General features: G+C 65.7%; 48 protein-coding genes and 2 tRNA genes (1 of these 50 only partly in view). 27 read left to right on the top strand and 23 right to left on the bottom strand.

Going from position 1 to position 57,671, the window contains the following annotated elements; genetic code table 11:
- The 3 genes in view from pdxH to ASE00_RS02330 are tightly spaced (each overlapping or abutting the next) and all read left to right on the top strand, a layout consistent with a single transcriptional unit that may run on beyond the window.
- Positions 1–484: the 3' portion of a pyridoxamine 5'-phosphate oxidase gene (gene pdxH / locus ASE00_RS02340; protein ID WP_200957867.1), read on the top strand. It extends 101 nt beyond the left edge of the window; only the last 484 of its 585 coding nucleotides appear in the window; the start codon falls outside the window, past its left edge; it ends in the stop codon at positions 482–484.
- The gene (locus ASE00_RS02335) at positions 481–1,371 is read left to right on the top strand and encodes a cation diffusion facilitator family transporter (protein ID WP_056377474.1); all 891 of its coding nucleotides are present in this window, start codon (positions 481–483) and stop codon (positions 1,369–1,371) included. The genes pdxH and ASE00_RS02335 overlap by 4 nt, the downstream gene beginning before the upstream one ends.
- On the top strand, positions 1,368–2,162 hold the full coding sequence (locus ASE00_RS02330) for a PhzF family phenazine biosynthesis protein (RefSeq protein WP_056377472.1): 795 nt from the start codon (positions 1,368–1,370) through the stop codon (positions 2,160–2,162). Before ASE00_RS02335 ends, ASE00_RS02330 begins: the two co-directional genes overlap by 4 nt.
- Before the next feature lie 10 nt (positions 2,163–2,172).
- Here ASE00_RS02330 and mnmA read toward each other — a convergent pair whose 3' ends face one another.
- Positions 2,173–3,294 (bottom strand): tRNA 2-thiouridine(34) synthase MnmA, encoded by a 1,122-nt coding sequence (gene mnmA, locus ASE00_RS02325; protein ID WP_056379210.1) that lies wholly within the window; start codon positions 3,292–3,294, stop codon positions 2,173–2,175.
- Positions 3,295–3,405: 111 nt separating this feature from the next.
- Here mnmA and ASE00_RS02320 point away from each other — a divergent pair, with 111 nt between their 5' ends.
- The 4 genes from ASE00_RS02320 (at position 3,406) to ASE00_RS02305 (ending at position 5,374) form a co-directional block, all read left to right on the top strand.
- Positions 3,406–3,684 (top strand): hypothetical protein, encoded by a 279-nt coding sequence (locus tag ASE00_RS02320; protein ID WP_056377470.1) that lies wholly within the window; start codon positions 3,406–3,408, stop codon positions 3,682–3,684.
- A gap of 111 nt (positions 3,685–3,795) precedes the next feature.
- Positions 3,796–4,095: a DUF1153 domain-containing protein gene (locus ASE00_RS02315; protein WP_056377469.1), complete on the top strand. Its 300-nt coding sequence runs from the start codon at positions 3,796–3,798 to the stop codon at positions 4,093–4,095.
- A 178-nt stretch (positions 4,096–4,273) separates the two neighbouring features.
- Positions 4,274–4,522, top strand: a complete 249-nt coding sequence (locus ASE00_RS02310; protein WP_056377467.1) for a GlsB/YeaQ/YmgE family stress response membrane protein — start codon at positions 4,274–4,276, stop codon at positions 4,520–4,522.
- A 96-nt stretch (positions 4,523–4,618) separates the two neighbouring features.
- On the top strand, positions 4,619–5,374 hold the full coding sequence (locus tag ASE00_RS02305) for a DUF6065 family protein (protein WP_056377465.1): 756 nt from the start codon (positions 4,619–4,621) through the stop codon (positions 5,372–5,374).
- 398 nt (positions 5,375–5,772) lie between these two features.
- Here ASE00_RS02305 and ASE00_RS02295 read toward each other — a convergent pair whose 3' ends face one another.
- Complete coding sequence (locus tag ASE00_RS02295; protein ID WP_414819825.1) at positions 5,773–6,483, bottom strand: SIMPL domain-containing protein; 711 nt, start codon at positions 6,481–6,483, stop codon at positions 5,773–5,775.
- A 230-nt stretch (positions 6,484–6,713) separates the two neighbouring features.
- Here ASE00_RS02295 and ASE00_RS02290 point away from each other — a divergent pair, with 230 nt between their 5' ends.
- The 6 genes from ASE00_RS02290 to ASE00_RS02265 all read left to right on the top strand — a co-directional run bounded on the left by ASE00_RS02290 (position 6,714) and on the right by ASE00_RS02265 (position 16,813).
- On the top strand, positions 6,714–7,889 hold the full coding sequence (locus ASE00_RS02290) for an efflux RND transporter periplasmic adaptor subunit (RefSeq protein ID WP_056377459.1): 1,176 nt from the start codon (positions 6,714–6,716) through the stop codon (positions 7,887–7,889).
- An 18-nt stretch (positions 7,890–7,907) separates the two neighbouring features.
- Entirely contained in the window at positions 7,908–11,000 is a 3,093-nt protein-coding gene (locus ASE00_RS02285) for an efflux RND transporter permease subunit (protein ID WP_056377457.1), read from the top strand.
- An 88-nt stretch (positions 11,001–11,088) separates the two neighbouring features.
- Complete coding sequence (locus tag ASE00_RS02280; RefSeq protein ID WP_056377455.1) at positions 11,089–12,360, top strand: DUF445 domain-containing protein; 1,272 nt, start codon at positions 11,089–11,091, stop codon at positions 12,358–12,360.
- A 383-nt stretch (positions 12,361–12,743) separates the two neighbouring features.
- Entirely contained in the window at positions 12,744–13,448 is a 705-nt protein-coding gene (locus ASE00_RS02275) for a response regulator transcription factor (RefSeq protein ID WP_056379209.1), read from the top strand.
- Between the two features lie 4 nt (positions 13,449–13,452).
- The gene (locus ASE00_RS02270) at positions 13,453–14,601 is read left to right on the top strand and encodes a FecR domain-containing protein (RefSeq protein WP_056377453.1); all 1,149 of its coding nucleotides are present in this window, start codon (positions 13,453–13,455) and stop codon (positions 14,599–14,601) included.
- On the top strand, positions 14,552–16,813 hold the full coding sequence (locus ASE00_RS02265) for a CHASE2 domain-containing protein (protein WP_056377451.1): 2,262 nt from the start codon (positions 14,552–14,554) through the stop codon (positions 16,811–16,813). Before ASE00_RS02270 ends, ASE00_RS02265 begins: the two co-directional genes overlap by 50 nt.
- 52 nt (positions 16,814–16,865) lie before the next feature.
- On the opposite strand, the gene ASE00_RS24405 is transcribed toward ASE00_RS02265, so the two are convergent.
- From ASE00_RS24405 to ASE00_RS02240, 5 genes are all read right to left on the bottom strand, one after another.
- Positions 16,866–17,048, bottom strand: coding sequence for a hypothetical protein (locus tag ASE00_RS24405; RefSeq protein ID WP_056377449.1), 183 nt, complete (start codon positions 17,046–17,048; stop codon positions 16,866–16,868).
- 283 nt (positions 17,049–17,331) lie between these two features.
- A complete protein-coding gene (gene yghU, locus ASE00_RS02255; protein WP_056377447.1) occupies positions 17,332–18,174 on the bottom strand; it encodes a glutathione-dependent disulfide-bond oxidoreductase in 843 nt (280 codons plus the stop codon).
- Positions 18,175–18,327: 153 nt separating this feature from the next.
- Positions 18,328–19,068 (bottom strand): Crp/Fnr family transcriptional regulator, encoded by a 741-nt coding sequence (locus ASE00_RS02250; protein WP_056379207.1) that lies wholly within the window; start codon positions 19,066–19,068, stop codon positions 18,328–18,330.
- Between the two features lie 95 nt (positions 19,069–19,163).
- Positions 19,164–20,192 carry an ATP-dependent DNA ligase gene (locus tag ASE00_RS02245; RefSeq protein ID WP_056377446.1) on the bottom strand — a complete coding sequence of 343 codons (1,029 nt, stop codon included), beginning with the start codon at positions 20,190–20,192 and terminating at the stop codon, positions 19,164–19,166.
- Positions 20,193–20,198: 6 nt separating this feature from the next.
- Complete coding sequence (locus ASE00_RS02240) at positions 20,199–21,044, bottom strand: dimethylarginine dimethylaminohydrolase family protein (RefSeq protein WP_162256398.1); 846 nt, start codon at positions 21,042–21,044, stop codon at positions 20,199–20,201.
- A 224-nt stretch (positions 21,045–21,268) separates the two neighbouring features.
- Here ASE00_RS02240 and ASE00_RS22755 point away from each other — a divergent pair, with 224 nt between their 5' ends.
- The 3 genes from ASE00_RS22755 (at position 21,269) to ASE00_RS02225 (ending at position 22,625) form a co-directional block, all read left to right on the top strand.
- Complete coding sequence (locus tag ASE00_RS22755; protein WP_082594427.1) at positions 21,269–21,514, top strand: hypothetical protein; 246 nt, start codon at positions 21,269–21,271, stop codon at positions 21,512–21,514.
- A 324-nt stretch (positions 21,515–21,838) separates the two neighbouring features.
- A tRNA-Glu gene (locus ASE00_RS02230) sits at positions 21,839–21,914 on the top strand.
- Positions 21,915–22,040: 126 nt separating this feature from the next.
- Positions 22,041–22,625: a ClpP family protease gene (locus ASE00_RS02225; protein WP_056379205.1), complete on the top strand. Its 585-nt coding sequence runs from the start codon at positions 22,041–22,043 to the stop codon at positions 22,623–22,625.
- A gap of 6 nt (positions 22,626–22,631) precedes the next feature.
- Here ASE00_RS02225 and recJ read toward each other — a convergent pair whose 3' ends face one another.
- From recJ to ASE00_RS02210, 3 genes are all read right to left on the bottom strand, one after another.
- Complete coding sequence (gene recJ, locus ASE00_RS02220; protein ID WP_056377440.1) at positions 22,632–24,398, bottom strand: single-stranded-DNA-specific exonuclease RecJ; 1,767 nt, start codon at positions 24,396–24,398, stop codon at positions 22,632–22,634.
- Positions 24,399–24,481: 83 nt separating this feature from the next.
- Complete coding sequence (gene glpX, locus ASE00_RS02215) at positions 24,482–25,456, bottom strand: class II fructose-bisphosphatase (RefSeq protein WP_056377437.1); 975 nt, start codon at positions 25,454–25,456, stop codon at positions 24,482–24,484.
- 79 nt (positions 25,457–25,535) lie between these two features.
- Positions 25,536–26,828, bottom strand: coding sequence for a homoserine dehydrogenase (locus ASE00_RS02210; RefSeq protein WP_056377435.1), 1,293 nt, complete (start codon positions 26,826–26,828; stop codon positions 25,536–25,538).
- A 194-nt stretch (positions 26,829–27,022) separates the two neighbouring features.
- On the opposite strand from ASE00_RS02210, the gene ASE00_RS23270 reads away from it, so the two are divergent.
- Positions 27,023–27,358, top strand: coding sequence for a hypothetical protein (locus tag ASE00_RS23270; RefSeq protein WP_156405241.1), 336 nt, complete (start codon positions 27,023–27,025; stop codon positions 27,356–27,358).
- 73 nt (positions 27,359–27,431) lie between these two features.
- Here ASE00_RS23270 and ASE00_RS02200 read toward each other — a convergent pair whose 3' ends face one another.
- On the bottom strand, positions 27,432–27,860 hold the full coding sequence (locus ASE00_RS02200) for an OsmC family protein (protein ID WP_056377431.1): 429 nt from the start codon (positions 27,858–27,860) through the stop codon (positions 27,432–27,434).
- Positions 27,861–27,967: 107 nt separating this feature from the next.
- Here ASE00_RS02200 and ASE00_RS02195 point away from each other — a divergent pair, with 107 nt between their 5' ends.
- A complete protein-coding gene (locus tag ASE00_RS02195; RefSeq protein ID WP_056379203.1) occupies positions 27,968–28,834 on the top strand; it encodes an alpha/beta hydrolase in 867 nt (288 codons plus the stop codon).
- Position 28,835: 1 nt separating this feature from the next.
- On the opposite strand, the gene ASE00_RS02190 is transcribed toward ASE00_RS02195, so the two are convergent.
- Entirely contained in the window at positions 28,836–29,624 is a 789-nt protein-coding gene (locus ASE00_RS02190; protein ID WP_156405240.1) for an FkbM family methyltransferase, read from the bottom strand.
- On the bottom strand, positions 29,621–31,633 hold the full coding sequence (locus tag ASE00_RS02185) for an acyltransferase family protein (protein WP_162256397.1): 2,013 nt from the start codon (positions 31,631–31,633) through the stop codon (positions 29,621–29,623). The genes ASE00_RS02190 and ASE00_RS02185 overlap by 4 nt, the downstream gene beginning before the upstream one ends.
- Before the next feature lie 91 nt (positions 31,634–31,724).
- On the opposite strand from ASE00_RS02185, the gene ASE00_RS02180 reads away from it, so the two are divergent.
- Positions 31,725–32,453 (top strand): SDR family NAD(P)-dependent oxidoreductase, encoded by a 729-nt coding sequence (locus tag ASE00_RS02180; RefSeq protein WP_056377426.1) that lies wholly within the window; start codon positions 31,725–31,727, stop codon positions 32,451–32,453.
- Here the strand turns inward: ASE00_RS02180 and ASE00_RS02175 are convergent.
- Genes ASE00_RS02175 through ASE00_RS02165 form a run of 3 tightly spaced genes read right to left on the bottom strand, consistent with a single transcriptional unit; the run spans position 32,450 to position 36,586 of the window.
- The gene (locus ASE00_RS02175) at positions 32,450–33,997 is read right to left on the bottom strand and encodes an FAD-dependent oxidoreductase (RefSeq protein WP_056377424.1); all 1,548 of its coding nucleotides are present in this window, start codon (positions 33,995–33,997) and stop codon (positions 32,450–32,452) included. The genes ASE00_RS02180 and ASE00_RS02175 overlap by 4 nt on opposite strands.
- Before the next feature lie 7 nt (positions 33,998–34,004).
- Complete coding sequence (locus ASE00_RS02170; RefSeq protein ID WP_235538509.1) at positions 34,005–35,585, bottom strand: hypothetical protein; 1,581 nt, start codon at positions 35,583–35,585, stop codon at positions 34,005–34,007.
- A gap of 38 nt (positions 35,586–35,623) precedes the next feature.
- Positions 35,624–36,586 (bottom strand): acyltransferase family protein, encoded by a 963-nt coding sequence (locus ASE00_RS02165; protein WP_056377422.1) that lies wholly within the window; start codon positions 36,584–36,586, stop codon positions 35,624–35,626.
- 94 nt (positions 36,587–36,680) lie between these two features.
- Here ASE00_RS02165 and recN point away from each other — a divergent pair, with 94 nt between their 5' ends.
- The 6 genes from recN (at position 36,681) to ASE00_RS02135 (ending at position 44,954) form a co-directional block, all read left to right on the top strand.
- The gene (recN, locus tag ASE00_RS02160) at positions 36,681–38,342 is read left to right on the top strand and encodes a DNA repair protein RecN (protein WP_056377420.1); all 1,662 of its coding nucleotides are present in this window, start codon (positions 36,681–36,683) and stop codon (positions 38,340–38,342) included.
- Positions 38,343–38,560: 218 nt separating this feature from the next.
- Entirely contained in the window at positions 38,561–38,947 is a 387-nt protein-coding gene (locus ASE00_RS02155; RefSeq protein WP_056377419.1) for a response regulator, read from the top strand.
- A 44-nt stretch (positions 38,948–38,991) separates the two neighbouring features.
- Positions 38,992–41,118, top strand: a complete 2,127-nt coding sequence (ligA, locus tag ASE00_RS02150; protein WP_056377417.1) for an NAD-dependent DNA ligase LigA — start codon at positions 38,992–38,994, stop codon at positions 41,116–41,118.
- Between the two features lie 78 nt (positions 41,119–41,196).
- Positions 41,197–43,074, top strand: a complete 1,878-nt coding sequence (locus ASE00_RS02145) for a CHASE3 domain-containing protein (protein WP_056377415.1) — start codon at positions 41,197–41,199, stop codon at positions 43,072–43,074.
- Between the two features lie 80 nt (positions 43,075–43,154).
- Positions 43,155–43,787, top strand: a complete 633-nt coding sequence (locus ASE00_RS02140) for a DedA family protein (RefSeq protein ID WP_056377413.1) — start codon at positions 43,155–43,157, stop codon at positions 43,785–43,787.
- Positions 43,788–43,790: 3 nt separating this feature from the next.
- Complete coding sequence (locus ASE00_RS02135; RefSeq protein WP_156405239.1) at positions 43,791–44,954, top strand: aminotransferase; 1,164 nt, start codon at positions 43,791–43,793, stop codon at positions 44,952–44,954.
- A 33-nt stretch (positions 44,955–44,987) separates the two neighbouring features.
- Here ASE00_RS02135 and ASE00_RS02130 read toward each other — a convergent pair whose 3' ends face one another.
- The gene (locus tag ASE00_RS02130) at positions 44,988–46,355 is read right to left on the bottom strand and encodes a DEAD/DEAH box helicase (RefSeq protein ID WP_056377410.1); all 1,368 of its coding nucleotides are present in this window, start codon (positions 46,353–46,355) and stop codon (positions 44,988–44,990) included.
- Between the two features lie 193 nt (positions 46,356–46,548).
- On the opposite strand from ASE00_RS02130, the gene ASE00_RS02125 reads away from it, so the two are divergent.
- Complete coding sequence (locus tag ASE00_RS02125) at positions 46,549–47,871, top strand: M20/M25/M40 family metallo-hydrolase (RefSeq protein WP_056377408.1); 1,323 nt, start codon at positions 46,549–46,551, stop codon at positions 47,869–47,871.
- A gap of 36 nt (positions 47,872–47,907) precedes the next feature.
- Here ASE00_RS02125 and ASE00_RS02120 read toward each other — a convergent pair whose 3' ends face one another.
- From ASE00_RS02120 to ASE00_RS02095, 6 genes are all read right to left on the bottom strand, one after another.
- A complete protein-coding gene (locus tag ASE00_RS02120) occupies positions 47,908–48,579 on the bottom strand; it encodes a glutathione S-transferase family protein (protein WP_056377405.1) in 672 nt (223 codons plus the stop codon).
- 204 nt (positions 48,580–48,783) lie between these two features.
- The gene (gene gltB, locus ASE00_RS02115) at positions 48,784–53,313 is read right to left on the bottom strand and encodes a glutamate synthase large subunit (RefSeq protein ID WP_056377404.1); all 4,530 of its coding nucleotides are present in this window, start codon (positions 53,311–53,313) and stop codon (positions 48,784–48,786) included.
- 9 nt (positions 53,314–53,322) lie between these two features.
- Complete coding sequence (locus ASE00_RS02110) at positions 53,323–53,868, bottom strand: DUF2059 domain-containing protein (protein WP_056377401.1); 546 nt, start codon at positions 53,866–53,868, stop codon at positions 53,323–53,325.
- A complete protein-coding gene (locus tag ASE00_RS02105) occupies positions 53,865–55,313 on the bottom strand; it encodes an NAD(P)-dependent oxidoreductase (protein ID WP_056379200.1) in 1,449 nt (482 codons plus the stop codon). Before ASE00_RS02105 ends, ASE00_RS02110 begins: the two co-directional genes overlap by 4 nt.
- Positions 55,314–55,612: 299 nt before the next feature.
- Positions 55,613–56,410 carry an undecaprenyl-diphosphate phosphatase gene (locus tag ASE00_RS02100; protein WP_056377399.1) on the bottom strand — a complete coding sequence of 266 codons (798 nt, stop codon included), beginning with the start codon at positions 56,408–56,410 and terminating at the stop codon, positions 55,613–55,615.
- Positions 56,411–56,416: 6 nt separating this feature from the next.
- A complete protein-coding gene (locus ASE00_RS02095; protein ID WP_056379198.1) occupies positions 56,417–57,355 on the bottom strand; it encodes a complex I NDUFA9 subunit family protein in 939 nt (312 codons plus the stop codon).
- A 102-nt stretch (positions 57,356–57,457) separates the two neighbouring features.
- Between ASE00_RS02095 and ASE00_RS02090 the strand changes: the two genes are divergently transcribed.
- Positions 57,458–57,544, top strand: a tRNA-Leu gene (locus ASE00_RS02090).
- The last annotated feature ends 127 nt before the right edge of the window (positions 57,545–57,671 follow it).

The following is a 57,671-nucleotide window of genomic DNA, read 5'->3' as shown; positions in this document are numbered from 1 at the left end:
CGACGCGGAAGGCCGCCCTTCGGTCCGCATGGTGTTGCTCAAGGGCCATGATGCGCGCGGCTTCGTCTTCTACACCAATTATGAAAGCCGCAAGGCCGGCCAGCTCGACGCCAACCCGCAGGCGGCGCTGCTCTTCCACTGGAAGTCGCTGCGCCGCCAGATCCGCATCGAGGGACCCGTGAGCAAGGTCAGCGCGGCCGAGGGCGACGCCTATTTCGCCACCCGATCCCGCGATTCGCAGCTCGGCGCCTGGGCGTCGGAACAGTCGCGCCCGCTCGACCAGCGCGCGACCTTCGAGGCCCGGTACGAGGCGATCAGGCAGCGCTTCGAAGGGCAGGACGTGCCACGCCCGCCGCACTGGTCGGGCTTCCGCGTCGCGCCCGAGCGGATCGAGTTCTGGCAGGACCGCGCGCACCGCCTCCACGAGCGCCGCCTGTTCACGCGGTCGGGCGACGGCTGGATCGAGGGCCTGCTCTACCCATGACCCTTAGCGCCAATGTCCGCGCAGGTATCGCCTCGGCCTCGGTCGCCGCGACGCTGATCGCGCTGAAGGGCTATGCGAGCTGGACGACGGGTTCGGCGGCGATGCTCGGCTCGCTCGCGGACACCACGCTCGACCTGATCGCTTCGCTGGTGACGCTCTACAGCGTCCGCGTCGCCGCCGAGCCCGCCGATCGGCAACACCGCTTCGGCCATGGCAAGGCCGAGGCGATCGCCGCATTCTTCCAGGTCGTCCTGATCAGCATCTCGGCCTTCTGGATCGCGGTCAGTTCGGTGCAAAGGCTTCTGGCCGGCGAACGGCCGGAAGCGGCCGGGACCGGCATCATCGTCTCCCTGATCGCGCTGGCGCTCACGCTCGCGCTGGTGACCTATCAGCGGCGCGTGATCGCCCGGACCGGATCGATCGCGATCAGCACCGACCGGATGCATTATCAGAGCGACCTGCTGCTCAACGCCGCGGTGATCGGGGCGCTTGCGCTGGATCATTATGCCGGGCTCGGCGGGGTCGATGCGATCGCCGGGATCGCGATCGCGCTGTGGCTTTTGCTCGGCGCCTATCGCGCGTCGCAGCACGCCATCGACGAACTGATGGACAAGGAGTGGCCCGAGGAGCGCCGCCGCGCCTTCGTCGAGGTGGCCAACCGCCATCCCGAGCTGCGCGGCATCCATGAACTCCGCACCCGCACCGCGGGTCACAAGGATTTCGTCCAGTTCCACGTCTGGGTCGATCCCGACATGACCGTCGGCGAGGCGCATCGCGTGATGGACGAAGTGGAGGACAAGCTGCGCGCCGCCTTTCCCGGCGTCGAGATACTGATCCACCCCGATCCCGCCGGCCATATCGACCGCGATGAGGAGATGCTGCCGTGAAAATCCCGTTCCAGCAGGTCGACGCCTTCGCCGACCGCGCGTTCACCGGTAATCCCGCCGCGGTGATGCCGCTCGAAGCCTGGCTCGACGACGGCATCCTCCAGGCGATCGCCGCCGAGAACAATCTGGCCGAGACCGCCTTCATCGTGCCCTGGGCAGGCGGCGAGGCGGATTTCGAGCTCCGCTGGTTCACCCCGACCGTGGAGGTGGCGCTGTGCGGCCATGCGACGCTCGCCACCGGCCACGTCCTGCTCAGCCGCAACGACGCGATCGACACCGTCCGCTTCATGACCCGCCGCGCGGGCCCGCTGGAGGTGTCGCGCGACGGCGATGGGTATAAGCTCGCCCTGCCCGCCTGGCGTCTCGCGCCCAAGGCCTTGCCCGACCATGCCGCCGCGCTTGGCGGATCGCCGGTCGAGAGCCACTGGCGCGATGGCGGCTACGCGCTGTTCCGCTATGCGACCGCCGATGAGGTGCGCACACTGGAGCCCGATTTCCGCGCGATGCGGCCGCTGGGCGACATATTGTTCATCGCGACCGCGCCGGGCACCGACACCGACATCGTCAGCCGCGTCTTCGCGCCCGGCGCGGGAATCGACGAAGATCCGGTCACCGGATCGGCGCATTGTCTTCTGGCTACTTACTGGGCCGAACAGATCGGCCGCGACAGCTTCACCGCCTATCAGGCGTCCGAGCGCGGCGGCTATCTCGGTTGTGCGCTCGACGGCGAGCGGGTGATCCTGACCGGCTCCTGCGTGACCGTGATCGAAGGCGCGTTCACGCTGCGTTGAACGGCGCAGATCAGGCCGCGACCAGTTCCGCCGCCACCGTCTCGCTGATCCAGCCGCCGCCAAGCACGCGGTCCCCGGCGTAGAGCACCGCCGCCTGGCCCGGTGCGACGCCATATTCGGGCTGGTCGAAGCGCACCACGCCATCCTCGAACCGCGCCGGCACCGGCTTGGCAAGCGAACGGACCTTCGCGGTGATCGGGCCTTCATGCCCTTCGCCGATCCAGTTGATGTCGTCGAGCATCGCCGCCGACACCGCCAGCGCGCGGCGCGGGCCGACGACGAGGCGCTTTTCGGCCGGATCGAGCCGAACGACGTAGAGCGGTTCGGGACTGCCGCCGATCTCGATTCCGCGCCGCTGGCCCACGGTAAAATGGATCAGTCCCTTATGCCGCCCGAGCACCCGCCCCTGAAGGTCGACAATGTCGCCCTCGTCAGCCGCTTCGGGCCGCAACTTCTTGACGATGCTGGCATAATCCCCATCGGGCACGAAGCAGATGTCCTGGCTGTCGGGCTTGGCGGCGACGCCCAGGCCAAGCTCGGCGGCGATCTCGCGCACACGCGGCTTGGGCATGCAGCCCAGCGGGAAGCGCAGATAGTCGAGCTGGTCCTGGGTGGTGGCGAACAGGAAGTAGCTCTGGTCGCGCGCCGGATCGGCGGCGCGGTGCAGTTCGGCGCGCGCGCCCGCGCCGATCACCCGGCGGACATAATGGCCGGTGGCGAGGCAGTCCGCACCCAGGTCGCGGGCGATCCCGAACAGGTCGGTGAACTTCACCCCCTGGTTGCACCGCACGCACGGAATCGGGGTGCGTCCCGCCGCATATTCGTCGGCGAAGTCGGCGATTACCGAATCCCGGAAACGGCTTTCATAATCAAAGACATAATGCGCTATGCCGAGCCGGTCCGCGACGGCCCGCGCGTCGCGGATATCCTGCCCTGCGCAGCAACTGCCGGTGCGCCCCACCGCCGCGCCATGATCATAAAGCTGAAGCGTCACGCCGATCGTCTCGGCACCGCTCGCGGCGGCGAGCGCGGCGACGACCGAACTGTCCACGCCGCCTGACATGGCGACGACGATGCGGCGCCCCTCGAGCGAGGCTCCGGCGGCGCTGGAAAGCTGGAATTCCGGGTTCATCGCGCGGCCCATAGCAGGTCGCGTAAGTTCCGGCAAAAATAGACGAAAGTCGGCTAAAGAATCCTCCGGCCGCGTCGTTTCTTGTGCTGACACGGAAACGGAAAGCGGCCCATGAAGATCAAGATCGACGAATTCCGTATCGACGCCGCCGAGCCGGCCGAAGTCCCGCTGGACTTCACCGCGCTCTGCGCCCTGCTTGCCCAGCATCAGGCGGAAACGCCGACCGCGCGGCTCGCCCGCGACGGCGACGGCCATGCCGATGCCGTCGACCCCGCCCATCCGGCGGTGGCGGTGCTGCTGGCTGGCCCCGGACGTGCGGCCGGCGTCAACGGCGCGCATGGCAGCTTCCACGCCGCCGCCGCCGCCCGCTTCAACGACGGATCACGGTAACGAAGATGATCCGCGCATTTACCCTTCCACGCAAATCTTCCTTGAGGGGCGGCCTGCTAGGTGCGCCTCGGGGAAAGAGTTCAGGTCGACCGGCCAAGTTCGAGGTATCGCATGCTTGAGAATCAGAAGATCCGTCCGCACCAGGTCATCGGCCCGCTGGGCGAACCGCTCACGGTCGATTCGCTGCCGCCTCCCGGTACCACCCGCTGGGTCGTCCGCCGCAAGGCCGAGGTCGTGGCCGCGGTTAACGGCGGCCTGCTGACCGTCGACGAGGTATGCGCTCGATATGACCTGAGCGTAGAGGAATTCGCCGGCTGGCAGCGCGCGGTCGACCGATCGGGGATGCCCGGCCTGCGCGTTACCCGGATCCAGCATTATAAGTCGCTTTACGAACGTCAGCAGAAATACTGAGCGCACGAACGACTGGCCGACTGGGCCCGCTTCCTCCGGGGAGCGGGCCCTATTTCGTTTCCATCGTTTAATAAACTTCCGTTCATCGCCGAAAAAGGAACAAGGTCGAACGTCAAACGTAATGACAGTCGATGGCTTTCAGCGCGATCGAGAGCCTGGTGAAGTGCAGGAGGACACCATGAATCTGATCATTTTCTTGATCGTCGGCGGCATCATCGGCTGGCTGGCAAGCATTTTGATGCGCACCGATGCGCAGCAGGGCATCATTCTTAATATCGTCGTCGGTATTGTCGGTTCCTTCATCGGCGGCGTACTGTTCGGCCCGACCCTTGGCGCCGGCGGCATCTATGGCTGGCTGAGCGCTTTTCTTGGCGCGGTCATTCTTCTCGCGATCGTCAACCTCGTCCGTCGTGGCGCGATGCGCTGATCCGGACTGGATCGATGAAGAGGCCGCTGGAGCGATCCGGCGGCCTTTTTCATGCCCATGGTTGTGAGCTTCCGGCGCCGGAGTTAGGCTTTGCGCATGACGACGCGCGCAAAGCTCACCGCTTTCACCATGCCCAACCGGGGGTTCGACATCCGGCCTGCGCCGCATGAGCGGGACTGGATGGACGAGACGAACCAGCGATACGCCTATCGCTGCCTGCCGCTCGCCATCGCCAACGCGCATGGCTGGGAAATCCTGTGCCCGTCCGGCTTCTCGGCGAGCTGGCATGGGAGTGTGAAGATCGACGGGATCACCGTCACCCCGGACCCCAACACCTCCGCGCCCGCGATCAGCCATTTCGGCTATGGCATCCTCACCTTTCACATACCCGCAGTGTTCCGAACCGAAGCGGGCTACGACCTCATGGCGCAGGGGCCGATCAACCGGCCAAAGGATGGGATCGGCCCACTGTCAGGCGTCGTGGAAACCGATTGGGCGCCCTTCACCTTCACGATGAACTGGATGTTCACCCGCCCCGGCACGGTCCGCTTCGAGGCCGGCGAGCCGATCTGCCACATCTTCCCGATCCAGCGTGGCGAACTGGAGAATTTCGAGCCGGTGATCCGCCCGATCACCGATGATCCCGCGCTCCACGCCGAATTCACCGCCTGGTCGAACAGCCGCGCTAAGTTCAACACCGGTCTGCGCGAGCGCGATCCCGAAGCCGAAGCCGCCAAATGGCAGAAGCATTATTATCGCGGCCAGACTCTCGACGGCACCGATCTCGCCGGGGACGATCATCGCACCCGCATCCGGCTGGCCCCCTTCGTGCCGCCCGAAGATCGCAGCTAGCGCCATTTTGCAGCGCCAAGAAAAACAGTATATATAGGCACATCGCATCAGCGAATATGTCGCGGAAAGCGACGGTGTCCGTGTACGCTTAGGGTATCCAGTACAGCTTAGAACCAGTTCGAGCCGTCATTTGGAGTTCTCGGCATGCAGAGTTCGGATATCAGGTGGCTTCTCGGCGGCCTGTTCATCGCCTTCCTGCTCTACGTCGCGCTTTCGGATATGATCAGACGCAAGTCCTCGTCATCGCGCAAATCCCGCCGGTCGCAAGGCTTTCGTGCGGCGCGCCCGGATCAGCCGTCCGGCCGTCACAATAGCTGGAAAGCGAAATGACCCTCTCCCGCCGGGCGCGGGAAAGGGCCATTGACTGAGGCCTTAGCGGCCGGCGGGCGTCGCCGCGCCTATTCGAGTTCGAAGGTCACCGAGACGCTGATCGCAACGCGCTGCTCGCCCGCCTCGATCGAGCTGTCCGCCGCCGCTTCCTTGCGCATCATCATCATCGGCACGGGGCGCGGCATCGGGGCCTCATAGCTGCCTTCGCTGATCGCGACGATCCGCTTGATCCGCAGGCCGGTCGCGCCGGCATAGAGGGCCGCCCGCTCCCGTGCCGTGGCGATCGCCTTGCGGCGCGCCTGATCGAGCAACGGCTCGGGCTTGTCGATCGACAGCGTTGGCCCGTCGATCTGGTTCGCGCCTGCCGCGACCAGCGAATCTAGGATCGGGCCGGCCGCCCTGATGTCGCGGAAGCGCACGCTCACCCGGTTCGACGCCTGATAGCCGGTGATGACCGGCGGCTGATTATCGGCATATTTATATTGCGGGCTCAGGCTGATCGAGGTGGTCTGGATATCGCGATCGGCCACCCCCGCCTTGCGGATCGCAGCGACCGTCGCGGCCGTGCGCCGCGCATTGTCGCTCATCGCCGCCGCCGCGGTGGGCGCCTGGGTGACGACGCCCGCGCCGATCGTCGCGATATCGGGAACCGCGTTCACCTCACCGGTCGCGACGATGTCGAGCCGGGTCCCGGCAAGGGTCTGCGCCACCGGCTCCTGCGCTGCGGCGGGGCTCATCAGCGCCAGCGCCAGCGGCGCTGCCAGACCGAGTTTCGACATGATATCTCCCATTTTGGTTCGGCTCCTGCTTTGCCGCGACGATCGCGACGTGTTAGAGCGCTATGCGATCGTCGCTGCACGAAGGCTGAACGCCTTTCGGTTGCGAAATGATCCCGCCTCGCGCCCATGAATGGCAATTGTGCGCGCACTCTTGAGCGAGGTGACATATTGATATAATACAGCTCGATCGTAATCAGGGCTCGCAGGGCCAGCAGTTGAAAGCAATGGGGATGAACGTCGAATCCGGCATCCAGTCCGACTATTCGGTCTACGACTATGACGATGAGCAGGCCCGCCGCCGCCGCTGGCTGATCATCGGCGGTGCGGTCGGTCTGCTGCTGGTCGCGGCGGTCGCCGGCTATATGATGTTCGGCGGCGAAAAGGCCCCGCCCCCTGCCCCGCCCGCGCCGGGCGTTACCGTCATCGTTCCCGGCCGCACCACCATCGATGCATCGGTTTCAGCGACCGGGACCCTGTTTGCCAAGCGCGAGATGCCGGTCGGCGTCGCGGGCGAAGGCGGGATGGTGCAAAGCGTGCTGGTCGAACCCGGCGACTGGGTCGCCGCGGGCCAGACCCTCGCCGTGATCGAGCGTTCGGTCCAGTCGCAACAAGCCAATTCGCTCGCCGCCTCGGTGCGCGTGGCGCAGGCCGACGCCGACCTCGCCCAGTCCGAGCTAGACCGCGCCAAGGCGCTGGTCGCGCGCGGCTTCATCTCCAAGGCCGATATCGACCGGAAGACCGCAAGCCGCGATGCCGCCGTAGCCCGCGTCGCCGTGGCCCGCGCCCAGCTGGGCCAGTCGCGCGCCGAGATCGGCCGCCTGAACATCCGCTCCCCCGCCGCCGGCCTCGTTCTGACCCGCGCGGTCGAGCCCGGCCAAGTGGTCAGCCCCGGCAACGGCGCGCTGTTTCGCGTCGCCAAGGGCGGCGAGCTTGAAATCCGCGCGCTGCTCGCCGAGCAGGACATCGCCCGCCTGAAGGTCGGCGACCGCGCCGAAGTGACCCCGATCGGCGGAAAGCGCGCCTTCCCGGGCACGATCTGGCAGATTTCGCCGGTGATCGATCCGCAGTCGCGCCAGGGCACCGCGCGCATCCAGATGCGCTACGATCCCGCCTTGCGCCCCGGCGGCTTCGCCTCGGCGACGATCACCAGCGGCAGCGTCTCCGCGCCGCGCCTGCCCGAATCGGCGGTGCTGCACGATGAGAAGGGTGCCTATGTCTATGCCGTAGGACCGGACAACAAGGTCGTCCGCCGTGACGTGAAGACCGGCGATGTGACGGACGCGGGGGTCGTGATCCCCTCGGGGCTTCAGGGAAATGAGAAGATCGTGCTGTCGGCCGGCGCCTTCCTGAACCCGGGCGACAAGGTGACGCCGCAACTGGCCGATCCCGCCTCCATCGACCGCTGATCGATCGGAACCTGAATCATGCGTAACATCTCCGCCTGGGCGATCCGGAATCCGATTCCGCCGATCGTGCTGTTCATCGCGCTCACGCTGGCCGGCCTGATCAGCTTCGCGCGCATGGACATCAACAACATGCCCGACATCAGCTTCCCGGGCGCGCAGGTCGAGATCGTCCAGCCGGGCGCCGCGCCGACCGAGATGGAAACGCAGATCACCCGCAAGGTCGAGGCCGCCGTCGCCTCGATCGGCAGCGTCAAGTCGATCACATCCTATGTTACCGAGGGCCTGTCGGGCACCAATGTCGAATTCCAGCTCGGCACCCCGGTCGATCGTGCCGTCAACGACGTGCGCGACGCGGTCGCGAAGATCCGCTCCGAATTGCCCGAGGGCATTTTGGAGCCGCAGGTCAAGCGGATGGACGTCGATGGCGGCCCGATCGCCTATTATTCGGTGACCGGCATCGACATGACGCTGGAGCAACTCAGCTGGTTCGTCGACAATACCGTCATCAAGCGGCTTCAAGCAATCGACGGCATGGCTGCGGTGTTCCGCGGCGGCGGCGTGTCGCGCGAGATCCGCGTGGTCCTCGACCCCGCCCGGATGCAGGCGCAAGGCGTCACCGCGAGCGAGGTCAACAATGTCCTGCGCTCGGTCAACCTCAACGCCGCCGGCGGGCGCGCCGAGGTCGCCGGCGCGGAACAGTCGGTCCGCGTGCTCGGCAACGCGTCCTCGGCCTATACGCTGGGCCAAACCCAGATTTCGGTGGGCGATGGCCGCACCATCCGGCTCGCCGACATCGCCACGGTGCGCGACGCCGTGAGCGAGCAGCGCTCGATCGGCAAGATGAACGACCGGCAGGTGCTGTCGTTCGGCATCCAGAAGGCCAAGGGCGCGTCCGATGTCGAGGTCTATGATCAGGTCCAGAAGGTCCTCGCCGACCTGCGCAAGGAAAACCCGAAGATCGAGTATAAGGAACTCTATACGAGCGTCCTCTACACCAAGGCGCAATATCATTCGGCGATCGACGCGATGATCGAGGGCTCGGTCCTCGCCGTTATTGTCGTGTTCCTGTTCCTGCGCGACTGGCGCGCGACGCTGATCTCGGCGCTGGCGATCCCGCTGTCGGCGATCCCGGCCTTCTGGTTCATGGACCTGATGGGCTTTACGCTGAACACGATCAGCCTGCTCGCGCTCAGCCTCGTGGCGGGCATCCTTGTCGACGACGCGATCGTCGAGATCGAGAATATCGTCAGACATATGCGGATGGGCAAAAGCGCCTATCAGGCGTCGATGGACGCCGCCGACGAGATCGGTCTCGCCGTCGTCGCGACCACCATGGCGATAGTCGCGGTGTTCGTGCCGGTATCGTTTATGCCCGGCATTCCCGGTCAGTTCTTCGAACAGTTCGGCCTGACCGTCGCGGTCGCGGTGCTGATGTCGCTGGCGGTCGCGCGCCTGATCACGCCGATGATCGCCGCCTATTTCCTCAAGGCCGAAGGCGTGAAGGAGCATGGCGGCGGCAGGGTGATGGACCGCTATATCGAGCTTCTGCAATGGTCGCTGCGCAACCGTTGGAAAACGATATTGATCGGCGGCGGCGGTGCGTTCCTGCTGACGATCGTCCTGTTCGCCACCACCCCGTCGCAGTTCCAGCCCGCGCTCGACCTCGATTACAGCACGGTGAAGATCGAACTGGCGCCCGGCGCGCGCATCGCCGAGGATACGCAAAAGGTCGCCGACAAGGTCAGCGACATCCTGCGGCAACAGCCCGAGGTCGACGCGGCCTATGCCGATATCGGCGACAATGGCGACACCCGTTTCGCCTCGATCTACATCACGCTGAAGCCTGCCAAGGAGCGCGAGCGCACCAGCATCGAGTTCGAGCGCGACACGGCAAAGCTGCTCAGCAAGATTCCCGATGCGCGCGTCAATTTCCAGTCGCAGTCGGGCGGCTTCGGCCGTGACCTGACCATCATGCTGGCGGGCGACGACCCGGTGAAGCTGCAGAAGACGGCGAACAACCTGATCGGCGAGATGCAGAAGAGCCCGCTGATCCGCGATCCTCGCATCGACGGCGACATCCAGCGGCCAGAGCTGATCATCCGCCCGCGCCTTGATCTTGCCGCCGATCTCGGCGTCACCACCGCCGCGCTCAGCCAGGCGATCCGCATCGCGACGCTTGGCGACATCGAGCAGAATATGGCGAAATTCTCGCTGTCCGACCGCCAGATCCCTATCCGCGTGTCGCTCAGCGAGGAATCACGCCGCGACCTTGCGACGATTCAGAACATGCCGGTGCAGACGATGTCGGGCGGCACCGTCCCGCTCAAGGTGATCGCCGATATCGAGTTCGGCGCGGGTCCGTCGAAGATCCGCCGCTACAATCAGGTCCGTCGCCTCGTCATCGGTGGCGACCTGACCCCGGGCTCGATCAGCGGCGACGCCTATAAATTCATCTACGCGACCAAGACGATGAAGAACCTGCCGTCGGGCGTCCGCGAGGTGAAGTTCGGTGAACAGGAGTTCGAGGGCGACCTGATCTCGGGCTTCATCATTGCGGTGATCTCGGGCGTACTGCTGGTCTTCGCGGTGCTGGTGCTGCTCTACAAGCGGGTGCTGCCGCCCTTCGTGAACATGGGTTCGCTGCTGCTGGCGCCGCTGGGTGGCATCCTGTTCCTCAAGATCTGCGGCATGCCGATCTCGATGCCGGTCTATATCGGACTGCTCATGCTGTTCGGCATCGTCGCCAAGAATTCGATCCTGCTGGTCGACTTCGCGATCGAGGAGATGCGCAACGGCGCCGATCGCACCGCCGCGATCCTGGAGGCCGCGCACAAGCGCGCGCAACCGATCGTCATGACCTCGGTCGCGATGATCGCGGGTATGATCCCGATCGCGATCGGCCTGTCTGGCGACAGCAGTTGGCGGTCGCCGATGGCGGTCTGCGTGATCGGCGGCATCGCCATGTCGACGCTGCTGACGCTGATCATCGTCCCCGCGGGCTTCACCCTTGCCGACGATCTCGAAAAGTGGATCGGCCCCAAGCTCGGCCGCCTCCTCGTCAACAGCGAGGAGCACAAGCTGGACACGCAGCGTCCACAGCCTGCGGAGTGACAGGCTCGCCCCGGCGCAAGCCGGGGCCGCCGCCGCAGCTAATGATCGTTTCGGTTGAACAATCCGCGCCAACAGCCATTTTGTTCTGATGAACCTGCTGCAGGCCACCGGACTCGATCGCTTCAACCCCGCCCAGGGTGGGGTCCGCGGCATGCGGATCGTCGCCTCGGGGCTGCTTGTCATCATGGCCGGGCTGTATCTGTTCGCGCGCCGCCACGAGGGGGCCGATGCCGCGGCGGGCTGGGGCTATCTGCGCGCCTTCGCCGAAGCGGCAATGGTCGGCGGCCTGGCCGACTGGTTCGCAGTGACGGCGTTGTTCCGCCACCCACTCGGCCTGCCCATCCCGCACACCGCGATCATTCCGCGTAACAAGGATCGCATCGGCACCAGTCTCGCCGCCTTCCTGCGCGTCAATTTCCTCACCGCATCGGTCGTCGCGCGGCGGATGGGCAGGGTCGACGTCGCTGGCGCGATCGGCCGGCTGCTCGCCAATCCGCCGCAGGGCGGCCGCACCCGCGAAGGGATTGGCCGCGCGCTCGCGACGATCCTCGAATCGCTGGGTGACGACAAGCTCGGCGCGACGATCAAGGGCGCGCTCGCGAACCGTCTGCGCGGGTTCGACATCGCCCCCCTGCTCGGCCGCACGCTCGACGCCGCGATCATCGAGAACCGCCATGCCGAGATGCTCGACGGCATCATCGGCTGGGCGAGCCGGATATTGCTGCACAATGAGGGCATGATCCACGACATGGTGCAGGCGCGCACGGGCAAATTCATGCGCTGGACCGGCCTCGACGAGAAACTGTCGACCGCGATTGTCGAAGGTCTGCACAAATTGCTCGACGACATGTCGACCGACCCGCAGCATCCGCTGCGTCTCAAGGCCCAGGAAGGGCTCGAACAACTCGCCGACAAGCTGCAGCATGACCGCGAAACTCAGGCCAAGGTCGCGGAGCTCAAGGCCGACCTGCTCGAGAGCCCGGCAGTCGCCGCCTGGCTCGATAGGCTGTGGCAAAGCGCGCGGCTGCGGCTGATCGAGGCTGCGCGCGATCCCAACGCCGCTCTGGGCGGACAGGTCGGCGAGGCGCTGAAGCAACTCGGCGAAACACTGCAGAACGATGCGGGCCTTCGCCGGACGATCAACCGCTTCGCGCGGCGGATCACGGTCGGCCTCGTCGCCGATTATGGCGACGGCATCGTCACCCTGGTGTCCGACACGATCAAGAGCTGGGACGCCCACACCGTCACCTTGCAGCTCGAAAACGCGGTGGGCCGCGACCTGCAATATATCCGGGTCAACGGCACGCTGGTCGGCGGGCTGATCGGCATCGGCCTGCACGCGATCGCCCAGCTGATCTGAGCGCGAATCGGCGCGCGGAACGCAACGCTACTGGAAAAGGTTGGCGATACCGGCCGCGCCGAGCATCAGCCTGCCAGGGCAGACAGGCCAGCCGGATGGAGAGGAGCAATCTCCACATCCGGCCCCCCGATCCTCTCGCAGACCGGTACCGCCGCGTTAACCATAAGCAGCTTGGGGCAAAAGCCGCTGTAAACAATTGCAACTTTGCAGTTCGTGACCTTCGAAATTGGTCCAACATGGTTAAAGCACCATCCATATCGGACCGGATGGAAGGACGAATATGAAACGGGCATCCCAGCATGCTCTTGGCTTCGGCGACCATGGCAGGCATTGTCCGCGGCATGGCTCGACCCGAAACCCCGGCCAATCCGACGGCCGATAGCATGCGCATAGCCGTCCTCGACGATGAAGCCGCGGCGCTTGCCTTCGTCAGCCAGACGCTGATCGAAGCCGGGCATTATTGCTACGAGTTTCATAACGCGCGCTCGCTGTCGACGCGGCTGCGCCAGGACACGTTCGATCTCGTCATCCTCGACTGGAACATGCCCGACAAGAGCGGTCCGGAGATCATTGCTTGGATGCACGAGAATATGGACAAGCCCGTCCCCTCGCTGCTGCTCACCAACCGCAACAGCGACGAGGACATCGTCGCCGGGCTCGCCGCCGGAGCCGACGATTATGTCATCAAGCCGGTCCAGCCCGCGGTGCTGCTCGCGCGCATCGCTGCGATCCATCGCCGCACCGGCCCGCGCGAGGCGATCACCGCCAATGAAAGCTATGGTCCCTACACCTTGCATCCCGCGCGCCAGACGGTAACGGTCGAGGACGAAACGATCACCCTGACGGCGAAGGAATTCGAACTGGCCGCGACGCTGTTCCGCAACCTTCACCGTCCGCTGTCGCGCTCCTACCTGCTGGAAATGGTCTGGGGGCGGAACCCCGACCTGCCGACACGGACGCTCGACGCCCATATATCGCGAATCCGGGCAAAGCTCGGCCTGCGGCCCGAACGCGGCTTCCGCCTCATTCCGGTGTATAGCTACGGCTACCGGCTCGAGGCGCTGGAGCCCGACGCCGGCGAGGGCTGAGACTATGGCGCGCTTCCGGCCCTTCCTGTTCCTGATCGGCGCGTTGGCGCTGCTGTCTGCCGGGTCGGCTGCCTTGGCGCAATCGGTCGAGCGGAGTGTTCGCTATACCGTGCGCGCCGGTGACACGCTGATCGGGCTGAGCGCCAAATATCTGACGAACAAGGATGATTTTCGGACCGTCCAGCAGCTCAACCGCATCGCCGATCCATATCGCGTGCCGATCGGTTCGCAGCTCGTCATTCCGGAACGGCTGCTGCGTATCGAACCCGCTTATGGGGTGATATCCTCTTTCCGTGGTGACGTCGCGATCGACGGGAAGCAGGCCACGGTTGGCATGCGCGTCGCGCAGGGAAATCGTATCGAAACCAGCGCCAACGCCTTCGTCACCGTGGGCTTCAACGATGGCAGCGCGATCTCCCTGCCGTCGCAAAGTCGCATCCGCGTCGATCGGCTGCGGCGAATCTTGCTGACCGACAGCGTCGACCGCGCATTCCGCCTGCAGGAGGGCCGCGCTCGCTCCACCGTCACCCCGATCCGCAATCCCAACAGCAGTTTCCAGGTGACGACGCCGCTTTCGGTTTCGGCCGTGCGCGGCACCGATTTCAATGTCGGCTTCGATCCAAAGGCAAACCAGACCCAGACCGAGGTTATCGGCGGCACGGTCGGTGTTGCGCCCGATGAGGAGAAGGACGAGATCGGCGTGCCCAAGGGCTATGGCGTAATCGGCACGCCCGAGGGCATTCAGCCGCCGGTGAAACTGTTGCCGCCTCCCGTCCTGACCTCGCTCGCCAGAGGCGCGGGCGATACCATCATCATCACCGCGGATCCCGTCGAGGGCGCCAGAGGATATCGGACGCAGCTCGCCGCCGATATCACGTTCCGCGAAATCCTCGCGGAGAAACAGTCCGATAAACCGACCGTCGAATTCTCGGGGCTCGGCAATGTCAGCTTCTTCGTGCGGATGAGCGCCATTGCACCCTCGGGTCTGGAAGGAATTCCGGGAACCTTCTCCTCAGGCCGTAACACCACCACACCGCCGCCAGCGGATCAGGACCAGGCGCCGCGCGATACTGGCTCGAGCGTACAAACCAGCATGACCGGCAATGGCCGAAGCCAGCCCGCGCTCTTCGGTTCCAGCCAGACTCTACGCTGAATGGCTGGCGGTCGCGCTCGTCGCGACCTTGCTCGTCATCGCGCTGGTGCTCGGGCGGCTGACCGACCGGCTCGACCATATCGTCTATGACCGGGCGCTGACCGCATCGGAACGTCCGCCGCCCGAAGACATCGTGATCATCGCGATCGACAATCGCAGTCTCCAGGCGATCGGCCGCTGGCCCTGGCCGCGCCGCGTTCATGCCGCCGCGCTCGACCGGCTCGCAGAGGCGCACCCCCGGGCGGTGGGATATGACGTGCTGTTCGTAGAGCCCACTGCCGACGACGATATCCTCGCCGCCGCCGTCCGCCGCAGCCCGACTTATCTGCCTCAGGTGATCGACGTGCCCGGCCCGAACGGTGCCGCTTATTCCATCGCCCTGCCCTCTGGTCCGCTGGCCGGCGCCGCTGCGGGGATCGTGCAGGTCAATCTTCATTTCGACGGCGATCGCGTGATCCGCAAAGCCTATCTCGAAGAAGGCGGCGACGGCCGGGCCTGGCTCCAGCTCGGCGCGGCAATGGCGGGCTTGAAGGTCAACGGCGATTCGCATGCCACCCGGCGCGGACTATGGCAGGCCCGGCCGATCCTGATCCCCTATGGCGGCGCGGCTGGCCATGTCCGTACCTTCTCCTTCATCGACCTGATCGAAGGGCGCATCCCGCCTGAGCTGCTGAGGGGCCGCCACGTCCTGATCGGCGCGACCGCCGACGGCATGGGCGACAGCTATCCGACCCCGACATCGGGCATCACCAGCCAGATGGCGGGGGTCGAGATCCAGGCGAACATGCTCGACGCGCTGCTGCGTGGCGAGGCGATCACCCCGCTATCCCGGGATTGGGTACTGGCCGGCGCGCTCGTGCCCTTGTGGCTGCTGCTGGTCGGGTTCCTGCGCCTCAGCCCGCGCGGCGCGGCCAATCTCGCGCTGGCTCTTGTCTTCGGCATCCTGGCGCTCGTCTTCGGTCTGTTCCGTTTCGCCAATATCTGGCTGCCTCCCGCCGCCGCGCTGATCGGACTGCTGTTCGTCTATCCGCTGTGGGGATGGCGGCGGTTGCAGGCGATCAGCAGCTACATGACCGACGAGCTGCGACTTTTACAAAGCGAAGCCGACGCCTTCCCGCGCCAGCAACGCGCCGCCAGCCAGCGCGAGATCACGTTGCAGGCAACCCTGCTCGGTCAGGCGATCGACCGGTTGCGCGATCTCCGCCGTTTTCTCTCCGACGCGATCGGCCATTTGCCCGATGCGACCTATGTCACCGATCTCGATGGACGGATCGCGCTCACAAACGCCGAAGGGCGACGGCTGGCTGCGCGCCTGGACACACCCGTGACCGAGGGCGCTGACCTGCGCAACCTGATCACGCGCTTCCGCGCCACCGAGGGCGGCATCCTGTCGCCCTTTGCCGAAAAGGCTCCCGACCCGGGCGGTGCAGAAGCCGTTACCGAGGACGGCGGCAGCTTCGAGATTCGCTATGTCGCGCAGCGCGACGCGACCGACGCGCAGGTCGGCTGGATCATGCGCATCGTCGACATCAGTCCGCTGAAGCAGGCCGAGCGCCACCGCGAGGAGGCGCTGCAACTGCTCAGCCACGACATGCGTGCGCCGCAGTCGGCAATCCTGACCCTGCTGCGCGGCCCCGAGACGCTGGTGCCCAAGCCGATCTCCACCCGGATCGAGAATCTCGCCAACCGCACCCTCCAGCTCGCCGAGGACTTCGTCCAGCTCGCCCGCGCTGAGGCGAAGCCGATCGAGCCCGAGCCGATCGACCTCAACGATGTCGCGATCGACGCCGCCGACGCGCTTTGGGCGGAGGCTCGTGCGCGCGGTATCAAGGTGGACGTCGAGGGCATCGACGATCCGCACATGGTCGAGGGCGACCGCCAACTGCTGACCCGTGCGGTGATCAACCTCATCGGCAACGCGATCAAATATAGCGACAAGGGCGTCATACGCTGCACGCTGGCGGAGGCCAATGGCCAGATCCGCCTGACGATCGCCGATCAGGGCGTCGGCATGAGCCAGGAGCAGCGCGCGAAGCTGTTCGAACGGTTCCAGCAGGGCCCGCGCGAGGGGATCGGCCTCGGCCTTGCGTTCGTGCGGACCGTCGTGCTGCGCCATGGCGGCGCGATCGATTGTCAGAGCGCTCCCGGCAAGGGAACGACTTTCACGATCGATCTGCCCAGAAGCGACATCGATCCTTACGCCGAATATTAGGCGCGCCGCAGCCCGATATCGCCTGCCAGCGCCACGACAATCGACTGCCCGGTCAGCGGAAACAGCAGCCCAGCGCCCATGCGGCGTCCATTCGAGGTTCGGCGACAGACTGATCGCCACTGCCGAGCCGCAGTTCGGCCCAATATTGGTGGCGCGCATTCACCAGCAGGCGGTTGCTGCCATATTGCGCGTTATCGCGGAAACGGAAGTCGATATACAGATAGACCTGCCGCAACCGCGCCCAGTGCTAACTCCAGCCCCGCCTCGGTCCCCTGCTGCGAAGTGCGATCGGCGTTGAAGGTCGATGCAGGAATATTGCTCCCGGTGATGGCGGAGAATTGCAGAATCTCGCCCTTGATGCCGGCGCGGTAGGGCGGGAACGATCAGGCGCACCAAGTGCGCCGTCGCCAGCAGCATGGCGACGACAGCGTCGCTTCCCTGCCCGATCCGATGGCTATCCCGTTCATGCGCCGCGCCTTAGTCGCAGCCATGCTGCCTGTTGAGCCGATCTCCGCCGGTCAGCTGATATCGCTCGCGTCGTGCCGCTCGCGCACCTGCAGTTCCTCGGGACCGACGATACGGTTGACGCGGCGGCCGCGCTGCACCGCGGGCCGGTCTGCGATCTTTTTCTGCCATCGCAGGACATTGGTGTAGCTCGCCCCGTCGAGGAATTCGGCGGCGTTGTAACTGTTGTCGGCGATGACACCGCCATACCACGGCCAGACTGCGATGTCGGCGATCGTATATTCGTCGCCCGCCAGATATTCATGATCGGCGAGGCGGCGGTCTAGGACGTCGAGCTGGCGCTTAACCTCCATCGTGAAACGGTCGATGCAATATTCGATCTTCATCGGCGCATAGGCATAGAAATGACCGAAGCCGCCGCCGAGATAGGGGGCACTGCCCATCTGCCAGAATAGCCAAGACAGGCATTCGGCGCGCTTGGCATGATCGCGCGGCAGGAAGGCTCCGAATTTTTCGGCCAGATAGAGCAGGATCGATCCGGATTCGAACACGCGCGTCGGCTCGGCGGTGCTGCGATCCATCAAGGCGGGGATCTTGGAGTTGGGATTGACCGCGACGAAACCACTGCCGAACTGATCGCCTTCGCGGATATTGATCAACCAGGCGTCATATTCGGCGCCGCGATGGCCGAGCGCGAGCAACTCCTCAAGCATGACCGTGACCTTGACCCCGTTCGGTGTGGCCAGCGAATAGAGCTGCAACGGATGCTGGCCGACCGGCAATTCCTTGTCGTGCGTCGGCCCCGCGACCGGCCGGTTGATGTTGGCGAATTCGCCGCCATTGGCCTGATTCCACTGCCAGACCTTGGGGACCTCATAATCGGCAGGAAAGTTCATGAGTCGCGCTCCGTTCAGATCAAGCGGAGATCGCACAGCTTGCTCGCGTACGGAAGGGGCCGGACGGCGTTCGCATTTGAGGAATCAACGCTGGCGATTAGGCATGCGATCACCGCGCTTCATCCGGTTCAGGCAGTGGCCCAGCCATCAACGTCACAGATTGCCGACCGGCGATGCCCATGGTGTGGTATCATCCAGATAAAGATATGCGGCGTCGAACTGGCCGAGCCGGCGCAACCGCGCGGGATCGTGGATCTCGACCTGCGAAGAGCGAAGGGTAACGATATTCTCTTCGCGCAGGGTCCGTAGCACGCGATTGGTATGAACGCTCGTCAGACCGCATATCTCCGCGAGGTCAGCCTGTGTCAGGCCCAGCGCGAACCGGCGGCCATCGCTCAGCCCCACCGCCTCCAGCCGGGCGCTCATCTCGCACAGAAAGTGCGCGATACGCCCGCCGGCATCGAGCCGCCCCAGCCGGAACAGCCAGGCACGGTGGACCGCGGCGTCGATCATCGTCGAATACCAGAGCTTGCGCGCCATGGCCGGATATTGCTCGACGATCCTGTCGAGCGCGCCGTGCGGAACGATCGCGACCGTCGTCGTGGTGAGCGCCGCCACGTCATGATCCAGCCGCCGCAGCGGATAGCCGTGAAGATCGACGAAATCGCCTGGAACATGCACCGCGACGAGCTGGCGGAAACCATTGCGGTCGTCGATGTAGCGGCACATGAAACCATCGACGAGAAGCGTGCTCTGGGACAAGGTCTCGCCCGCCTCGACGATCACCTTGCGTGGCGGAAGCTCGACGACCTTGGCCACACCGTCTTCCAGCACCGCGCGTTCCGCATCGGTCAGCGTTTCTTTCCGCCGGCGCAGATATTTATCGGTGAACATCGTTTCGCTCCAGACCGTTTCGGTCGACGAACGCAACGCTTCGTTGCGCCCGGCGCTCCATTGGCGCGGAACTTTTGCGCCATACGGTTCGTCGCTCACGCCAGCGTCGCCAGTTCGGCGGGCCGGACCTCCTGAACGAGCTGATCCATCCTGCACTGTGCCGGCTCCTTGTCAGGCCGCCATCGCAGGATGCGCGTGCCATGCCGGAAGCGCGCGCCGGTCACCTGATCGTAGACCACCTCGACCACCAGTTCGGGTTCCAGCGGCTCCCAAGACGATTTTCGGCCATCGTTCCAACGGCTAGGTCCGCCCGGAGCTTTGCCGCTGAACCCGCTCCCGCCAAGATGGGGCTTCACCCGGTCTTCCAGAGCAGCGCGTTCGGCATCCTTAATCGTCGAACTGAACCGGACATGGTTGAGCTTGCCCGCCGCGTCATAGAGTCCGAGCAACAGCGACACGATGCCGCCATGCTCGGCGGACCGCCGCAGGCCGGCGACGACGCAATCGGCCGACCGGCGGACCTTCACCTTCAGCATCGCCCGCTCGCCGGAGCGATAGGCTTCGTCGATCCGCTTCGCCATGACGCCATCCAGGGCCCCGCCGCTGCCGGCGAGCCAGGCCTCACCGACCGCGCGATCATCGCTGATCGGCGAGAGCAGCAGCGAAGCGCCGCCAGCCGTCCTGTGGAAATGTTCCAGCGCGGCGCGGCGATCGGCCAGCGGCGCGTCCGACAGCCTTTTGCCTTCCAGGCTAAGACAATCGAACAGCATCAGCTGGACTGGAGTTGCCACGGACAGCTTGGCGATGCGGCTTGCCGCCGGGTGAAGGCGCTGCTGAAGCGCGTCGAACGAGAGCACCCCGCCGACCGGCAGAATGATCTCTCCGTCGACCGTGTAACGCTCGACCGGGGAAGCGCGCAGCACGGCGACCAGCTCGGGAAAATAGCGGGCCAGCGTCTTGCCTGATTTCGACAGGATCTCGACTGACGCACCGTCGCGATAGACGATCGCGCGAAAGCCGTCCCATTTCGGCTCGAACCACCATCCCGCCTCGCCGAGTAATTCCGAAACGAGTTTCGCCTCCATCGGGGCAATCGGCGCGGGCGGAAACGGCTTTGCGGTCATCGGGTCCTAGGCGGCAGTACGCGCCAGCGGCATAGTCAGGCAGTGGACACCGCCGCCGCACCGCGTGAACTGATCGAGCTCGAGCGCTTCCACGGTATAATTGCGCGCGTTCAGGAGGGCGTTCACCCGGTGGTTACTGGCTGCCGTGAGCACCCTGCGATCACCGAGCGCCAATATATTGCAGCCGAGCGCCCGCGCTTCCTTGTAGCTGACCGGAATCGTTTCGATCCCGTGCCGGCCGAGCAGCGCGAGGAAATCGTCGGACAGGACATCGCTGCACACCAGGGCGAGACCGTCGCCTACCATCGCGAACTGCGTATCGAGATGGAGGAAATGCGGATCGAATCGATAGATGATCACGTCCCATCCCTGCCCGCGGAAAATCTCCGCGACGCTGTCCGCACCCTGCTCGTCGGTCCGCTCGCCCGAACAGCCGATGATCACCAGCCCGTCGCGAACGATGGCGATATCGCCCCCTTCTGCCGATCCGCGGCGCACCCGCGCTGCCAGCGGTGCGCCGATCACCCGTAACGCCTTCAGCGCAATTTCGGCTTCCGACTGCCGATGCACAGCCGCGGGTTTCAGCGCGAGGAGGCCCCAGGGCGTCGTCAGCAGCGCGTCACGGGTGAAGCACATGTCGGGCATCGCGGGATCGGGCGCTACGAAATGGCATTGTACGCCCTGCCGCTCCAGCGCCGCCTGCAACGCCGCGTGTTGGGCAAGCGCCGCCGGAATTGACGTGGCAAAGCCGTCCCGCAGCGATTCCCGCGTCACGGAGCAGCACGGCACCGGTTCGAGGAAGGACGGGCGGCACAGCAATACGTCCGTCAGCCGGTCGGTCTCGCTCTTCACGCTGCATCTATGGAGACGCGGCGCGGCTGGCACCCGCCGCTCGCCAGCCGGAAAAAAATCGAGCTTCATCAATCACCTTCGTTCGATCTGAAAGAATAACCTCGACCGCATGGTGGGGTTCCGAAACCAGCGCGAACCTTGATCTGCATCAGCAAATTTACCGCATCGGGCGATCGGAACGTCGGCAGCGGCCGTTGATTATCACTGTGGAAGGAGAGTGAGCGATGTCCGATACCCCCGACAGCCTCGACAAATCCCTTGACCGCGGGCTCGACCCCGATGGGGCACAGACCGAGGATATGCCCCGGCGCGGCCCGGCCGGTGATGTCCGACCCAATGATCAAGACCCGGATCCCCGCACGCGCGGCGGCCAGCCGCAAGAGGCGGTCGAGGATCGCCCGGTGGTCGGTACGGTCACGCCCGAGGATTATCCCGAAGATGTTCGAATAGACAGCCGCCCGGACGGCTAAGCTCTTCAAAATACGATGACACTCCCTACATCAGGGTCATCGTCAACGGAAAGAAAGGAGGTGGTCGAATGTCTCATTGTCTCATGCCGTCCGCGGCAGGTCTGACGGGTTCGACCGGTTCCACAGGAGCCGCGGCCTGACGGCCGAGGCCTGGGCGCCGTTGCAGGTGCCCCGGGCCTCTGCCACCGCACCGCGGAAGGCAGACAATGGAAGGGCCGCGCCTTCGGGAGCGGCCCTTCGCTTTTCAACGCTCGCCGCATAAATATCCAACACTCGCCTTGACCGCCCGCAGCCGCTGCCCTAATCGGCCCCGCAGCGCTACACGGCCCCATCGTCTAGCGGTCTAGGACGTCGCCCTTTCACGGCGAAAACACGGGTTCGAGTCCCGTTGGGGTCACCACCGCCGCCGCCGGCGCCCCGGGCCGGTGCAGCGCACTTCCACGTCGCTTTTTTCTGCGGACTTCCGGAACAAGCAGCGCTTTTCCGCGTCTTTCGGCTTCTCTTCCCTGATGATGTGGAAAAGCCGATGGCTTCTGCTCCCCCGCTGACCGCAGCCGATTTCGAGAATCCGGCGATCCTGCTGTCGGGACCGGTCGATTACGACATGTATCGCGACTTTCGCGCCAAGCTCGAAACCGCGCTTGCCGAGACGCCCGAAGACGGCCGCATCCATGTCGAGCTCTCCACCTTGGGCGGAGACCCGGAAGTCGCGCGAATGATGGGCGAGGACATCCGCTTCCACAGCGACCTCGTTCCTGGCCGCCGCTTCGTCTTCCTCGGCAAGGCGGCGATCTATTCGGCGGGCACGACCTTCATGAGCTTCTTCGCGATCGAAAATCGCTATCTGACGCGCGGCACCCGGCTGATGATCCACGAGCGCAAGATGTCGAAGAATCTTCGCGTCGAAGGGCCGCTGACATCGTGCATCGCCGGCGTGAAGGCCCTGCTGCATGAGATAGAAAGCTCGATCGACATCCAGAACGAAGGGTTCGAGAACCTTGTGCGGGGCAGCAAGGTGACGATGGCGCAGGTGTTGGAGAAGGCCCCGGCAAACTGGTATATCGAGGCCAATGAGGCGGTCGATCTCGGCCTCGTCACCGCGATCATCTAACCGCGCTCAATCCGCCCAGGCGGCGTCCTCGATATGGAGTTCGGCGGCGGGGCGGCTGCCCCAGTCGTCGATCTTCGGGCGACCAGCGATCCACAATGTCCGGTCTCGGCCTGCGCCGAGCAGCGCCTGGCCGAGAGGCGTATCGGCGGCGCGGAAGGCGATCGACTTTATCGATCGGCCATCGCGGCCCGAGACAATCGTGCGGACATGCCCCTGCCCCACCACATCGGCCTTGACGATCCGCACCGCACCCGCCGCGATCCGCGGCGCCGGCCAGCCCGCGCCATAAGGCCCGCCGACCTCGAGCGCCTCGACCAGCGACGGTGTCACTCCGCCCGGCGCGACGACCGCGTCGAGCAGCAGCGCCCGGTCGTCGCGCGCCGCCGCAACATCATTGGCCAGACGGCTGTCGAGATAATCCGCCAATGCGTCGACACCACCGGGACCGACCGTCAGGCCCGCCGCCATCGCATGCCCGCCGCCCGCGACGAGCAGACCCATATCCTTGGCGGAAAGCACTGCCGCGCCAAGATCGACCCCGCCGATCGAACGGCCCGAGCCCTTGCCGATCCCATCCTTGTCGAGCGCGATGACGATCGCCGGACGGCCGAGCTTCTCCTTCAGCCGGCCCGCGACGATCCCGATCACGCCGGGGTGCCAGCCGCCCCCTGCGACGACCGCGACCGCGCGGTTGTCCTGGCTCAGCGCGGCGGCCTCCGCCTCGTCCTGGACATTCTTCTCGATCGCGCGGCGTTCCTCGTTGAGCCGGTCGAGTTCAGCCGCGATGATGCGCGCTTCGTCACGGTCCTCGGTGGTCAGCAGCCGCACGCCGAGGTCGGACTTGCCGACCCGCCCACCGGCGTTGATGCGGGGGCCAAGCGCGAAGCCGAGATCGGTGCAGGTCGGCGCGCGATCGAGCCGCGATGCCTCGATCAGCGCGGCGAGGCCGACGTTACGGCGGCCCGCCATGATCTTGAGCCCCTGCGCGACGAAGGCGCGGTTGAGCCCGCGCAGCGCGGCAACGTCGGCGACCGTACCCAGCGCGACGATATCGAGCAATTCCATCAGCTTCGGCTCGGGCCGGGTGGCGAACCAGCCCCGGCCGCGCAGAACCCGCAACAAGGCGGCCCCCAGCAGGAAGGCGACGCCGACCGCGGCGAGATGGCCGTGCGCCGCGCCTTCGCCTTCGTCGAGCCGGTTCGGATTTACCAGGGCAAAAGCGCTCGGCAGGTCGGCCGCGCATTTATGGTGATCGACGACGATCACCTCGATCCCGGCACTGCGCGCCAGCGCCAGCGCTTCGAACGCCTGCGCGCCGCAATCGACGGTGACGATCAGCTTCGTGCCGCTCTCGCCGATCTTGAGCAGCGCTTCGCCCGAGGGGCCATAGCCCTCCATCAGGCGGTCGGGGATATAGGCAGCGGGGCGCAGGCCGAGGTCGCGCAGCAGCCGGATCAACAAGGCCGCCGAGGTCGCCCCGTCGACGTCATAGTCACCGAAAATCGTGACCGGCTCGCCCTGCTCGACCGCATCGGCCAACCGCACCGCAGCGGCGTCCATGTCGCGGAAGATCGACGGATCGGGCATGAAGTTGCGGATCGTCGGGCTGCGATGCTCCTCGATCGCCTCACGCGGGCAACCCCGCGCGAGCAGCAATTGCGCGACGAGATCGTCAGGCACGAAATCCGCATCGATCCCGTCGACCGCCCCGCCCCGCCAATGCCAAGGCTGGCCGAGGATTGAGCGGGTGATATTCAGGACGGGGGAGCGCATGACAACGCTCTACAGATTTACATCGTCATGCTGAACTTGTTTCAGCATCCACCCACAAACGGGAGCAGCACTCGGGGAAGCTTTCACCCCGCCTTGTGGTGCTCGCCCTTCACCCAGCGGACGGTGCCGCTCGAGGCGCGCATCACCACGCTCTCGGTCGTCATGCACCCGCCCTTGCGGCGCTTGACGCCTTCGAGCAGCGAGCCATCGGTAACGCCGGTCGCGGCAAAGATCGCGTCGCCCTTCACAAGGTCGTCGAGGTGATAGATGCGGTCGAGATCGGTGACGCCCCATTTGCGGGCGCGCGCCTTCTCGTCATCGTTGCGGAACAGCAGGCGGCCCTGGAACTGGCCGCCGACGCACTTCAGCGCCGCTGCCGCCAAAACGCCCTCAGGTGCGCCGCCCGACCCCATATAGACATCGATCGTCGTGTCGGGATTGGTCACCGCGATCACGCCCGCGACATCGCCGTCCGGGATCAGGACAATGCCGCAGCCCAGGCCGCGCAGCTCGGCGATCAGTTTCTCGTGGCGGGGCCGATCGAGCACGCAGGCGATGATCTCGTTGGGCTTCACGCCCTTCGCCTTGGCGAGCGCGGTGACATTCTCGGTGGGGCTGCGGTCGAGACTGACGAGACCGGCCTCATAGCCCGGGCCGATCGCCAGCTTGTCCATATAGACGTCGGGCGCATTGAGCAGGCCGCCCTCTTCGGCGATCGCCAGCACGGCGAGCGCGTTCGGTCCGGCCTTGGCGGTGATCGTCGTGCCTTCGAGCGGATCGAGCGCGATGTCGATCTTCGGGCCGGTGCCCTGGCCGCAGCCGACCTTTTCGCCGATGTAGAGCATGGGAGCTTCATCGCGCTCGCCCTCGCCGATCACGACGGTGCCGTCGAACTCGAGCTCGTTGAAGGCCGCACGCATCGCCTCGACCGCCGCATGATCGGCAGCCTTCTCGTCGCCGCGCCCCACCAGCTTCGACGCGGCTATCGCCGCAGCCTCGGTGACGCGCACCATTTCCAGCACGAGAACCCGGTCGAGCGCCTTGCTTGCCTTCACCATGCGGTACGCCTCTTAGTCAATTTGATTGGGGGTAAAGCGATTAAGCGAGCGTCATGACAATGTCGAGAACGCCCAGGCCTTAATCGTCCAGGATGTGCATCAACATCGGCTTGCCGGTCAGACTCTGCGATCCGTCGAGTCTTTCGAGAGCCTCGGCGACCGCGCGCTCCGGGCAGACATGGGTGACGATCGTGATCAGGACATGGTCCTCGTCGGTCACGCCGCGCTGGATGAGGCTTTCGATCGAGACCCCGGCATCGCGCATCGCGGCGGTGATCTCGGCGAGCACACCAGGGCGGTCGGCGACAGAGAAGCGCAGATAGGACCGCCCGCGCCGATCGCTCGCGGGTGCGACGGAGGGCTTCGCGAGGGCGGCCACCGGCATGGCGAAGGCCGGGCCGGTTTCGCCGCGCGCGATATCGATCAGATCGGCTACAACGGCGGAGGCGGTCGGCCCCTCGCCCGCGCCGCGTCCCTGGAAGAACAGCTGTCCGACGAAATTGCCATTCGCCACCACCGCGTTGAGCGAGCCCGAGACATGGGCGAGCGGGTGGCTTAGCGGCACCAGGCAAGGTTGGACGCGCTGGAACAATCCCTTGGCATTGGCTTCGCCCTGGCCAACCAGCCGAACACGGAAGCCCAGCGCCGCCGCCTCGGCGATATCGGCGGCGATGATGTGGCGGATGCCGGTGATCTGGACCGAATCGAAATCGACCGCGGTGCCGAAAGCTAGGCTCGCCAGGATCGACAGCTTGTGGGCGGCATCGATGCCGTCGATGTCGAAACTGGGATCGGCTTCGGCATAGCCGAGCCGCTGCGCCTCGCCGAGCACATCGGCGAAGTCGCTGCCCTTCTCCTCCATTTCGGTGAGGATATAGTTGCAGGTGCCGTTAAGGATACCGAACACCTGCGAGATGACATTGGCGGCAGCGCCCTCACGCAACCCCTTGATCACCGGGATGCCGCCAGCCACCGCCGCTTCATATTTGAGCGCCACGCCGCGCTGCTCGGCGAGGCCGGCAAGTTCGAGACCGTGATGCGCGATCATCGCCTTGTTGGCGGTGACGAAGGGCTTGCCGGCGGCCAGCGTCTCGCGCGCCAGCGTCAGCGCCGGTCCGTCCGCGCCGCCGACCAGTTCTACCACGACGTCGACGTCACACGCGGCGGCGAGCGTCGTCGCATCGTCGACCCAGGCGAAGCGGCCGAGGTCGACGCCGCGGTCGCGCGACCGGTCACGCGCCGAGACGGCGACGATCTTGATGGGGCGGCCCGCGCGGCGTTCGATCAGCGCGCTGTTCTCGTCGATCAGCTTGATGACGCCCGCGCCGACGGTTCCCAAACCCGCCAATGCCACCTTCAACGGCTCAGCCATGTATATCCCTTTCGAGTCACGGCGAGCCTGTTACGGACAGCGGCCCTCATCCGCAACGCCGCTGAGCAATTCGCACTCGTTTCGTTATCAGAATATCGTTTTTTCAAACACTTGGCCGTTATGATAGGAACGAGCGCGCGCTGTGATCCGTTCTGTGATCGTCCCCTCCCGGGATATTCACAGGAGAAGATGCCATGGACGAGAATCGTCAGGGCGGCAGCGACCGCAACGAAATGGACCAGGATTCCTATCGCCAGCAGGATCAGCAGCGCGAAGGCCAGATGGAACGTCAGCGCCAGAACCAGCAGGGTCAGCAAGGCCAGCCGGGACAAGGTGGTCAGGGTTCGCAAGGCAATCAGGCCCGTCAGGGTGAGTCCGGCGGTGCAGATTGGCAGGATCAGGAGCAGCAGCGCTCCGGCTCCATGGACCGCCAGCAAAATCAGCAGGGCGGTCAGCAGGGTCAGCAGAACGAGCGTGATCGCGGCCAGCAGGGCAGCCAGTCCGGCGGCTATGGCAACAACGGCGAGTGATCGTCTGAGCGCCTGATACACGGCTTTTGGAGCCGACTGGGAGAAGGGGGCCGATTTCGGCCCCCTTCGTTGTTCATGCGAGCAGTGTGCGCTCCAGCGTCACTTCCGCATTGAGCAGTTTCGATATCGGGCAGTTTGCCTTGGCGTCGTCGGCAATCCTGCCAAACTCTTCCTCGCTGATACCGGGCACATTAGCTTGCAGCGTCAACGCTGATTTGGAGACCTTGAACCCCTCTCCATCCTTGTCGAGCGAGACCTTTGCGGTGGTATCGAGTTCGCCGTCCGAATAACCGGCCTTTGCCAGACCGAAACTGAGCGCCATTGTGAAACAGGAGGCGTGCGCCGCCGCGATCAGTTCCTCGGGGTTGGTGCCCTTGCCGTCCTCAAACCGCGTGTTGAAGCCATATTGCTGTCGGTCGAGCACGCCGGACTGAGTCGACACATGCCCCTTTCCATCCTTACCCAGGCCCGAATAATGGGCCGATCCGCTCCGAACGATCATATCTGGTCTCCTCATGCCGTCACCACGTGACGATCCGCACAACGCGCTACGCAACCAGAGGGTAGCAACTGGCGTAATTGCGAATATCCGATAATGGCGGAGACATGATGACAAAACTGACGCTGGCCGGTGTGGCGTTGCTGATCTGCGGTGCGCTGGTTGCCGCCGCCTGTTCCCCGGTACGGGCGTTCGACACGGTGATGCCCAAGGATTCGCAGAGCCGGAAGGTCGCATCGGACATCGCCTATGGCGACGGCCCCCGCCGCAAGCTCGACATCTACGCGCCGGTGAACGCCGGGCGGAAGACATTGCCGGTGATCGTCTTCATCTATGGCGGTTCCTGGGCGAACGGAACCCGAGAAGGCTATCATTTCGCGGCACGCGCGCTGGCGGCACAGGGTTTCGTAACCATCGTACCCGATTACCGGCTGGTGCCCGAGGTCCACTTCCCCGGTTTCGTCCAGGATTGCGCCGAAGCGGTGCGCTGGACCCGCGCGCACGCCCGACAATATGGCGCCGATCCAGATCGGATCGTTCTCGTCGGCCATTCGGCGGGCGCCTATAACGCTGCGATGCTGGCGCTCGACCCGCAATTTCTCGGCCCCGATCGCGCCGCGATCAAGGGCTTCGCGGGGCTCGCCGGGCCCTATGATTTCCTGCCGTTCAACGGCGATGTCGTGAAGAATACCTTCGGCCAGTGGCCACGGCCGGAGGAGACCCAGCCGATTCATTATGCCGCCGCCTCCGCACCGCCGATGCTGTTGCTCCATGGGCAGGATGACGACACCGTCTGGCCGAAGAATTCGATTAACCTCGATCGCAAGCTCCGCTTGCTCGGCGCATCCTCTGAACTCAAAGTCTATCCCGATCTCGGCCATGTCGGCATCGTCACCGCGCTGGCAAAGCCGTTTCGCGGTAACGCCCCCGTCTTGGACGACGTCACCCGCTTCGCGCGACGTGTGACCGGAAGCTAGATCATGTTATTCTGAGTATTTTCCGTGCCTTATTGCGGGTGGCTTCGATTTTCTCGAAAGGCACTGCGAAGTAGTTCGTGGTGCGGCGCGGATAAAGATGGCTGTCCAGAAAGCCCTCCAGCGACAGCGGCGGCGCGTCATGCGCCAGGCGGTTGGGCACGAACAGGGCATAGTCCCGCGCGTGGAGAAAATCCCACATCCCCGCCTTGCCATGGCCCAGAACCTCTTCCGGGCCGCTTTCGAACAGGATCACCGGACGGCGCGTGGCCAACACCGCCTCCGCACCGCGCAGCACCCCCAGTTCGCCGCCTTCGACGTCGATCTTCACGATGTCCGCGCGGCCATCGCCGATCAGGGCGTCGAGCGTGCGAACCGGCACCTCGATCTCGCGCACCCGCCCTTCACCGCGCGCGAGCGAACTATAGCCCGGCCGGTCCGGGTCGACGAAGAAGCTCGCCGTCCCCTCCCGCTCGGCGAGCGCGCAGCTTTCGACGCGGGCATAGGGAAATTTGGCGCGCAGCCGGTCCGCCTTTTCGGGAATCGGCTCCACCGCGACGATGGCCGCGCCGGGCGCATGGCGACGCGCCTCCGCGATCACCGACCCGATATGCGCGCCGACATCGACGAAGCTCTCCCCGCGCTCGGCGAGCCGGGTGACGAGCCGCGCGGCCAGCTGATCATTGGCGACGGTTCCTGCCGCCTCGCGGCTCGCCGTCAGCATCGCGTAGGCGTCGCGAATCCGCAGCGCGATCGTTCCCGCCACGGAGCCCACCAACCACTGTCTGATCACCGCGCTTCCCCCTTCAGCATGGGATCGAACAGGCCGCGCAGACGGTAGGAGCCGTCGACGGTGACATGATCATGATCGAACAGCAACGGATGGCCATCCTGCACCGCCGAGCAGCGCGCCGGACCGCAGAAACGGCCATGGGAGGGAAGGATGATGGCGTCGCCATTCGCCGCCAGCTTCGCCAGCGTCCGCTGCGCCGCCGCCTGACGACGCTCGACCGCAGGCCGATCAGCCAGCCCGATCGCGCCGATCGCAGCATCGGTCGCCTCACCACGCAGGATCACCCGCACCGCCAGACGATAGGCCGAGAAATCGGCGAATTCGGGCAATTGTTCGAGAATGAACACCCGCCTCCCCTGTCCGCGCAACATCTCCACCGAGCGCGTCAGCCCAAACTCGAACAGCTCCGCCGGCGGCCCATCGCGGCGGTCGGCCCATGTCAGCCGGACCGCATTGTCGCTATCGCTTCCGATGCCATGCCCGGTGGCATAGAAGGCCCAGCGCCCGATCAGCACGACGTCGCGCAGCGCATGGTCCTGCCCCAGCGCGAGCATCAGCCGGACATTGTTGGTGAAGCAGGCGTCGTCCTCCACGCGCGACTGGGCGCTAGCCACCTTGCGTACGCCGATCAAGGGCGGACAACCGGCCTCGGTCACCAGCAGCCCGCTTCGCCCCGCCTCGCGGGCGGCAAGGTCGATTCCGTCGCGGAACGCGCGAGCGTGCGAATCCCCCCAGATCAGGAAATCGGGCTTCGCCGCCGGATCGCCGAGACGGCAATAGGCCACCCCCGCCAACCTTTGATTATCCTGTCCGAAGCACTCGCCCCGCCGTTGCCAGAAGTCCGACGCGGCGTTCGCCAGCACCTGTTGCTCCCTGCCATAGCGTTGGGGAAAGCCGTGCGAGAGCCGCAGGCCCGCCCCCGCCACGACGAAGATCAGGCAGAGAACCAAGGCCCATGCGACGGTTCGGGCATCGGAGGACCGCCGCTTGCGGAATGGCCGCTCGACGAAATGATAGGAAAGTAGCGCGGCCATGAGCGTCATGGCCAATCCCGCCAGCCGCCAGCTGCCAGGCAGGTCGCCCGCGGCATAATAGGTCAGGAAGACGATGATCGGCCAATGCCAGAGATAGAGCGAATAGGAGATCAGCCCGACGCCGGTGAAAGGCTGGCGTGAGAGAATATCGCCGATCAGCGAGTGGCCCGCGCTCCCGGCCCCGATGATCAGCGCCGCGCCCAGCACCGGCGGGATGGCATGCAGACCGGGGAAAGCCGTCTTCGATCCAAAGAGGAACATGGGTGCGATGATCAGCGACAGACCCACCGCCGTCATGGCCTCGCGCAGCCACCGCCGCGTCAGCAGTCGGTAAGGCGCTTCGACCACCCCGATCACGACCCCTACGAACAATTCCCATGCGCGCAGCGGAAACAGATAGAAGGCCGCGACCGGGCTGGTCCGAAGCACAGCCTCCGCCGCCACGAGCGAAAGCAGCCCCAGCGCCGCGACTATGCCGATCATCAGCTTTCGTCCGCCGCCCAGCCGGGAAAGCAGCAGGATCAGCAAAGGGAAAGCGACGTAGAATTGCGCCTCCACCCCCAAAGACCATGTGTGGAGCAGCGGCTTGGTGAATGCCCAGCTGTCGAAATAGCCCGCCTCGCGCAGGAACTGCATGTTCGAGGCGTAGAGCGCGGCGGCGGCCAGGCTGCGCGCATAGGCGACCAGATGTTCGGGCAGCAGCAGGATCATCGCGGCGGGCGTGCAGACCGCGAACATCGCTACCTGCGCCGGATACAGGCGGCGCAGGCGCCGGACGAGGAAATCGCGCAGCGAGAAACGGCCTTCGGTCACGCCGGCGATCACCGACTTGCCGATGAGGAAACCCGAGATGACGTAGAAGATGTCGACGCCGACATAGCCACCGGCGAAGGTGCTTTCACCGAAATGGAACAGGATGATGCTGAGGACCGCAAGGGCGCGAAGCCCCTCTATGTCCTTGCGATATCGGATCATCCCCTGCTCCGTCATGGGCGGCCCGCCGCCCCCAGCCGGAATTGCACGGCATGTTGGCGATCGCAATCAATTCGTGCGAGACGGGGGCGGCATGGACAGGGTCGTTATCATCACCGGAGCGGGCGCAGGACTCGGCCGTGCGCTCGCCAGACTGGGCGTCGCTCACGGCGATCAGGTCGTCGCCATCGGGCGCGATAAGAGCGGCCTGATCGAGACCGGCGCGGGGCTCGACACCGGACGCTACAGTTATCGGGTTTGCGACGTCGCCGACACCGCCGCGCTCGACGACGCCATCGACCGTGCGGCTGCCGAATATGGCCGGATAGACGGACTGTTCGCCAATGCGGCAACCTATCCGCGTGTCGCCTTCCTCGACCAGCCGATCGCCGGGCTGCTCGACACGCTGGCGATCAACGTCGGCGGCGTCGCGGCGGTGTGCCGCGCGGTGCTGCCCTTCATGATGCGCGCCGGGCATGGCCGGATCATTACGGTGGGCAGCTATGCCGATCGCGAGCCGATCGCGCTGAGTTCGGCCTATGCGGCTTCGAAGGGTGCGCTCCACGCCCTGACCAGGGCGATCGCGGTGGAGACCGCAGCCACCTGCCCCGGCATCCTGGTCAACGAATGGATTCCCGGCGCGCTCAACACCGGCATGGGCGTGCCGGACGGCATCGATCCCGATGTCGCCGCACACTGGGGCATGGCGCTGCTCGATCTGCCAGCGGGCGGACCGAATGGGCGGCAGTTCCTGCGCAATCAGCTGGTGGAGCCGCCGCTCTCGCTGCGGCAGCGGATCAAGCGGAAGATCGGGCTGCGTTAACCCAGCTGCGCGTCGATCGTCCCGGCGACCCGCAGCGCGTTCGCCGCGATCGTCAGGCTGGGATTCACCCCGGCGCTGCTCGGCATGAACGAGGCGTCGACGACGAACAGATTGTCGAGGTCGTGCGCGCGGCAGTCGCGATCGAGCACGCTCGTCGCCGGATTGTCACCGAAGCGGCACGTCCCGCAGGGATGGCCGGTGTCGATCATGAAATCGGGCCGCAGGAAGAATTTCCGTAGGCCGCCGAGCCGTTCCCGCAACAGCTTCCGCGCCATCCGGCTCCGCTCGGCCAGTTCGGGATGAATATCATAATGGACGATGATCCTGCCGGGAGCGGCGGGGTCGACCGCGACGCGGTTGCCGGGATAGGGCAGGTCTTCCATGATCAGCGCGAAGATCGACGCCTTGCCGAACAGCTTCGCGGCAATCGCCGCCGGAATCCGCAGGAAGGGGCGAAGGAAGCGCAGCCGCGCCAGCGCGCCGCGATCGAACCAGTCGTACAGGAACATCAGGACGTTGCCGTAACCGGCCGTCAACCCGACCGACTGGAATGCCCCGAGACGCCCCCCACCCGCACGGTAGAAGTCGCGTAGCGCGATCGTCTTGCGAGGCCCGTCCATCCCCGCCTTGCGCGACGGCCAGAGCGCGACCCAGTCCGACGCGTGGAACATCAGGTGGCGGCCCACCAGCCCTGATCGGTTCGCCAGCCCCGCCGGATGGTCGGCATTGGCGGAGAGCAGCATGAGCCCCGGGCTGCGCAACGCGCCCGCCGCCAGCACGACGACGCGTCCATGTACGCGCCGCAGGACGCCGTTGCGGCGATAGGCGACCGCCGTCGCCGTCCTCCCGCTGCTATCGATAGCGGTCACCTCGCACTCCGCCCGCAATTCGGCATGGCCTGTCGCTAAGGCCGGCTGCAAGAAGCTGTTGGCGGCATCGCTCTTGCACGCCCGGTCGCAGACGACGCCCAGGCATTCCCGGCAGCCCGGCCGATAGCCAATGCCGACATGCAGCCGGTAGGGATGCAGCCCGGCGCGCGCGAAATCATCGATGAACACTTGGTCGACGGGTGCGCAGGGCGGCGGCGGCGGAAGCTCCGGAGCGCCGGGATCGCCCAGCGGATCGCGCGTCCCGAGAACGTTCAGCACATCTTCGGCCTCCGCATAGGAGCGCGCCATCTCGGCATAGGGGACCGGCCATCCGCCCGTGGAGTCGAAATCATCCGGCTCGAACCGCTCGAGCGCCGCCGCATAGAGCCGCGTTGATCCGCCCGCCGCGCAGCCGATCGCGGCATAGCTTTCGGTCGCCCGGCCATTGACGATCATGCGGACGGGATCGGGCCAGAGCCCCAGGCGAAGCCGTTCATCCGGATCGGTCACCTCGCCCGCCGGCTGCTCGCTCGCCGGCTGCAGCACGCCGCGTTCGAGGAACAGCACCCGCCGCCCGCGCCGGGCAAGCGCATAGCCCAGGGCCGCTCCGCCCATCCCCGTTCCGACGATCACGACATCCCACGGGCTGCCGTCGTCATCGATGTCCGCGGTCATCCGCGATCTATCGGGGACTGCGCGACACGGCCGCGATAGCGTCGAGCACCGCCTTGCGCTTCGGCGTCTCCGCGAGCGGTTGGCCGCTATATTCGGCCAGGCCGAACGCCATGGTCGCACCGATTGGGCTGGTCGAGTGGAACAGCATCAGCACATCGCCATATTGGCTATCCCATTCGGCCAGATAGCGGCGATAGGCCTCGCCCATGCGGGGATCGCGGTTGAGCCGGGCCAACAATGTCGGGTCCTTGCCTGAATAGGTCGCATGCTGCCCACCTTCATAGACGATGTAGCGAAGGCCATGTTGGTCAGCGAGCTGCTTATACTGGCGCGCCGCCTCCATCGTTGCGTCTATCGACGCGGTCAGCTTCGGAAACAGCGGCGAGAGGTCCTTGGTATCCGCCGGCTCGGGTTCGGTCAGCAGCGTCTGGCCGAAATAGGCCGCGCTCGACAGCGCATCGACATGCGCGGCGGTGTCGCCGAAGGCCAGCGCGTCGCGCAGCGGATCGATCCAGGCATGCTGGCCCGACAATATCCGCACGAGCCGCTTCGGTTCCTGGGCATAGACGCGCTCCCAGATCTTGAAAACCTCCACCGAACGCTGCGCATAGCGCCGCATCCGCGCCTGATCGTCGGTTTTGCCGAGGTTCGCCTTGCGCCCTTCGGCCAGCGCCTGCTGCCCGGCGGGAAAGGCTTGGTTCCATATCTCGTTGCCGGTTTCGAGATAGACGGCGCGCTTCGGATCGAGATGATCATGCACATAGCGCGCGAAATTCTCGACATAGACTGCATCCGCGTTCCACGGGATCACGAACCACGGATCGACCTGAGCGATATTCGCGAGCGCGACCATATGCTCCAGCGCCACGCCCTGCCCGCCCGCCTGGAAGGTCGAACTGGGCAGAGTCCGCTGCGCCCAGTTGCCGGCCGCGTTCGAATTGCTCTGTTGCCAATCCATGAAGCGGACGACCTTGTACGGCTTCACGCTGGCGACGAAGGCGGGATCGAACAGAAGTTTGGGATCGGCATCCGCCTCCCGGCAATCGATATGGCGGATCGGATTGGCCGGGTTGGTCGCTTCGATCCGGAGATGAGTCCATTCCGTTTCACGGTGCCAGGTGAAATCGAACCGGCCGGGCGATGCCACCGGATTGGCGGTGCTTATCCCGCTGACGACCCCCTCGCCTTCATAGCGGCAGCGAATGGCGACGTCTTCGCGGACCGAGCGCGGCGGCCTGACGAGGACGACCGCGACATTTTCGCCGGGGCGAAGCGATGGCAGCGCACCCTCGCGATCGAGCCGCTTCAGGTCGAGATCGGACCATCCGTTGAGGATGGAATACCAACCCGCACCCGCGACCAGGTTCATGAAGGCCCGCTCCCGGCTCCAATATATCGGGCCGAAGACGTTGATGCCGAAGGCGGTCGGCTGCTTGGGCAGCGGCGTTGCCGCGGTCGCGGGCGTCTCGACCATATTGGAACCCGGCTGCTGCTTGCTGTAGTTCGCAACCACCGCGATACCGATGCAGAGCAGCGCCGCCAGCGCCAGCACCACGATCCGCCTCATCACCGTCTCCACCCACGCCATGACCGCACTAATGGCATAGGCCGGGGAAAAGGAAAGCCTCAGCGCAGCGCCGCCCGCTTGCCATAGGCAAGGAATGGCCGCTCGAAATATCGGGTCGAGAAATGCGCGGTGGCGAAGGTCGCCGCGATCAGAAATGGCCGTTTGAGATAGAGGATAAGCGCATCTCCGGTGCCGAGCCAGCTCGCCGCCAGCATGCCGTGATAGACGTAGAGCGCATAGGATATGCCCGCGACATAGGCCGCCGGACGCGAGACGAAAATGCGTCGCAGCATTGCCGGGAAAGCGTATATCGAAAGCCCGATCGCGCCCGCCGCCGCATAGGGGCGCACATAATGGAGCAGCCCGGCATTCTGGCGCCCCGAAGCGAGCAGCACCAACAATAGGAGCACCGGCAGCCAGACGGGCAACCGCTTCATCCATCCCGCCGCACGCCCGTCATGACAGAGCAGTGCCAGCGTCGCCCCGGCCAGTATCTCGTCGGCGCGCAACCATGTCGCGATGTCGATCTGCGCATGCATATGGATGCGCAAGGCCGTCACAGCGACGCAGAGCAGCGGCAGGATATAGAGACCGCGCCGGCCGGACAGCGCGACCAGCAGCGCGATCCCGACATAGAATTGCGCCTCGACGCACAGGCTCCAGAGATGGCCGCCCCCTTCCATCAGCGCACCGGGAACGAGGTTCGCCACAAACAGCAGGTTCAGCGCCAGCTTCGCCATGTCGGGACGCTCTACCGCCGCCAGGATCAGCATCGCCAGCCATGCCAGCGGCACGATCCGGAACAGCCGGCGGCGCAGGAAATCGGCGACATCCTGCTTTTCCAGAAGGAAGCGGGTGATCAGGAACCCTGACAGGACGAAGAACAGCGCCAGTCCGGACAGGGCGAAGGCGCTGTTCAACTGCCACGCCTTGGGCCCCAGCGGCAGGAGATGGCCGGCGAGGACGAACAGGATGCTGAGCGCGCGCCAGCCGTCGAGAATTTCTATCCGCCGGGATTCCATGGCCTATCTATCGGCAAGGCCATGGCGAAGGAAAGAGCCGCCTCATGTCATCAGCCTCTTGGCGGCGCGGGGACCGATGTTCTACACATGTCCCATGCTGACCGCGCTCGCCATCAGGGACGTCGTGCTGATCGAAGCACTCGATCTCGAATTCGGCGCCGGCCTCGGCACGCTGACCGGGGAGACCGGGGCGGGCAAGTCGATCCTGCTCGATGCTCTGGGCCTCGCGCTCGGCATGCGCGCCGACAGCGGCCTCGTCCGCAACGGCGCGGCGCAGGCGATGGTGTCGGCCAGCTTCGATCTGCCCGCCGATCATCCTGCCTTCGCGCTGATCGCGGAAAACGGTTTCGATGCCGAGCCGGGCGAGGCGCTGGTGATCCGCCGCGTCGTCAAGGCCGACGGCGGCAGCCGCGCCTTCATCAACGATCAGCCGGCGTCGGCGGCGACATTGCGCGAACTCGGCGCGATGCTGGTCGAGATACACGGCCAGCATGACGATCGCGGGCTGATCAACGCGCGCGGGCATCGCGCCCTGCTCGACAGCTTCGGACGGCTCAATGTCGCCGGGGTCGCCGCCGCGCACCGCGCCTGGCGCGTGGCGGAGGATGCGCTGGACATCGCCCGCACCGACCTGGAAAATGCGGCGCGCGATCGTGAATGGCTCGATCATGCCGTCGAGGAATTGACCCGCTTCGGGCCCGAGCCAGGTGAGGAAGCGATCCTCGCCGCCGAACGCTCGGACATGCAGAAAGGCGCGAAGCTCACCGACGATCTCGAAGCGGTCTCGGCGCATCTCGACGGGTCCGACGGCGGGCTCTCCGCGCTGCGCCAGGCCGCGCGCCGGCTGGACCGGATCGCTCCGGAACATCCGCTGCTCGGCGAGGCGCTGGCCGCGCTGGACCGCGCGGTTATCGAGGCGAGCGAGGCCGAGGACAAGCTCGCCGCCGCCGCCGAAGCGATGCGCTTCGATCCGGCGAGGCTGGAAGCGGCCGAAACCCGGTTGTTCGATCTCCGGGCCCTCGCCCGCAAGCACCGCGTCGATCCCGACGCGCTCGCCGCGCTGCGCGACGAACTGGCCGGGCGGCTCGATCGGATCGAAGCAGGCGACGCTGGCCTTGCCCAGCTGGAGGCCGCCGCGCGCGCGGCGCGCAAGAGTTACGCCGACGCGGCGGCAGCACTGAGCGCAGCCCGCGCCGCCGCCGCCGCGCGCCTCGACGCGGCGGTCGCGGCGGAGCTGGCGCCGCTCAAGCTCGACGCGGCGCGCTTCCGCACCATGGTGGAGGTGCTGCCCGAAAGCGGCTGGTCCGCCTCTGGCCGCGACCGGGTCGAGTTCGAGATATCGACCAACCCCGGCGCGCCGTTCGCGCCGCTGATCAAGATCGCCAGCGGCGGCGAATTGTCGCGCTTCATTCTCGCGCTCAAGGTCGCGCTGGCCGAAGAAGGCGCCGCGACGACGATGATCTTCGACGAGATCGACCGCGGCGTCGGCGGCGCAGTGGCGAGCGCGATCGGCGAACGGCTGCAGCGCCTGTCCTCGGGCGCGCAACTGCTGGTCGTCACCCATAGCCCGCAGGTCGCGGCGCGCGGGCAGCACCACTGGCTGATCGCCAAGAGCCATGACGGCCTGGTCACACGTACCGGCGTCCGTGCGCTCGACAGCGACGAACGTCGCGAGGAAATCGCCCGGATGCTGTCGGGCGCCGAAGTCACCGCCGAGGCGCGCGCGCAGGCGCTGCGGCTGCTGGAGGCGGCGTAGCGCTAGAGACGCTTCCTCTGTTAGGTGCCCATAGGTGCCCAGCGATAGCCTGCACCATCCTCCAGCGCGGAATCGGAACAAAAAGCTAGACTAATTGATTAGACCTTTACGTAGCGGAAGGCTCCACTGCGCATTCGATTTCGTCTACCTTTCAGATAGCTGACGAAGCCGAGTCGGTGCGGTGTTGTGGTAGCTTTTGCGTAACGTGGGGGGCGAACATGGGGTCAAGAAAAATTCTTGTTGCCGAAGACGATGCAATCGTTCGCATGGTCATCGAGCAGGCCCTTCTTGACGCAGGCTTTGCGGTCGAAGTCCATGACGGTGCGGCTATCGCCATAACGGCGCTGGAGAATGAGAGCGCCCCCGATGCCATCGTCAGCGACATACGGCTCGGCGGATCGCTGTCCGGATGGGATGTCGCACGGCGCGCACGCGAATTGCATCCCGGCATCGGCGTGGTCTATGTCAGCGGCGACAGCGGCGTCGAATGGCACGCGCAGGGCGTACCCGGCAGTATCTTCATCCAGAAGCCCTTCGCCGAAGCGCAGATCGTGACGGCCGTATCGACCGTGATCAACAATGCGAGCAGCACCCCGCCCGCCTGATCACAGGCTTGGCGCTGACCGGTGCTCCCGCCTAGAAGGGCGGTATGACCACCGAATCCCAGGCCGCCGAGAGACTCGCTTTCCTTGCCGCCGAAATCGCCCGGCACAATGCCCTCTACCATGGCGACGACGCGCCCGAAATTTCCGACGCCGACTATGACGCGCTGATGCGCGAGAACAGCGCGTTGGAAGCCGAATATCCGCATCTCATGCGCGCCGACTCCCCGTCGAAACTCGTCGGATCGGCGCCATCGGGCCATCTCGCGAAGGTCGCGCATGCCCAGCCGATGCTCAGCCTCGACAACGCCTTCGCCGACGAGGATGTCACCGATTTCGTCGGCCGGGTGCGCCGCTATCTGAGCCTGCCCGCCGATGCGCCGGTCGCGCTCACCGCCGAGCCCAAGATCGACGGGCTCTCCTGCTCGCTGCGCTATGAGAAGGGCGTGCTCGTCCTGGCCGCCACGCGCGGCGACGGCGCGGTGGGTGAGGATGTCACCGCCAATGTCCGCACCATCGACGACATTCCCGAGCGGCTGAAGGCGCCCACCCTGCTCGACGATATACCGGCGGTCTTCGAGATTCGGGGCGAGGTCTATATGGCGAAGGACGATTTCGCCGCGCTGAACGCCCGGCTGCTGGCAGAGGCCGAGGACCCGGCCAAGGCGCGCCAGTTCGCCAATCCTCGCAACGCCGCCGCGGGTTCGCTGCGCCAGAAGGACCCGTCGGTCACTGCCTCGCGGCCGCTGCGCTTCCTCGCCCATGGCTGGGGCGAGACGTCCGCCCTCCCCGCCGAGACCCAGAAGGGCGTGATGGACGCCATCGCCGGGTGGGGCGTCCCCGTCTCCGACGATCTTGTCCGGGTCGAGGGCGAAGGCCCCGCCCTCGCCCATTATCGCGGGATCGAGGCGCGCCGCGCCGACCTCCCCTTCGACATCGACGGGGTCGTCTACAAGGTCGACCGGCTCGACTGGCAGAAGCGGCTCGGATTCGTCGCCCGGGCGCCGCGCTGGGCGATCGCGCACAAATTCCCCGCGGAAAAGGCACAGACCGTCCTAAACGCAATCGACATCCAGGTCGGCCGCACCGGCAAGCTTACCCCCGTCGCCCGGCTCGAGCCGGTGACCGTCGGCGGGGTCGTCGTCACCAACGCGACGCTGCACAATGCTGACGAGATCGGCCGCCTCAACGTCTGGCCGGGCGACCGCGTCGTCATCCAGCGCGCCGGCGACGTGATCCCGCAGATCGTCGAGAATCTGTCGCGCGATCAGAGCCGCGGCGACTGGCCTTTCCCGCATGTCTGCCCCGAATGCGGATCGGCGGCAGAGCGCGAGCCCGGCGAGGTCGACTATCGCTGCACCGGCAGGCTGACCTGTCCGGCGCAGCGGGTCGAATCGCTGCGCCATTTCGTCTCTCGCCATGCGCTCGACATCGAAGGCCTGGGCCTGACCCATATCGAGAGCTTCTTCCGCGACGGACTGGTGCAATCACCCGCCGACATATTCCGGCTGACCAGGGAGACCCTGCTGAACCGCGAGCGCTGGGCCGAGACGTCGGCGGGCAACCTCGTCGCCGCGATCGACGCGAAACGCAATCCGCCGCTCGACCGGTTCCTGTTCGCACTGGGAATCCGCCATGTCGGTGAGGTGACCGCGCGCGACCTCGCCCGCCGCTATCGCAGCTGGAACGCGCTGAAAGCGATGATCGACCGCGCGCTCGAACTCCGGACGGAGGCGGTGCAGGCCATCGGCGAGCCCGACGAAAAATTCACGGTTCGCGTCGCCAAGGAACTCGCCGCCATTATCGAGACGCCGGGTGTCGGCCCCGAGGTCGCGCTGGCGCTGATCGACTTCTTCGCCGAGCCGCACAACGCCGATGCGGTCGCCGATCTGCTCAGCCAGTTGCAGCCCGCCGATGTGATCCACGAAACCCGCGCTTCCGAAGTCAGCGGCAAGACGGTGGTGTTCACCGGCACGCTGGAGACGATGTCGCGCGATGAAGCCAAGGCGCAGGCCGAAGCGCTGGGTGCGAAGGTCGCCGGATCGGTATCGGCGAAGACCGATCTGGTCGTCGCCGGCCCCGGCGCGGGATCAAAACTGAAAAAGGCGCAGGATCTGGGCATCGCCGTTACCGATGAGGCAGGCTGGGCCGATATCGTCGCGCGGGCGCGATAGCGCGTCGATTGCGACGCTTCCCCCGGATGATTAGGGATTTCCCTTGCGGCACAGTGTGAGCGCCCTAAGAAACCGTCCATGAGCATAGCCAGGCGTCGCGTTCCATATCTTGCCCTCGCCGGGCTGCTCGTGGCCGTAGCGGCGACGATCGCTGCCCTGTTTCTTGCACGCGCGCAGAGCAGGGCGGGTGACTGGTCCGAACATTCGCTGCGCGTCCAGATCCTGATTACCGACCTGACTGATCATATTCGCGCGATTGAGTCCGATCATCGCGGCTATGTCCTTACCCGCAACCCCCTGATGAAGGCCGACCTCAACAGGCTGGCCGACGAGATCGACCCCGCGATCGACCGGCTGGCCTTCGAGGTGAACGACAATCCGGTGCAGGTCGGTAATATCGACCGGCTGCGCCGTACAGTCGCCGCAAAGCTGGTCTTCGCGCGGCAGGGTGTTGTCGCTGCCGACAATGGCGAGCAGCGCGAGGAAACCGCGCGGATCGAATCGGGCGAAGGTGTCCGGCGCATGAAGGCGGCGCTGGCCGTCATGCAGGACATGGTGGCCGAGGAGGAAAGGCTGCTGGCCGAGCGTCGGCGCGATACCGACATGCTCGTCCAGGGCCTCGGCCTCGCGCTGGTCGCCGCGGTGCTGACCACGCTGATCGTCGCAGCGGCGGTGATCAGCGACAGCATTCGGCGCGAACGCGAGCTATTGCAGGCGCGCGATGCCGCGATCGCCGCCGAGGCTGCGCTGCGCGAGCAGATGGCGGCGCGCGAGATCGCCGAGGAACAGATCCGCCAGATGCAGAAAATGGAGTCGATCGGCCAGCTGACCGGCGGCATCGCGCACGACTTCAACAATATGCTCGCGATCGTCATAGGCAGCCTCGATCTCGCCCGCCGGAGGCTCGGCGATCCCGATCGGCTGCTGCGCTATATCGACAATGCCCATGAAGGCGCCGAACGCGCTGCGTCGTTGACCGCGCGGCTGCTCGCCTTCTCGCGCCAGCAACCGCTGGCCCCGCTCACGGTGGACGTCAACAAGCTGGTCGCGGGCATGTCCGAACTGCTCCAGCGCACCGTCGGTGAGGAATATATGGTCGAGACGGTGCTGGCGGGCGGATTGTGGCGCACCTTCGTCGATCCCGGCCAGCTGGAGAACGCCGTGATCAACCTGGCGGTCAACGCGCGAGACGCGATGCCGGACGGCGGCCGGATCACCATCGAGACGGCCAACGCCTATCTCGACGATGATTATGCGCGGTCGCGCGGCGACGTGACCCCCGGCCAATATGTCATGCTCAGCATGACCGATGCAGGCAGCGGCATGACGCCCGACGTCATGGCCAAGGCTTTCGATCCCTTCTTCACCACCAAGCCGGTCGGCAAGGGCACCGGTCTCGGCCTCAGCCAGATTTTCGGCTTCATGAAGCAGACCGGCGGTCATGCCGCGATCTATTCCGAGCCCGGCCACGGCACGACGGTCAAGCTCTATATTCCTCGCCATCTCGGCCAGCTCAGCGACCAGCAAAGCCGCCCTGCGATCGGCGAGACCGTGGTGCCGGTCGCCCGTCCGGGCGAAACCATCCTGGTGGTCGAGGACGAGCAGCGTGTCCGCCACTTCTCGGTCGATGCGCTGCGCGAGCTTGGCTATACCGTGATCTCGGCGGTCAACGGTGGCGACGCGCTCAAGGCGCTAAGCGAGCAACCTTCGATCACGATGCTTTTCACCGATATCGTGATGCCCGAGATGAACGGCCGCAAGCTCGCCGACGCCGCCATAGAAATGCGCCCCGACGTCAAGGTCCTGTTCACGACCGGTTATACCCGCAACGCGGTCGTCCATAACGGCATGCTCGACGCCGGGGTCGCCTTTCTGCCCAAGCCGTTCAGCGTGACCCAGCTCGGCGTGAAAGTCCGCGAGGTGCTCGACGGCAAGGGCGCCAACCGGCCGGCCTGAGAGCCGGCACCCTCATCATCCCAGAAAATCCGGGATGAGGAACGCTTGTGCGTCCCCACGCTGCCCATTATCCCAACCCCATGTTCCACAAGATCATCGCCGTGCTGGCGGGCTTCATCATCACCGTCATCTCGACGACAGGCTATACCGGCATCGTCATCCTGATGGCGATCGAGAGCGCCTGCATCCCGCTGCCCTCGGAGATCATCATGCCCTTCGCGGGCTATCTGGTCTCGACCGGCCGGTTCGACCTCTATCTCGCGGCAACCGCAGGCGCGATCGGCTGCAATGTCGGGTCGATCTTCGCTTATGAGCTGGGCAAGCGCGGGGGCCGTGCAGTGGTCGATCGCTGGGGCCGCTATGTGCTGATGAGCCACAGCGATCTCGACCGGGCCGAACGTTTCTTCAGCCGCTGGGGCGACCTGACCGTGCTGGTCTGCCGCCTGCTCCCCGCGATCCGCTCGTTCATCGCCTTCCCTGCGGGCGTCGCGCGGATGAACCTGCTGCGCTTCCACTTCTACACCTTCATCGGCTCCTGGCCCTGGTGCTTCGGCCTCGCCTGGGTCGGCATGAAGCTGGGCGAGCAGTGGCGCACCGATCCGCGGCTGAGCGGCATCCTCCACACGCTCGACTTCCTGATCGTCGGCCTGATCCTGGCAGGCGGCATATGGTTCGTCTGGCACCGGCTGAAACGCCCGGCGTCAAAGGTCTGAGATATGGCCATGAACCCCGTCTACGCCGCGCTGCCCACCACCATATTCGAGAAGATGTCGGCGATCGCGCGCGAGACCGGCGCGATCAACCTAGGCCAAGGCTTTCCCGATGCCCCGGGGCCGGAGGACGTGCGCCGCGCCGCCGCCGAGGCGCTGCTCAACGGCTATAACCAATATCCGTCGATGCTCGGCCTGCCCGAGCTGCGTCAGGCGGTCGCCGGGCACTATGCCGAACATCACGGCCTCGCCGTCGACTGGCAGTCGGAGGTCGTCGTAACCTCGGGCGCGACCGAGGCGATCGCCGCATCGATCCTGAGCCTCGTGTCCGAAGGCGACGAGGTGGTGCTGGTCCAGCCGCTTTACGACGCCTATCTGCCGATGGTACGCCGCGCGGGCGGCACCCCGCGGCTGATCCGCCTCGAACCGCCGCACTGGACGCTCGACGCCGCCGCTCTCGACGCCGTGATCGGACCGAAGACCCGGGCGATCATCTTCAATAACCCCGCCAATCCCACCGGCCGGATGTATGACCGCGCCACGCAGGAGCTGATCGCCGACCGCTGCATCCGCCACGACATCGTCGCGATCTGTGACGAGGTGTGGGAGCATGTCATCTTCGAAGGCGAGCATATCCCGCTGATCACCCTACCCGGCATGCGCGAGCGGACCGTCAAGATCGGATCGGCGGGCAAGATCTTCGCGCTGACGGGGTGGAAGGTCGGCTGGATGGTCGCCGGCAAGGCGCTCGCCGCACAGGTCGCCAAGGCACACCAGTTCATGACCTTCACCACCCCGCCCAATCTGCAGGTCGCGGTGGCGCAGGGGCTGACCAAGCCGAAAAACTGGTTCGAGGATATGCGCGCCGACTTCGCACGCTCACGCGACCGGCTGGTCGCCGGGCTCCAGGCCGTCGGCTATGCCGTGCTGTCCAGCCAGGCGACATGGTTCGTCTCGGTCGACCTGACCGCGTCGGGCATCACCCTCGACGACGTCAGCTTCGCCGACCGGATGGCGCTTGAAGGCGGGGTCGTGACGATCCCGGTCTCAGCCTTCTTCGCGGAGAGCCCGGTCACGAACATCGTCCGCCTCTGCTATTGCAAGGACGACGCGGTTCTCGACGAGGCGATCAAACGCCTCGCCGCCATGCGCGAGAAACTGGCCTCTTAACCCCTCTCCCCGGAGGGAAGGGTTTTTTAAGACTTAACGCCCGCCGCTACCGCCGAAGCGGCGCACCGAACCCTTGTGCGCGCCGGGCGCCCCCTTGGGGCGGCTGAAGCGGCGCTTGGGCTGGCCTTCGCCGGCGCCGTTGCGGCCACCGCCGTCGTGACGGCGGCGATCGCCCTGCGGCTGCGGCGCGCTGGGCGCGGGCTTGGGCAGCTTGGCGCGTTCAGCGATGAAGTTCTCGGGCAGCGGCTGGATCTGAAGCTGGATCTTGGTCAGCCGCTCGATCGCCTTGAGGTAGGGCCGCTCGTCGTCAGCCACGAAGGCGATGGCGATGCCCGCGGCACCCGCGCGCGCGGTGCGGCCGATGCGGTGGACATATTGCTCGGCGACGTTGGGCAGCTCGAAGTTGAAGACATGGCTGACCCCGCCGACATCGATGCCGCGTGCCGCGATGTCGGTCGCCACGAGGATGCGGATGTCGCCCTTGCGGAACAGGCCCAGCGCGCGCTCACGCTGCGGCTGGCTCTTGTTGCCGTGGATCGCTTCGGATTCGATGCCCGCCGCGCGCAGATTCTTCACGACGCGGTCCGCGCCATGCTTGGTGCGGGTAAAGACCAATGCGCGGTCGATCGGTTCGCTGCGGATACGCAGCGTCAGCAGCGCCTGCTTCTCGGCCGGATTGCAGAAGGTCGCATATTGCTCGACCCGCTCGGCGGTGGTCGATTGCGGCGCGACCGAGACCTTGACCGGATTGGTCAGGAAGCGATCGCCCAGATCGGCGATCGTCTTGGGCATGGTCGCCGAGAAGAACAGCGACTGGCGCTTCTTCGGCAGAAGCTGGTCGATCCGCTTGAGCGCGTGGATGAAGCCCAGGTCGAGCATCTGGTCCGCCTCGTCGAGAACGAAGACCTCGACGAACTTCAGGCTCAGCGCGCGCTGGTCGATCAGGTCGAGCAGGCGGCCCGGGGTGGCGACGAGGACGTCGACGCCGCGCTGGAGCTGGCGGATCTGCTTGTTGATGGGCACGCCGCCGAAAACGGTGGCGACGCTCAGGCGCAGAAATTTGCCATATTGGACGAAGCTCTCGGCGATCTGGCTGGCCAGTTCGCGGGTCGGCGCGAGAATCAGCATGCGGCAGCCCTGCGGCGGCGTGTGCTTCAGATTTTCGGAGAGATAATGGAGCGACGGCAGCGCGAAGGCCGCAGTCTTGCCGGTGCCGGTCTGGGCGATGCCGCACAGGTCGCGGCCTTCGAGCAGCGGCGGGATCGCCTGCTGCTGGATCGGCGTGGGGATGTCATAGCCCTTGGCGGCCAACGCGCGCTGCAGGGGCTCGATAAGACCGAGTTCGGAAAATTTGGTCACAAATGCACTTTCAAAGGTGCGGGCGCACGAACGAGCGTTCATGCGACAGCGGGTTCACATGACGACCCGCGTGAATTGGGAAGCCTCAGCTTGGTTTGCGTCCTGCGGGCCCGAGCCGGCCTGCCCCTTGGAACGGACAGGAGATCACGCTGCTCATCGGCCAAATGCTGCAAAACAGCATCGACGCAAGGCGGCATATGATCCATCCTGGACCGGATTACAAGCGGAGCTGTTCATGCCCCTCCAAAGATGGCGGAATATTGCGGCCTGTGTCCTACTGGCATCGGTCATCTCCCCTGCCCTGGCTGCGTTGAGCAACAGCGAGACGCAGATGATCCGCACGATCGATGCCGAACGCGGCCGCAGCGTCGGATTGCTCAAGACGCTGGTCGAAGTGAACTCGGGCTCGCGGAATATCGCCGGGGTGACGAAGGTCGGCGCGATGATGCGCGCCGAGCTCGAACCGCTCGGCTTCACGGTCCGCTGGATACCGATGGAGAAGGCCGGGCGCGCGGGCCATATCGTCGCCACCCACAAGGGCGATGGCCGGGGCAAGCGGCTGCTGCTGATCGGCCATCTCGACACGGTGTTCGAACCCGACAGCCCGTTTCAGCACTGGACGATGAAAGGCGCGGACAAGGCCGAGGGCCCCGGTGCCGGCGACGACAAGGGCGGCATGGTCGTGATGATCGCGGCACTGCGCGCGATGAAGGCGGCGGGGACGCTCGCCCATGCCGATATCGAAGTGGTGCTGACCGGCGACGAGGAGGATGCGGGCGACCCGATAGAGCTTGCCCGCGCAGACCTGATCGCGGCTGGCAAGCGCGCCGATGTCGCGCTCGACTATGAAGGGCTGGTCCGCGACAATGGCCGCGATATGGGCTCGATCGCGCGGCGCTCGTCGAACAGCTGGATTGTCAGGGCGACCGGCAACACCGGCCATTCGAGCGGCATCTTCAGCGAGAAGGTGGGCTATGGCGCGATCTATGAACTTGTGCGGATCATCGACCGCTTTCGCCGTGAACTGCCCGAGACCAATCTGACCTACAATGTCGGCCTGATCGCGGGCGGCGCGACCCAGTCGACCGACCCCGAGGGCATTCGCGCCACCGCGACCGGCAAGACCAACATCATCGCCCCGCTCGCCGAGGCGCGCGGCGACCTGCGTACCCTGTCCGACGAACAGACCGAGCGGGTGCGGGCGAAGATGAAGGCGATCGTCACCGATCATCTGCCGGGCACGGCAGCGACGATCGAATTTCCCGACGGCGGCTATCCCGCGATGGCGCCGACGCCGGGTAACAAGGCGATCCTCGACCGGCTCAACATCGTCAATCGCGACATGGGCCTTCCCGACATGCCTGCGCTCGACCCGCTCAAGCGCGGCGCGGGCGACGTCAGCTTCGTCGCGAAGGATGTCGACAGCTTCGCGGGGATGGGCCCATACAGCACCGGCGATCACGCCCCGGGCGAAACCGTCGACCTGACGAGCATCCCGCTCCAGGCGAAACGCGCGGCGCTATTGATGTCGCGGTTGAGCGCGGAGAAGCGGAAGTAACTTAGCCCTCTCCGTTTTCACGGTAGAGGGTGGAAGTCAGAAATCCGGCTTCTCATAATGTTCGGGCGGGCCGACCAATTCCATCCGCTCGGCCAGCACGACGCGCAACGAGCGGCGCGATTTCATGCCCGAATACCATTGTTTGGTCTCGTCATGGCCGCGCCAATCGATCCCGCCCAGATAGTCGGCGACCGAAATATGCGCGGCGCAGGCAAGGTCGGCCAGGCTGAGCAGCGGGCCGCCGATCCAGCGGCGGCTACCGACCAGATAGTCAATATAATCAAGATGATCGTTGACAGCCTTCATTGCCTGTCGCAGCACGCCGGCGTCGGGCGAGGCGCGATGGACGATCCGTTTCAGCGCGCGCTCATAGAGCAACGGGCCGACCACGTCGGCGTAAAATTTCTCGTCGAAATAGGCGACCAGCCGACGGATCTCGCCCCGCGCCGCGGCGTTGCCCGGCAGCATCGGTACTGGCTCCACTGTCTCCTCGATATATTCGGAGATCGCGCAGCTGTGGATCAGCGTGGTGCCGGTCGTGGGATCGACCAGCACCGGCGTCTGCCCGACCGGGTTGAGATCGAGGAACTCGTCGCGCCGCAACCAGGGCGACTCGCGGACAAGATCATAGGCAATGCCCTTCTCCTCCATCTGGAGCCGGACCTTGCGCGAAAAGGGACAGAGCGGGAATTGGTAAAGCTGCCACATGTTGCCGCGACCCTATCGAGCCGCGGCAATGATGTCAGCAGGACGAAATGAAGAACATGCGCTTCCCCCTCCCTTTTTGCTCCCCTCCCTGCCAAGGGAGGGGCTGGGGGTGGGTCACGCCGCGGGTCGTGGCAACTCCGGTCGGCCAAAAAAGCGGACTAACCCGCCCCTAACCCCTCCCTTGGCAGGGAGGGGAATTTCGGCTCACTCCGCCGCCACCACCTCGGCCTCGGCGTCGCTCAGCGGATAATCGAGGCGATCGACCATCTCCTTCGGACAGACCTGCCAGATGCGCAAACGCCATCGGTCCCAGTCGTCGAGGATGCTGTGCGCCCATTTGCTATCCGTGCGCTCGGCATGTTCGGCGATCAGCGCCTTGCAGCGCATTTCCCAGCGGACCGAGGCGAAGCGCTGCCAGAGGATGCTCTCGGGGTTGGCGTTCTGTTCGAAGTCACCCTGCTCGTCGAGTACGAAGGCCATCCCCCCGGTCATGCCCGCACCGAAATTCGCGCCGACCCGGCCCAGGATCACGGCGATGCCGCCGGTCATATATTCGCAGCCATTCGCGCCGCAGCCCTCGACCACTACGGTCGCGCCCGAATTGCGGACCGCGAAGCGCTCGCCCGCCTGCCCCGCCGCGAACAGCTTGCCCGACGTCGCGCCATAGAGGACGGTGTTGCCGATGATCGTGTTCGACTTGGTCTCCAAGGGCGACGACACCATCGGGCGAACCGCGATGATCGCGCCCGAAAGGCCCTTGCCGACATAGTCGTTCGCATCGCCGAACACTTCGAGGGTGATGCCCTTGACTGCGAAGGCGCCCAGCGACTGCCCCGCCGATCCGCGCAGGCGGATATGGACATGGCCGTCGGCGAGCGAGGACATGCCGAAGCGCTGGGTGATTTCCGCCGAGAAGCGCGTGCCGACCGCGCGGTGGGTGTTCCGCACGGTGTAGGTCAGCTGCATCTTCTCGCGCCGGTCGAACACCGCCTTGGCGTCCTCGATCATTTGCGCGTCGAGGCTGTCGGGAACCTCGTTGCGGAAGCCCTTGATGTTGAAGCGCCGCTTGTCGGCAGGCGCATCGACCTTGGCGAGCACCGGGTTGAGGTCGAGGTCGTCGAGATGCTCGGCGCCTCGGCTGACCTGGCGAAGCAGTTCGGTGCGGCCGATGATCTCGTCGAGCGAGCGCACGCCGAGCTTGGCGAGGATTTCGCGCACCTCCTCGGCGATGAAGGTCATCAGGTTGATGACCTTCTCAGGCGTGCCGACGAACTTCTTGCGCAGCGCCTCGTCCTGCGTACAGACGCCCACCGGGCAGGTGTTCGAATGGCACTGCCGCACCATGATGCAGCCCATCGCGACCAGCGACAGCGTACCGATGCCGAACTCCTCCGCGCCCAGGATCGCGGCGATGACGATGTCGCGCCCGGTCTTGAGGCCGCCGTCGGTGCGCAGCTTGACGCGATGCCGCAGGCCGTTGAGCGTCAGCACCTGATTGGTCTCGCTCAGCCCCATTTCCCACGGCGTGCCGGCATATTTGACCGAAGTCTGCGGGCTCGCGCCGGTACCGCCGACATGGCCCGCGACCAGGATCACGTCGGCATGCGCCTTGGCGACGCCCGCCGCGACGGTGCCGATGCCCGCCGAGCTGACCAGCTTGACGCAGACTCGCGCACGCGGGTTGATCTGCTTCAGGTCGTAGATCAGCTGCGCCAGATCCTCGATCGAATAGATGTCATGATGCGGCGGCGGCGAGATCAGCATCACGCCGGGGGTCGAATGGCGAAGCTTCGCGATCATCTCGGTGACTTTGAAGCCGGGCAACTGGCCGCCCTCGCCGGGCTTGGCGCCCTGCGCGACCTTGATCTCCAGCTCCTCGGCCGCGCCCAGATATTCGGCAGTGACGCCGAAGCGGCCCGAAGCAACCTGCTTGATAACCGAATTGGCGTTGTCGCCGTTTGCATAGGGCGCGTAGCGGCTCTTGTCCTCGCCCCCCTCGCCCGATACCGCCTTCGCGCCGATCCGGTTCATCGCGATCGCCAGCGTCTCATGCGCCTCGGGGCTCAATGCGCCGAGCGACATGCCGGGGGTCACGAAGCGCTTGCGGATCTCGGTGATCGGCTCGACCGAGTCGATCGGAATCCCCTCTCGCGCCCAGTTGAACTCGAGCAAGTCGCGCAGATAGATCGGCGGCAGATCGCGCACCCCGCGCGAGAATTGCAGATAGGTCGAATAGCTGTCAGTCGCGACCGAGCTTTGTAACAGGTGCATCAGCTGCGCCGAATAGGCATGCGCCTCCCCGCCCGCCCGCTGGCGATAGAAGCCGCCGACGGGCAGCGACACGACGACGTCGTCGAACGCCGCCTCGTGCCGCTCGACCAGGTTGATCTGCAGCGAGTTGTAACCCTCGCCCGAAATCTTCGCGGGCATGCCGGGAAAGAAGTCGTTGACCAGCGCGCGGCTGAGCCCGACCGCCTCGAAATTATAACCGCCGCGATAGCTGGAGATCACCGCGATCCCCATCTTCGACATGATCTTGAGCAGACCGTCGTCGATCGCTTTGCGATGCCGCTTCAGGCAATCGGCCAGCGAAAGATCGCCGAACAGGCCGCGCGCATGGCGATCGGCGATCGCGGCTTCGGCCAGATAGGCGTTCACCGTCGTCGCGCCGACGCCGATCAGCACCGCATAATAATGGGTGTCGAGGCATTCGGACGAACGGACATTGACCGACGCATAGGAGCGCAGCCCCTTGCGGACGAGGTGGGTGTGCACCGCCGCCGCCGCCAGCACCATCGCGATGGCGATCCGGTCCGGCCCGACATGCTCGTCGGTCAGGAAAAGCTCGGCCTTGCCCTCGCGCACCGCGGTCTCGGCCTCGGCGCGGACGCGCGCGATCGCGTGGCGCAGCGCGTCGGGCCCGCCATGCGCGTCGAAGGTGCAGTCGATCTCGGCCGCCTGCGCACCGAAATGGTTCTTCAGCGTGTGCCAGTCGCGGCAGTGGAGCACCGGGCTCTCGAGCACCAGCACATCGGCATTCTGCCCCTCATTGTCGAGGATGTTGGCGAGGTTGCCAAAGCGCGTCTTCAGGCTCATCACCCGCGTTTCGCGCAAGCTGTCGATCGGCGGGTTGGTGACCTGGCTGAAATTCTGCCGGAAGAAATGGCTGATCAGCCGCGGCTTGTCCGAGATCACCGCGAGCGGCGTATCGTCGCCCATCGAGCCGATCGCCTCCTTGGCGTCCTCGACCTGCGGGCTGAGGATCAGCTCCATATCCTCCAGCGTCTGCCCCGCCGCGACCTGGCGGCGCAGCAGTTCGGGCCGCGACCAGCGCGGGATCATGTCCTCTTCGGGCGCGGGCAGGTCCTTGAGCGTCCGGAAATCCTTGACCCATTCGCCATAGGGCTTCTCGGCGGCGATCTTGTCCTTGATTTCGGCGTCGCCATAAAGGCGGCCTTCTTCCAGATCGATCGCGATCATCTGCCCCGGGCCCATCCGGCCCTTGGCGATGATCGTGCTTTCGGGGACGACGACCATGCCGGTCTCCGAACCGACGATCAGCAAATTGTCGGCGGTGCGCGTGGTGCGCAGCGGGCGCAGCGCGTTGCGGTCGACGCCCGCGACGACCCAGCGGCCATCGGTCATCGCCAGCGCGGCCGGGCCGTCCCACGGCTCCATCACCGATCCGAAATAGCTGTACATCGCCCGGCGCGCCTCGGGCACGTCATGGCTGTTCTGCCACGCTTCGGGCACCAGCATCAGCTTGGCGGTCGGCGCGTCGCGGCCCGAACGGCAGATCGTCTCGAACACCGCGTCGAGCGCCGCCGTGTCCGACGCACCCGCCGGGATCAGCGGCTTGATCTCGTCCGAATGCTCGCCGAACGCGAGGCTCGCCATCTTGATCTCGTGGCTCTTCATCCAGTTCTTGTTGCCGCGGATCGTGTTGATCTCGCCGTTGTGGGCGAGGGCACGGAACGGCTGCGCCAGCCACCATTGCGGGAAGGTGTTGGTCGAATAGCGCTGGTGGAAGATCGCGACCCGGCTGACGAACCGCTCGTCCTTCAAGTCGGGATAGAAGACCGACAGCTCCTCGGCGAGGAACAGCCCCTTATAGACGATCGAGCGCGCCGACAGCGAACAGATGTAGAAGCCCTGGATCTGCGCCTCGATCACCTTGCGCTCGATACGCCTACGGATCAGGTAGAGGTTCTTCTCGAACTCCTCGAGGCTCATCGCGTCGGGCATCGGCCCGGCGATCATGATCTGCTCGATCTCGGGACGGGTCTGCAGCGCCTTTTCGCCGATCACCGACACGTCGACGGGTACCTGACGCCAGCCATAGATGGTGTAACCGAAATCGATGATCTCGCTCTCGACGATCGTGCGGCAGGTCTCCTGCGCGCTGAGATCGGTGCGCGGCAGGAACACCATGCCGACCGCGAGGCGGTTCGGCTGCGGCTTGTGCCCGGCATATTCGATCGCATCGTCGAAGAAGCGCGCGGGCAGATCGACATGGATGCCGGCCCCGTCGCCGGTTTTGCCATCGGCATCCACCGCGCCGCGATGCCACACCGCCTTCAGCGCGTCGATCGCGGCCGCGACGACGCGGCGCGACGGCTTGCCATCGGTCGCCGCGACCAGACCGACTCCGCAGGCATCGCCTTCGAAATCGGGACGGTACATGCCCTCGCGGGCGAGGCGAGCATGTTCGGGGGTCAGATATTCGTAGGACATCACGAAATCCTAGCTGGCGGTCGGCGAGCGGAGCTTCGCCTTGTCTGCGGGGTGATTCTTGATCCAGTCGGTGACGATCTGCATGACCTTCTGCTGGAACTGCTGCTGACGGGGCTGCATCACTTCGAACATGATCGGCATCATCTCGGTGGCGATGGCGGGTGTCTCAGCGCGCATCCGGACCATCACCGGATCATTCATCAGCGCGATCACGCGCCGCAATTCCTCGGTGGTGAAATGTTGTGCATAGATCAACGCGAACTTGTCGATCACTGCCGGGGTGAAAACCGAATCCATCGACGCCACATAAGCCTGCATCGCCGCCGTCAACTCGGTGTTCAGCCCTTCGGGGACAGCATTGTCCTGAAACATCTGCCGCATCTGCCGCCCCATCGCTTCCGCAAGGCGGGGGCCGGTCGCCTTCATCTGGGCCCGGATGTCGGACACCTGGATGAAGTCGCGCGCTGCCGCAAGCCTGGCCGCGTCGGGCGTAGCCTGTGCCAGCACGGGCGATGCGAAGGCGATCGCCGCCGCGAAGACCGCCACCCGCATCATGCCGCCACCTTCTCGGCTTTCGCCTTCGCCTTGGCCCTGAGATAGGCGTGCATCCGATCGGCCACGTCGCGGCCGTCGCGGATCGCCCAGACGACGAGACTCGCGCCGCGGACGATGTCGCCCGCCGCGAAGACGCCGTCTACCGAGGTCTGCATCGTTTTGTGGTCAACGCGCAGCGTACCCCAGCGCGTCACCGACAGCTCGGAGCTGCCGAACGCCCCCGGCAGATCCTCGGGGTCGAAGCCCAGCGCCTTGATGACGAGGTCGGCGTCGAGGCGGAACTCGCTGCCCGGATCGGCTTCGGGGGTACGGCGGCCCGAAACATCAGGTTCACCGAGCCGCATCCTGATCGCGCGCACGCCGCTGACCGCGTCACCGCCGTCGAAAGCCTCGGGCGCGGACAGCCAGACGAACTCGACCCCCTCTTCCTCGGCATTCTTCGTTTCGCGCTGCGATCCCGGCATGTTCGCCCGGTCGCGGCGATAGAGGCACTTCACCGACGCCGCACCTTGTCGGACGGCAGTGCGGACGCAATCCATGGCGGTGTCGCCGCCGCCGATGACCACGACATGCTTGCCCTCCGCGTTCAGGCCGCCACCGTCGAAGTCGGGCACCGCGTCGCCGAAGCTCTTGCGGTTCGAGGCGGTAAGATAGTCGAGCGCTTCGACCACGCCCTTGGCGCCGACACCGGGGGCCTTGATCGCGCGCGGCTTGTAGACGCCCGTCGCGATCAGCACCGCGTCATGCTTCTCGCGCAGTTCGGCGAGCGAGGCGTCGCGGCCCACTTCGAAATCCTGATGGAAGACGATGCCAGCGTCGATCAGTCGCTGGACGCGGCGCATCACGATCGGCTTTTCGAGCTTGAAGCCGGGAATGCCATAGGTCAGCAGCCCCCCTGCCCGGTCGTGCCGGTCATAGACATGCACTTCATAGCCGCGCGCGCGCATCGCCTCCGCAGTGGTCAGGCCCGCTGGACCCGCGCCGATGACGCCGACAGACTGGCCGCGCGCCGGGCCGACCTGGACTGGCTCGACCCAGCCATTCTCCCAGGCGGTGTCGGTGATGTATTTCTCGACCGAGCCGATCGTCACCGCGCCATGGCCGGAGAATTCGATCACGCAATTGCCCTCGCACAGCCGGTCCTGCGGGCAGATGCGGCCACAGATCTCGGGCATCGACGAGGTCGCGTTGGACAGCTCATAGGCCTCGCGCAGCCGGCCCTCGGTGGTCAGGCGCAGCCAATCGGGAATATGGTTGTGCAGCGGGCAATGGGTCGAGCAATAGGGCACGCCGCATTGCGAGCAGCGTGAGGCCTGCTCCTCGGCATTGTCGCCCGCATAGATCGGCGAGATCTCGTCAAAATCGGCAACGCGCGCATCGGCGGCGCGCTTCGGCGGATAGGCCTGGCCCACCTTCACGAATTTCAGCATCGGCTCGTTCGCCATCGACCTGTCCCCGCCACAGCCGGCATGATCCTCGGCGGGACGCGCGAACGGTCCCGCCGATGACACCACCGGCTCTCCACAAAAAATCAGGGTCCCGGCGCGCGCTTCGCGGGTCTGCGCGACATGCGCGGCTCCGTCGGGCGACCCAGGGCCATGGGCGCCCATTCCCACAGATGGGACGCGCTGTCACGCGCTTTTCGCGATTTAGGACAGAATATATGACCTATATTCTGTGGAGATAACCTCGGCGCAAAGGCGATCAGCGATGATCGGGGGATTTTACGACCGTATCGGACCTATTAAAGAGTCAAGCAAATCAAGGCGATGGTGCCCACGACGATGCGGTACCAGGCAAAAGGCGCGAAGCCGTGGCGGGTAACGACATTCAGGAACCAGCGGATCACCAGCATCGCGACGATGAACGATATAACGAAGCCGATCGCGATGGCGGTGGCCTGCGCGTCACCGAGGTCGTGCCGCGCCTTCCACAGTGCGAGCGTGGTCGCCCCCATCATCGTCGGGATCGCCAGGAAGAAGCTATATTCGGCGGCAGTCCGCCGCTCGACGCCCAGCGTCAGCGCCCCCATGATCGTCGCGCCCGAGCGGCTGACGCCGGGAATCATCGACAGGCACTGGATCAGGCCGATGCCGAGCGTGGTCTTCACGCTCATCCCCTCGACGCTGTCGCAGCTCGGGTTACGGACGCTACGCTCGATCACGAGAATGGCGACGCCGCCCAAGATCAGCGCGACCGCGACGATGATCGGCGTGTTGAGCATCGCCTTGATCGCGCCATAGGCAACCGCCCCGATCACCGCGGAGGGCAGGAAGCCGATCAGCACGTTGCGGGTGAAGCGGATCGCCTGGGGATCGCGGCGAAAAAGACCCGCGATGACATCGAGAAAGCGCTGCCGGTAAAGCACCACGACCGCCAGGATCGCCCCCAGCTGGATGACGATGTCGAAGGTCTCTGTCCCCTGCGGCACCCGCATCACCTCCCCCGCCAGGATGAGATGGCCGGTCGAGGACACCGGAATGAACTCGGTCAACCCCTCGACGATGCCGAGCAGGACGATCGACAGCAGCGACATCTCCATGATGCGTCAGGCGGCCGGCTTGGTGGTGGTGGCGAAGCGGCCGTGCGGGCGATACTGGACTAGCCAGCCGGGGGCGACCGCCTCCATCGGGGTCGGCTTGATGCCGAACGCCTCGAGGCCCTTCGCGCCGGCCGACACGACATTGTCCTTCTGCAGCATCAGCCACTGGTCGCGCGTGATCGGCGCGCCCGGCAGGACGCCAAGCAGTGTCGCCAGGATCCCTCCCGCGAAGTCGGGCACCGGCACGAAATTGGGTTCGCGCCCGGTCGCCTTGGCCAGCCATGCGTTGAGCCCCGCCATCGTCACCACCTCGGGCCCGCCCAGCTCATAGGTCTTGCCCGCATGGGCGCCGGAGTTCAGCGCCGCCGCTGCGATCGCGCGGGCCACGTCGGCCACCCAGACCGGCTGGAACTTCGCCTCGCCGCGCAGCACCGGGACGAAGGGTACGGCCTGCAACGCGGCGAACCGGTTGAGAAAGCCATCTTCCTGCCCGAACACGACCGATGGACGGATGATCGTCGCGCCGGGGAAGACCGCGCGCACCGCCGCCTCGCCCTCGCCCTTGCTGCGGCCATAGGCCGAGGGCGATTCGGGATCGGCGCCGATCGCCGAGACGTGGACGAGTGCTTCCACGCCCGCCGCCTGCGCCGCGCCCGCGACATTGGCCGCCCCCTTGCGGTGGATAGCGTCGAAATCGCCCTTCAATATGCCGACCAGGTTGATCACCACGTCGGCGCCCTCGACCGCACGGGCCACGCTGGCGGGCTTGGTGACGCTGGCGGGCACGAACTGGATCTGGCCGAGTGTGCCCAGCGGCTTCAGGAAAAAGGCATCAGACGGATCGCGTTCCGCCACGCGGACGCGCGCGCCCGCTTTCAGCAGCTCCTGCGCGACATAACGGCCCAGAAAACCACCACCGCCGAACAGCGTGACAAGACGGCTCATCGTCATATTCCCTTGATGATCAGATCGCGACCGCATTGCCCTGCACGGAAGCTGTTGACAAGGCACAAGGAGCGCCGCTATCCGCCCGGCCTCACCCCGGATGCCCAGGTGGTGGAATTGGTAGACGCGCTGGCTTCAGGTGCCAGTGGCCGCAAGGCCGTGGAGGTTCGAGTCCTCTCCTGGGCACCAACGGATTGATCGTCGGAAGTCGCGACAGACTTCCAAAACCCCGGAAATTCAGTATAAACACTGTCGGCCTGACTGGCAGTGACCGCCCATGTTCGCGAGCAGCCGCGACCTTTTTGGGGGCCACGTT

It is taken from the genome of Sphingomonas sp. Root710 (assembly GCF_001429065.1).
Taxonomy (GTDB): Bacteria; Pseudomonadota; Alphaproteobacteria; order Sphingomonadales; family Sphingomonadaceae; genus Rhizorhabdus.
The sequence above is the reverse complement of the archived record's forward strand: the minus strand, read 5'-3'. Positions and strand labels throughout refer to the sequence as shown.

What these genes read in the sequence shown, in the direction of transcription:
- ASE00_RS02335 (WP_056377474.1), top strand. Translation starts at nt 481, where the DNA reads ATGACCCTTAGCGCCAATGTCCGCGCAGGTATCGCCTCGGCCTCGGTC.
- mnmA (WP_056379210.1), bottom strand. Translation starts at nt 3,294, where the DNA reads ATGAACCCGGAATTCCAGCTTTCCAGCGCCGCCGGAGCCTCGCTCGAG.
- ASE00_RS02320 (WP_056377470.1), top strand. Translation starts at nt 3,406, where the DNA reads ATGAAGATCAAGATCGACGAATTCCGTATCGACGCCGCCGAGCCGGCC.
- ASE00_RS02315 (WP_056377469.1), top strand. Translation starts at nt 3,796, where the DNA reads ATGCTTGAGAATCAGAAGATCCGTCCGCACCAGGTCATCGGCCCGCTG.
- ASE00_RS02310 (WP_056377467.1), top strand. Translation starts at nt 4,274, where the DNA reads ATGAATCTGATCATTTTCTTGATCGTCGGCGGCATCATCGGCTGGCTG.
- ASE00_RS02305 (WP_056377465.1), top strand. Translation starts at nt 4,619, where the DNA reads ATGACGACGCGCGCAAAGCTCACCGCTTTCACCATGCCCAACCGGGGG.
- ASE00_RS02295 (WP_414819825.1), bottom strand. Translation starts at nt 6,483, where the DNA reads ATGTCGAAACTCGGTCTGGCAGCGCCGCTGGCGCTGGCGCTGATGAGC.
- ASE00_RS02290 (WP_056377459.1), top strand. Translation starts at nt 6,714, where the DNA reads ATGAACGTCGAATCCGGCATCCAGTCCGACTATTCGGTCTACGACTAT.
- ASE00_RS02285 (WP_056377457.1), top strand. Translation starts at nt 7,908, where the DNA reads ATGCGTAACATCTCCGCCTGGGCGATCCGGAATCCGATTCCGCCGATC.
- ASE00_RS02280 (WP_056377455.1), top strand. Translation starts at nt 11,089, where the DNA reads ATGAACCTGCTGCAGGCCACCGGACTCGATCGCTTCAACCCCGCCCAG.
- ASE00_RS02275 (WP_056379209.1), top strand. Translation starts at nt 12,744, where the DNA reads ATGCGCATAGCCGTCCTCGACGATGAAGCCGCGGCGCTTGCCTTCGTC.
- ASE00_RS02270 (WP_056377453.1), top strand. Translation starts at nt 13,453, where the DNA reads ATGGCGCGCTTCCGGCCCTTCCTGTTCCTGATCGGCGCGTTGGCGCTG.
- ASE00_RS02265 (WP_056377451.1), top strand. Translation starts at nt 14,552, where the DNA reads ATGGCCGAAGCCAGCCCGCGCTCTTCGGTTCCAGCCAGACTCTACGCT.
- yghU (WP_056377447.1), bottom strand. Translation starts at nt 18,174, where the DNA reads ATGAACTTTCCTGCCGATTATGAGGTCCCCAAGGTCTGGCAGTGGAAT.
- ASE00_RS02250 (WP_056379207.1), bottom strand. Translation starts at nt 19,068, where the DNA reads ATGTTCACCGATAAATATCTGCGCCGGCGGAAAGAAACGCTGACCGAT.
- ASE00_RS02245 (WP_056377446.1), bottom strand. Translation starts at nt 20,192, where the DNA reads ATGACCGCAAAGCCGTTTCCGCCCGCGCCGATTGCCCCGATGGAGGCG.
- ASE00_RS22755 (WP_082594427.1), top strand. Translation starts at nt 21,269, where the DNA reads ATGTCCGATACCCCCGACAGCCTCGACAAATCCCTTGACCGCGGGCTC.
- ASE00_RS02225 (WP_056379205.1), top strand. Translation starts at nt 22,041, where the DNA reads ATGGCTTCTGCTCCCCCGCTGACCGCAGCCGATTTCGAGAATCCGGCG.
- recJ (WP_056377440.1), bottom strand. Translation starts at nt 24,398, where the DNA reads ATGCGCTCCCCCGTCCTGAATATCACCCGCTCAATCCTCGGCCAGCCT.
- glpX (WP_056377437.1), bottom strand. Translation starts at nt 25,456, where the DNA reads ATGGTGAAGGCAAGCAAGGCGCTCGACCGGGTTCTCGTGCTGGAAATG.
- ASE00_RS02210 (WP_056377435.1), bottom strand. Translation starts at nt 26,828, where the DNA reads ATGGCTGAGCCGTTGAAGGTGGCATTGGCGGGTTTGGGAACCGTCGGC.
- ASE00_RS23270 (WP_156405241.1), top strand. Translation starts at nt 27,023, where the DNA reads ATGGACGAGAATCGTCAGGGCGGCAGCGACCGCAACGAAATGGACCAG.
- ASE00_RS02200 (WP_056377431.1), bottom strand. Translation starts at nt 27,860, where the DNA reads ATGATCGTTCGGAGCGGATCGGCCCATTATTCGGGCCTGGGTAAGGAT.
- ASE00_RS02195 (WP_056379203.1), top strand. Translation starts at nt 27,968, where the DNA reads ATGACAAAACTGACGCTGGCCGGTGTGGCGTTGCTGATCTGCGGTGCG.
- ASE00_RS02185 (WP_162256397.1), bottom strand. Translation starts at nt 31,633, where the DNA reads ATGATCCGATATCGCAAGGACATAGAGGGGCTTCGCGCCCTTGCGGTC.
- ASE00_RS02180 (WP_056377426.1), top strand. Translation starts at nt 31,725, where the DNA reads ATGGACAGGGTCGTTATCATCACCGGAGCGGGCGCAGGACTCGGCCGT.
- ASE00_RS02175 (WP_056377424.1), bottom strand. Translation starts at nt 33,997, where the DNA reads ATGACCGCGGACATCGATGACGACGGCAGCCCGTGGGATGTCGTGATC.
- ASE00_RS02170 (WP_235538509.1), bottom strand. Translation starts at nt 35,585, where the DNA reads ATGGCGTGGGTGGAGACGGTGATGAGGCGGATCGTGGTGCTGGCGCTG.
- ASE00_RS02165 (WP_056377422.1), bottom strand. Translation starts at nt 36,586, where the DNA reads ATGGAATCCCGGCGGATAGAAATTCTCGACGGCTGGCGCGCGCTCAGC.
- recN (WP_056377420.1), top strand. Translation starts at nt 36,681, where the DNA reads ATGCTGACCGCGCTCGCCATCAGGGACGTCGTGCTGATCGAAGCACTC.
- ASE00_RS02155 (WP_056377419.1), top strand. Translation starts at nt 38,561, where the DNA reads ATGGGGTCAAGAAAAATTCTTGTTGCCGAAGACGATGCAATCGTTCGC.
- ligA (WP_056377417.1), top strand. Translation starts at nt 38,992, where the DNA reads ATGACCACCGAATCCCAGGCCGCCGAGAGACTCGCTTTCCTTGCCGCC.
- ASE00_RS02145 (WP_056377415.1), top strand. Translation starts at nt 41,197, where the DNA reads ATGAGCATAGCCAGGCGTCGCGTTCCATATCTTGCCCTCGCCGGGCTG.
- ASE00_RS02140 (WP_056377413.1), top strand. Translation starts at nt 43,155, where the DNA reads ATGTTCCACAAGATCATCGCCGTGCTGGCGGGCTTCATCATCACCGTC.
- ASE00_RS02135 (WP_156405239.1), top strand. Translation starts at nt 43,791, where the DNA reads ATGGCCATGAACCCCGTCTACGCCGCGCTGCCCACCACCATATTCGAG.
- ASE00_RS02130 (WP_056377410.1), bottom strand. Translation starts at nt 46,355, where the DNA reads ATGAACGCTCGTTCGTGCGCCCGCACCTTTGAAAGTGCATTTGTGACC.
- ASE00_RS02125 (WP_056377408.1), top strand. Translation starts at nt 46,549, where the DNA reads ATGCCCCTCCAAAGATGGCGGAATATTGCGGCCTGTGTCCTACTGGCA.
- ASE00_RS02120 (WP_056377405.1), bottom strand. Translation starts at nt 48,579, where the DNA reads ATGTGGCAGCTTTACCAATTCCCGCTCTGTCCCTTTTCGCGCAAGGTC.
- gltB (WP_056377404.1), bottom strand. Translation starts at nt 53,313, where the DNA reads ATGTCCTACGAATATCTGACCCCCGAACATGCTCGCCTCGCCCGCGAG.
- ASE00_RS02110 (WP_056377401.1), bottom strand. Translation starts at nt 53,868, where the DNA reads ATGATGCGGGTGGCGGTCTTCGCGGCGGCGATCGCCTTCGCATCGCCC.
- ASE00_RS02105 (WP_056379200.1), bottom strand. Translation starts at nt 55,313, where the DNA reads ATGGCGAACGAGCCGATGCTGAAATTCGTGAAGGTGGGCCAGGCCTAT.
- ASE00_RS02100 (WP_056377399.1), bottom strand. Translation starts at nt 56,410, where the DNA reads ATGGAGATGTCGCTGCTGTCGATCGTCCTGCTCGGCATCGTCGAGGGG.
- ASE00_RS02095 (WP_056379198.1), bottom strand. Translation starts at nt 57,355, where the DNA reads ATGAGCCGTCTTGTCACGCTGTTCGGCGGTGGTGGTTTTCTGGGCCGT.